This is a genomic window from Aeromonas sp. Marseille-Q7275 (genome assembly GCF_965119515.1).
In genome coordinates, this window is the sequence record NZ_CBCPLW010000002.1 from 279270 (window position 1) to 335685 (window position 56416).

The 56416-nt window shown below is 63.7% G+C and carries 48 protein-coding genes and 2 pseudogenes (2 of these 50 only partly in view); 27 read left to right on the forward strand and 23 right to left on the reverse strand.

Going from position 1 to position 56416, the window contains the following annotated elements; genetic code table 11:
• Nucleotides 1-639, forward strand: the 3' portion of a protein-coding gene (locus tag ACWPWQ_RS03545) for a ligand-gated channel protein (RefSeq protein ID WP_454009014.1). The gene continues 1317 nt to the left of window position 1, outside the view; 639 of the gene's 1956 nt are visible here — the last part of the coding sequence; its start codon lies off the left edge, out of view; its stop codon occupies nucleotides 637-639.
• Between the two features lie 72 nt (nucleotides 640-711).
• On the opposite strand, the gene ACWPWQ_RS03550 is transcribed toward ACWPWQ_RS03545, so the two are convergent.
• Complete coding sequence (locus ACWPWQ_RS03550; protein WP_139436263.1) at nucleotides 712-2097, reverse strand: ATP-binding protein; 1386 nt, start codon at nucleotides 2095-2097, stop codon at nucleotides 712-714.
• Between the two features lie 7 nt (nucleotides 2098-2104).
• Entirely contained in the window at nucleotides 2105-2827 is a 723-nt protein-coding gene (locus tag ACWPWQ_RS03555) for a response regulator (protein WP_025328561.1), read from the reverse strand.
• 200 nt (nucleotides 2828-3027) lie between these two features.
• On the opposite strand from ACWPWQ_RS03555, the gene ACWPWQ_RS03560 reads away from it, so the two are divergent.
• Both ACWPWQ_RS03560 and ACWPWQ_RS03565 read left to right on the forward strand, forming a co-directional pair.
• Nucleotides 3028-3384 carry a hypothetical protein gene (locus tag ACWPWQ_RS03560; RefSeq protein ID WP_342058594.1) on the forward strand — a complete coding sequence of 119 codons (357 nt, stop codon included), beginning with the start codon at nucleotides 3028-3030 and terminating at the stop codon, nucleotides 3382-3384.
• 234 nt (nucleotides 3385-3618) lie between these two features.
• Nucleotides 3619-5613 carry a methyl-accepting chemotaxis protein gene (locus tag ACWPWQ_RS03565; RefSeq protein ID WP_454009015.1) on the forward strand — a complete coding sequence of 665 codons (1995 nt, stop codon included), beginning with the start codon at nucleotides 3619-3621 and terminating at the stop codon, nucleotides 5611-5613.
• 62 nt (nucleotides 5614-5675) lie between these two features.
• Here ACWPWQ_RS03565 and ACWPWQ_RS03570 read toward each other — a convergent pair whose 3' ends face one another.
• Together ACWPWQ_RS03570 and ACWPWQ_RS03575 are read right to left on the reverse strand one after the other, a co-directional pair.
• Nucleotides 5676-6089, reverse strand: coding sequence for a hypothetical protein (locus tag ACWPWQ_RS03570; protein WP_139436257.1), 414 nt, complete (start codon nucleotides 6087-6089; stop codon nucleotides 5676-5678).
• A gap of 147 nt (nucleotides 6090-6236) precedes the next feature.
• Entirely contained in the window at nucleotides 6237-7238 is a 1002-nt protein-coding gene (locus ACWPWQ_RS03575; RefSeq protein WP_454009016.1) for a sensor domain-containing diguanylate cyclase, read from the reverse strand.
• A gap of 400 nt (nucleotides 7239-7638) precedes the next feature.
• On the opposite strand from ACWPWQ_RS03575, the gene glnK reads away from it, so the two are divergent.
• Nucleotides 7639-7977, forward strand: a complete 339-nt coding sequence (glnK, locus tag ACWPWQ_RS03580) for a P-II family nitrogen regulator (RefSeq protein ID WP_139436253.1) — start codon at nucleotides 7639-7641, stop codon at nucleotides 7975-7977.
• Between the two features lie 25 nt (nucleotides 7978-8002).
• Nucleotides 8003-9244, forward strand: a complete 1242-nt coding sequence (locus ACWPWQ_RS03585) for an ammonium transporter (RefSeq protein ID WP_319914175.1) — start codon at nucleotides 8003-8005, stop codon at nucleotides 9242-9244.
• A 249-nt stretch (nucleotides 9245-9493) separates the two neighbouring features.
• Here the strand turns inward: ACWPWQ_RS03585 and ACWPWQ_RS03590 are convergent.
• Nucleotides 9494-10237, reverse strand: a pseudogene (locus ACWPWQ_RS03590) (AraC family transcriptional regulator); the annotation flags it as partial.
• Between the two features lie 538 nt (nucleotides 10238-10775).
• Nucleotides 10776-11438, reverse strand: a complete 663-nt coding sequence (locus ACWPWQ_RS03595) for a hypothetical protein (RefSeq protein ID WP_454009017.1) — start codon at nucleotides 11436-11438, stop codon at nucleotides 10776-10778.
• 265 nt (nucleotides 11439-11703) lie between these two features.
• Here ACWPWQ_RS03595 and ACWPWQ_RS03600 point away from each other — a divergent pair, with 265 nt between their 5' ends.
• The 5 genes and pseudogenes from ACWPWQ_RS03600 (at nucleotide 11704) to ACWPWQ_RS03620 (ending at nucleotide 14217) form a co-directional block, all read left to right on the forward strand.
• A complete protein-coding gene (locus ACWPWQ_RS03600) occupies nucleotides 11704-12084 on the forward strand; it encodes a hypothetical protein (RefSeq protein ID WP_454009018.1) in 381 nt (126 codons plus the stop codon).
• Nucleotides 12085-12635: 551 nt separating this feature from the next.
• Complete coding sequence (locus tag ACWPWQ_RS03605; RefSeq protein ID WP_454009052.1) at nucleotides 12636-12923, forward strand: hypothetical protein; 288 nt, start codon at nucleotides 12636-12638, stop codon at nucleotides 12921-12923.
• Nucleotides 12880-13002: a hypothetical protein gene (locus ACWPWQ_RS03610; protein ID WP_454009050.1), complete on the forward strand. Its 123-nt coding sequence runs from the start codon at nucleotides 12880-12882 to the stop codon at nucleotides 13000-13002. The genes ACWPWQ_RS03605 and ACWPWQ_RS03610 overlap by 44 nt, the downstream gene beginning before the upstream one ends.
• 49 nt (nucleotides 13003-13051) lie before the next feature.
• Nucleotides 13052-13408: a hypothetical protein gene (locus ACWPWQ_RS03615; RefSeq protein ID WP_454009019.1), complete on the forward strand. Its 357-nt coding sequence runs from the start codon at nucleotides 13052-13054 to the stop codon at nucleotides 13406-13408.
• Nucleotides 13409-13838: 430 nt separating this feature from the next.
• Nucleotides 13839-14217, forward strand: a pseudogene (locus ACWPWQ_RS03620) (VOC family protein).
• A gap of 1463 nt (nucleotides 14218-15680) precedes the next feature.
• Here ACWPWQ_RS03620 and recD read toward each other — a convergent pair.
• From recD to ACWPWQ_RS03650, 6 genes are all read right to left on the reverse strand, one after another.
• The gene (gene recD / locus ACWPWQ_RS03625; RefSeq protein WP_454009020.1) at nucleotides 15681-17720 is read right to left on the reverse strand and encodes an exodeoxyribonuclease V subunit alpha; all 2040 of its coding nucleotides are present in this window, start codon (nucleotides 17718-17720) and stop codon (nucleotides 15681-15683) included.
• Between the two features lie 8 nt (nucleotides 17721-17728).
• Nucleotides 17729-21337: an exodeoxyribonuclease V subunit beta gene (gene recB / locus ACWPWQ_RS03630; protein ID WP_454009021.1), complete on the reverse strand. Its 3609-nt coding sequence runs from the start codon at nucleotides 21335-21337 to the stop codon at nucleotides 17729-17731.
• Nucleotides 21337-24687: an exodeoxyribonuclease V subunit gamma gene (gene recC / locus ACWPWQ_RS03635; RefSeq protein ID WP_454009022.1), complete on the reverse strand. Its 3351-nt coding sequence runs from the start codon at nucleotides 24685-24687 to the stop codon at nucleotides 21337-21339. Before recC ends, recB begins: the two co-directional genes overlap by 1 nt.
• Before the next feature lie 229 nt (nucleotides 24688-24916).
• Nucleotides 24917-25309, reverse strand: a complete 393-nt coding sequence (locus ACWPWQ_RS03640) for a DoxX family protein (protein ID WP_139436238.1) — start codon at nucleotides 25307-25309, stop codon at nucleotides 24917-24919.
• Between the two features lie 85 nt (nucleotides 25310-25394).
• Complete coding sequence (locus tag ACWPWQ_RS03645) at nucleotides 25395-26081, reverse strand: pirin family protein (protein WP_171272794.1); 687 nt, start codon at nucleotides 26079-26081, stop codon at nucleotides 25395-25397.
• 32 nt (nucleotides 26082-26113) lie between these two features.
• Entirely contained in the window at nucleotides 26114-26446 is a 333-nt protein-coding gene (locus ACWPWQ_RS03650; RefSeq protein ID WP_025328578.1) for a hypothetical protein, read from the reverse strand.
• Nucleotides 26447-26703: 257 nt separating this feature from the next.
• On the opposite strand from ACWPWQ_RS03650, the gene ACWPWQ_RS03655 reads away from it, so the two are divergent.
• Complete coding sequence (locus ACWPWQ_RS03655; protein WP_005330088.1) at nucleotides 26704-27618, forward strand: LysR family transcriptional regulator; 915 nt, start codon at nucleotides 26704-26706, stop codon at nucleotides 27616-27618.
• A 436-nt stretch (nucleotides 27619-28054) separates the two neighbouring features.
• Nucleotides 28055-28819: a helix-turn-helix domain-containing protein gene (locus tag ACWPWQ_RS03660; RefSeq protein ID WP_005330085.1), complete on the forward strand. Its 765-nt coding sequence runs from the start codon at nucleotides 28055-28057 to the stop codon at nucleotides 28817-28819.
• Between the two features lie 153 nt (nucleotides 28820-28972).
• Here ACWPWQ_RS03660 and ACWPWQ_RS03665 read toward each other — a convergent pair whose 3' ends face one another.
• Nucleotides 28973-29785: a UTRA domain-containing protein gene (locus ACWPWQ_RS03665; protein ID WP_454009023.1), complete on the reverse strand. Its 813-nt coding sequence runs from the start codon at nucleotides 29783-29785 to the stop codon at nucleotides 28973-28975.
• Nucleotides 29786-29967: 182 nt separating this feature from the next.
• Here ACWPWQ_RS03665 and ACWPWQ_RS03670 point away from each other — a divergent pair, with 182 nt between their 5' ends.
• From ACWPWQ_RS03670 to ACWPWQ_RS03695, 6 genes are read left to right on the forward strand one after another with little or no spacing between them, the layout of a single operon-like run.
• A complete protein-coding gene (locus ACWPWQ_RS03670; protein ID WP_139406501.1) occupies nucleotides 29968-31014 on the forward strand; it encodes an ABC transporter substrate-binding protein in 1047 nt (348 codons plus the stop codon).
• A 9-nt stretch (nucleotides 31015-31023) separates the two neighbouring features.
• Complete coding sequence (locus ACWPWQ_RS03675; RefSeq protein WP_454009024.1) at nucleotides 31024-31857, forward strand: alkaline phosphatase family protein; 834 nt, start codon at nucleotides 31024-31026, stop codon at nucleotides 31855-31857.
• Nucleotides 31857-32753: an ABC transporter permease gene (locus tag ACWPWQ_RS03680; RefSeq protein ID WP_454009025.1), complete on the forward strand. Its 897-nt coding sequence runs from the start codon at nucleotides 31857-31859 to the stop codon at nucleotides 32751-32753. The genes ACWPWQ_RS03675 and ACWPWQ_RS03680 overlap by 1 nt, the downstream gene beginning before the upstream one ends.
• Entirely contained in the window at nucleotides 32746-33522 is a 777-nt protein-coding gene (locus tag ACWPWQ_RS03685) for an ABC transporter permease (RefSeq protein ID WP_454009026.1), read from the forward strand. The genes ACWPWQ_RS03680 and ACWPWQ_RS03685 overlap by 8 nt, the downstream gene beginning before the upstream one ends.
• Nucleotides 33523-33528: 6 nt before the next feature.
• Nucleotides 33529-34536, forward strand: a complete 1008-nt coding sequence (locus ACWPWQ_RS03690) for an ABC transporter ATP-binding protein (RefSeq protein ID WP_454009027.1) — start codon at nucleotides 33529-33531, stop codon at nucleotides 34534-34536.
• Between the two features lie 39 nt (nucleotides 34537-34575).
• Nucleotides 34576-35235 (forward strand): HAD family hydrolase, encoded by a 660-nt coding sequence (locus ACWPWQ_RS03695; RefSeq protein WP_454009028.1) that lies wholly within the window; start codon nucleotides 34576-34578, stop codon nucleotides 35233-35235.
• A gap of 23 nt (nucleotides 35236-35258) precedes the next feature.
• Here the strand turns inward: ACWPWQ_RS03695 and ACWPWQ_RS03700 are convergent, their stop codons facing one another.
• Nucleotides 35259-36869, reverse strand: coding sequence for a sensor domain-containing diguanylate cyclase (locus ACWPWQ_RS03700; protein ID WP_202047556.1), 1611 nt, complete (start codon nucleotides 36867-36869; stop codon nucleotides 35259-35261).
• 109 nt (nucleotides 36870-36978) lie between these two features.
• Between ACWPWQ_RS03700 and ACWPWQ_RS03705 the strand changes: the two genes are divergently transcribed.
• Complete coding sequence (locus tag ACWPWQ_RS03705) at nucleotides 36979-37422, forward strand: DUF2214 family protein (protein ID WP_202047557.1); 444 nt, start codon at nucleotides 36979-36981, stop codon at nucleotides 37420-37422.
• A gap of 120 nt (nucleotides 37423-37542) precedes the next feature.
• A complete protein-coding gene (locus tag ACWPWQ_RS03710) occupies nucleotides 37543-38454 on the forward strand; it encodes a DMT family transporter (protein WP_429110624.1) in 912 nt (303 codons plus the stop codon).
• Nucleotides 38455-38780: 326 nt separating this feature from the next.
• Here ACWPWQ_RS03710 and ACWPWQ_RS03715 read toward each other — a convergent pair whose 3' ends face one another.
• Both ACWPWQ_RS03715 and ACWPWQ_RS03720 read right to left on the reverse strand, forming a co-directional pair.
• The gene (locus ACWPWQ_RS03715) at nucleotides 38781-39638 is read right to left on the reverse strand and encodes an AraC family transcriptional regulator (protein WP_454009029.1); all 858 of its coding nucleotides are present in this window, start codon (nucleotides 39636-39638) and stop codon (nucleotides 38781-38783) included.
• A complete protein-coding gene (locus ACWPWQ_RS03720) occupies nucleotides 39635-40123 on the reverse strand; it encodes a GNAT family N-acetyltransferase (RefSeq protein ID WP_139436211.1) in 489 nt (162 codons plus the stop codon). The genes ACWPWQ_RS03715 and ACWPWQ_RS03720 overlap by 4 nt, the downstream gene beginning before the upstream one ends.
• Before the next feature lie 153 nt (nucleotides 40124-40276).
• Here ACWPWQ_RS03720 and ACWPWQ_RS03725 point away from each other — a divergent pair, with 153 nt between their 5' ends.
• Complete coding sequence (locus tag ACWPWQ_RS03725) at nucleotides 40277-41725, forward strand: catalase (RefSeq protein WP_454009030.1); 1449 nt, start codon at nucleotides 40277-40279, stop codon at nucleotides 41723-41725.
• Between the two features lie 466 nt (nucleotides 41726-42191).
• On the opposite strand, the gene ACWPWQ_RS03730 is transcribed toward ACWPWQ_RS03725, so the two are convergent.
• Entirely contained in the window at nucleotides 42192-42515 is a 324-nt protein-coding gene (locus ACWPWQ_RS03730) for a YnjH family protein (protein WP_454009031.1), read from the reverse strand.
• Nucleotides 42516-42737: 222 nt separating this feature from the next.
• Between ACWPWQ_RS03730 and ACWPWQ_RS03735 the strand changes: the two genes are divergently transcribed.
• Nucleotides 42738-43949 (forward strand): hypothetical protein, encoded by a 1212-nt coding sequence (locus ACWPWQ_RS03735; protein ID WP_454009032.1) that lies wholly within the window; start codon nucleotides 42738-42740, stop codon nucleotides 43947-43949.
• Nucleotides 43950-44035: 86 nt separating this feature from the next.
• Here the strand turns inward: ACWPWQ_RS03735 and ACWPWQ_RS03740 are convergent, their stop codons facing one another.
• The gene (locus ACWPWQ_RS03740) at nucleotides 44036-44413 is read right to left on the reverse strand and encodes a hypothetical protein (RefSeq protein WP_106885584.1); all 378 of its coding nucleotides are present in this window, start codon (nucleotides 44411-44413) and stop codon (nucleotides 44036-44038) included.
• 195 nt (nucleotides 44414-44608) lie between these two features.
• On the opposite strand from ACWPWQ_RS03740, the gene ACWPWQ_RS03745 reads away from it, so the two are divergent.
• The 3 genes from ACWPWQ_RS03745 to ACWPWQ_RS03755 all read left to right on the forward strand — a co-directional run bounded on the left by ACWPWQ_RS03745 (nucleotide 44609) and on the right by ACWPWQ_RS03755 (nucleotide 47992).
• A complete protein-coding gene (locus ACWPWQ_RS03745; protein ID WP_454009033.1) occupies nucleotides 44609-45988 on the forward strand; it encodes a bifunctional NUDIX hydrolase/phosphatase PAP2 family protein in 1380 nt (459 codons plus the stop codon).
• A gap of 10 nt (nucleotides 45989-45998) precedes the next feature.
• A complete protein-coding gene (gene ydiK / locus ACWPWQ_RS03750; protein ID WP_265437071.1) occupies nucleotides 45999-47087 on the forward strand; it encodes an AI-2E family transporter YdiK in 1089 nt (362 codons plus the stop codon).
• Nucleotides 47088-47287: 200 nt separating this feature from the next.
• Complete coding sequence (locus tag ACWPWQ_RS03755) at nucleotides 47288-47992, forward strand: SDR family oxidoreductase (RefSeq protein WP_454009034.1); 705 nt, start codon at nucleotides 47288-47290, stop codon at nucleotides 47990-47992.
• 70 nt (nucleotides 47993-48062) lie between these two features.
• On the opposite strand, the gene ACWPWQ_RS03760 is transcribed toward ACWPWQ_RS03755, so the two are convergent.
• The 3 genes from ACWPWQ_RS03760 to ACWPWQ_RS03770 are packed head-to-tail and all read right to left on the reverse strand — an operon-like array spanning nucleotide 48063 to nucleotide 51408.
• A complete protein-coding gene (locus ACWPWQ_RS03760) occupies nucleotides 48063-49184 on the reverse strand; it encodes an agmatine deiminase family protein (RefSeq protein ID WP_454009035.1) in 1122 nt (373 codons plus the stop codon).
• A gap of 17 nt (nucleotides 49185-49201) precedes the next feature.
• Nucleotides 49202-50314, reverse strand: coding sequence for an extracellular solute-binding protein (locus ACWPWQ_RS03765; RefSeq protein ID WP_454009036.1), 1113 nt, complete (start codon nucleotides 50312-50314; stop codon nucleotides 49202-49204).
• A 41-nt stretch (nucleotides 50315-50355) separates the two neighbouring features.
• Nucleotides 50356-51408 carry an agmatine deiminase family protein gene (locus ACWPWQ_RS03770; protein WP_454009037.1) on the reverse strand — a complete coding sequence of 351 codons (1053 nt, stop codon included), beginning with the start codon at nucleotides 51406-51408 and terminating at the stop codon, nucleotides 50356-50358.
• A gap of 115 nt (nucleotides 51409-51523) precedes the next feature.
• Here ACWPWQ_RS03770 and ACWPWQ_RS03775 point away from each other — a divergent pair, with 115 nt between their 5' ends.
• Both ACWPWQ_RS03775 and dhaR read left to right on the forward strand, forming a co-directional pair.
• Nucleotides 51524-52423: a LysR family transcriptional regulator gene (locus ACWPWQ_RS03775; protein WP_454009038.1), complete on the forward strand. Its 900-nt coding sequence runs from the start codon at nucleotides 51524-51526 to the stop codon at nucleotides 52421-52423.
• A gap of 73 nt (nucleotides 52424-52496) precedes the next feature.
• Nucleotides 52497-54398: a dihydroxyacetone kinase operon transcriptional regulator DhaR gene (dhaR, locus tag ACWPWQ_RS03780; protein ID WP_454009051.1), complete on the forward strand. Its 1902-nt coding sequence runs from the start codon at nucleotides 52497-52499 to the stop codon at nucleotides 54396-54398.
• A gap of 94 nt (nucleotides 54399-54492) precedes the next feature.
• Here the strand turns inward: dhaR and ACWPWQ_RS03785 are convergent, their stop codons facing one another.
• Both ACWPWQ_RS03785 and dhaM read right to left on the reverse strand, forming a co-directional pair.
• Nucleotides 54493-55575, reverse strand: a complete 1083-nt coding sequence (locus ACWPWQ_RS03785; protein ID WP_454009039.1) for a glycerol dehydrogenase — start codon at nucleotides 55573-55575, stop codon at nucleotides 54493-54495.
• 151 nt (nucleotides 55576-55726) lie between these two features.
• Nucleotides 55727-56416: the 3' portion of a dihydroxyacetone kinase phosphoryl donor subunit DhaM gene (gene dhaM, locus ACWPWQ_RS03790; RefSeq protein ID WP_454009040.1), read on the reverse strand. It continues 27 nt past the right edge of the window; only the last 690 of its 717 coding nucleotides appear in the window; its start codon lies beyond the right edge, outside the window; it ends in the stop codon at nucleotides 55727-55729.

Sequence of the window (56416 nt, forward strand, 5' to 3'; positions counted from 1 at the left end):
GGCAGCCCGGCCCTCCAGCCGGAGAAGAGCGTCAGTGAGGAAATCGCCCTGTTGTGGGATGGCCAACAGGGGCTCAACGCCGGACTGACCCTGTTCAATACCGACTTCAAGGACAAGATTGCCGAGACCCGTCGCTGCACCAGCAAGCAGGATCCCGCCTGCACCCTGAACGGTCACACCTATGACTTCATCAGCGATCGCATCAACGTCGACGAGGCCAACATGCGCGGGGTGGAAGGCACGGCCAACTGGGCCATCAACCCGCAGTGGTCCCTGGCCTCCAGCTACACCTTCACCCAGTCCGAGCAGAAGAGCGGCCCCATGGCGGGCCTGGCACTGAACCAGATGCCGCGCCACATGTTCAACACCACGGTCGACTGGCAGACCAGCGAGGCGGTCGGCCTCTGGTCTCGGGTCAACTTCCGCAGCAAGACCTCGGACTACCTGAGCCGGGTCAAGATGGCCGAGGGCACCCCCTCCTACACCTTCTTCGACACCGGCCTGGTCTACAAGGCCAATCAGGCACTGAGCGTCACCGCCGGCATCTACAACCTGCTGGACAAGAGGGTGGACTACGCCAGCTACGGCACCGTGCTGGATGGCCGTCGCTACAACCTGGGGCTGACCTACCAGTTCTGATCCTCTCGGGTGCGAGAGATGCAAAAGGCCCGCCGAGTGCGGGCCTTTTCATGGGTGATAGGAAAGGGACTGTCAGCGCGGCAGGCTGATCCTGGCCTCCAGGCCGCCTTCGGCACGGTTGTGCAGGGTCAGCTCGCCGCCGTGCTGATGCACCAGGGTGCGGGCGATGGCGAGCCCCAGCCCCACGCTGCCCGACTCGGTGTTGCGGGCCTCGTCGAGACGGACGAACGGCTTGAACACCTCCTCCAGCTGGCCCTCGGCTATGCCAGGCCCCCGATCGCAGACCAGGATCAGCAGCTCGGATTCGGTTCGCTCCAGGGACACCTCGGCCCCGCCCGCGTACTTGATGGCGTTGCCGATGAGGTTTTGCAGCACCCGGCGCAGGGTATTGGCACGGCAGGCGTAGACCTGCTTGCCCTCGGCCAGGCAGATGACGGGCTGGCCGGTATCCGCATAGTCATCGCACAGGCTCTCCAGCAGGCTGACCAGATCCAGCTCCCGGGTCGCCTCCTGCTGCCCCTCCTCCCGGGCGAAGCTCAGGGTCGCCGCCAGCATCTGCTCCATCTGTTGCAGGGTCTGCTGGAAGCGCTCCTTGTCCTCGCCGTCTGCCAGAAACTCGCTGCGCAGCCGCAGGCTGGTGATGGGGGTGCGCAGGTCGTGGGAGATGGCGGCCAGCATCCGGGTCCTGTCCTGCACGAAGCGATCGAGCCGGGTGTGCATGCGGTTGAAGGCCTGGATGGACTCGCGGATCTCGGTGGGCCCCTCCTCGCGCAGGGGCTCTATATCCTCCCCGCGCCCCAGCCTGTCGGCATTGGCGGCCAGCTGCTTGAGGGGCAGGGTCGCCCGGCGGAACAGCCAGATCATCAGGCCTATCACCAGGCTCGCCACCAGCAGCAGGTTGAGGGTGGTCTGCCAGGACCAGCTCACCGCCTCCTTGTCCACCAGGGAGCTGAACTGCAGCCAGCCCCCGTTGGGCAGCTGGATGGAACCATAGAGCCGCATGTCCTGGGGTGGCGGCATACCGTTGCGATCCTTCATCATGCGGTTGTGATGCTGCCAGGCCCGGCTGCGCTGTATGTCCTGCTTCAGCTCGGCGCTGATCTCCACCGACAGGGACGACGGATACCCGAGCTTGGCCCGCACCAGCTTCTCGAAGCGGGGGCTGCGGTTGTCCGGTTGCAGCGGCTCGTCGGCCAGACGCAGCAGCAGGGTCTCGCTGCGGCTCGCCTTGAGGATCTCGTGATAGAGGGAGGGGGGGGAGAGGGAGAGCAGGCGCACCACAGAGATGATCCGCTGCATGGCGTTGCGGCTGTTGACGTAGCCGAGCGCCTCCTCCCGATCCGAGCGGTAGATCTGGATGCTGAGCAGCTGGATCAGCACCAGTCCCGCCAGGGCCACCAGCACTATCTGGCCGGTCAGCCCCTTGGGCAGCAGCCTGGCGAAGAAGCCCTTGATCATGCCGTCCTCACTCCTGGGTCACGTCGGCGGCGAACAGGTAACCGCCGCCCCAGATGGTCTTGATGAGCTCGGGATTCTTGGGATCCCGCTCCAGCTTGCGCCGCAGCCGGCTCACCAGGGTATCGATGGCGCGATCGAAGGCGACCGCCTCCCGGCCACGGGCCAGATCCAGCAGCTGATCCCGGCTCAGCACCCGCTGGGGCCGCTCCAGAAACACCTTGAGCAGATCGAACTCGGCGGTGGAGAGGCTCATTCCCACACCCTCCTCGTCCACCAGCTCCCGGCGATTGATGTCGAGCAGCCAGCGATCGAAGCGCAGATCCCGGGTCAGGGCCTCGGGGACGGGCTGGATCTCCGCCTGGGTGCGGCGCATCACCGCCTTGATGCGGGCCAGCAGCTCCCGCGGGTTGAACGGCTTGGCGAGGTAGTCGTCCGCCCCCATCTCCAGGCCGATTATGCGGTCCGTCTCCTCCCCCATAGCGGTGAGCATGATGATGGGCAGGCGGGACTTCACCCTGAGCTCGCGGCACAGGGTGAGGCCATCTTCCCCCGGCATCATCAGATCCAGCACCAGCAGATCGAACTCCCGCTCGTCCAGCAGCCGCTTCATCTCCTTGCCATCCCGGGCGCAGCTGACACGCATGCCGTGCTGTTCCAGAAAACGCTTGAGCAGATCGCGGATCTCGCTGTGATCGTCGACCACCAGAATATGAGGGCTGCCTTGGTTCATCATTGTCTCTCCCGTTATCGAGCTGGGGCGATTATACGAGAATCAATCGGGCGGGTTGTGTCAAAGTGTGCCAGAGCGCCAAGATGCCACACTCTGCTACAAAATAGGCTTCAACTGGCAAAATTCAGACACTTCCACGGTGTTTACTGGATACCAAGGCGAAACAGCCTCTACCCGTATTCATCCGACAGGAGTTACCCATGAAAAAGCTGACCAAGACCCTGCTGACCGCCACCCTGATCCTCGGCCTGCCCCTCGGTGCCTATGCCGCCAGCGAGGCGGTCTCCACCGCCCAGCCGACCCAGGCCATGGCGGCCGGTTGCCCCATGGACGGTGCCGGCATGATGGGCGGCAAGCACCACGGCGGTCGCCACGACAAGATGGCCCGCATGCAGAACATGACCCCGGAACAGATCCAGGCTCACCTGCAACAGCGCTACGACAAGATTGAAGACCCGGCCAAGAAGGCCGAGTTCGTGAAAAACCTCGGCCTGCGTGCCGACGGCATGATCAAGCACGCAGAGGTGATGAAGCAGTTCGCAGAAGCGAACCAATAAATCGAAGCAAACCAGCAAGCAAGATAACGACGGGGTGGCCATGGCCACCCTGTTTTTTTTTCGCGTCCGCTCAACCGCCCCGCCCTGCGGCTGACGCCGCCATGGCGCCACTTTTCTGCCCCCTGCACCGGGATATGTGAGCGATAACAAACGTTTTATGCTCGAAATAGCTAATAATGGCGGCTCAAACAACAGGATCGGGCAAGGCCCCGGCCATGGTGGACAGGAGTCGTTATGGGATGGAATCTGGGCACAATCAAGGGGCGCTATACCGCCGTCTTCCTGGGGTTCATGGCGCTGGTGTGCGCCCTGACGGTGATCGGCATCCAGCTCTGGATCAAGCCGGCGCTGCAGAAGGCCGGCGAGCAGAATGTGGCGCTGCGGGTCAGCGAGATCGCCACCGACATCCACGACCAGCTCAACGGAGTGCAGAGCCAGTCCCGCAGCATCACCCAGCTGGTGGCCCGGCTGCCGAGCGAGCAGATAGACGCCCTGCTGCCCGCCCTCATCGATCAATACGGCAACGCCATGGTCTTCGGCGGCGGCATCTGGCCCCTGCCGGAGCAACGGGAGGCGGGCCGTGCCAAGTTCAGCACCTTCTATCACAGGGATGCGGCCAACGCCCTCATCCCCAACACCTACTGGAACTCGGCCGAGGCGCCGAACTACTTCGAGCAACCCTGGCACAAGGCGGGGCAGCAGGCCCCTCGCGGCATGTGCGTCTGGGCCGCCGCTTACAAGGATGGCGCCAGCCAGCAGCCGAGAACCAACTGCGCCATGGGGATCTACAAGGACGGCGCCCTCTACGGGGTGTCGACCATAGACGTGACCCTGGGGTTCTTCAACGATCTGGTGGCCAGGAAGGAGCAGGAGATCGGCGGCCAGGTGATGATAGTCGAGGCTGACGGCAAGATCCTGAGCAAGAACGCCCGCCTCGGCGGCGATGTGGTGCTCGGCAACCTCTCCGCCCACGCCGACTACCCCTTCGCCGGCTCCATCGCCGGCCTGCTCGGCCAGAACGCGAGCAAGGGCTTGCTGCGCACCACCTTCCAGGATCAGGGGGAGGAGCAGACCCTGCTGATGGAGGCCATCGACGGCACTCCCTGGCTGCTCGCCACCGCCCTGCCGACCCGCGTCCTGACCCAGGACAGCCGGGACGTGCTCGCCACTCTGGCCAGCATACAGCTGCCCCTGGTGGGACTGCTGTTCGTGCTCATGGTGCTGGCCATCAGCCAGCTCGGCCGCCGGCTGCAGACCCTCAGGCTCAACATAGATGCCCTCAGCGCCGGCGATGCGGACCTGACGGCCCGCATCCAGGTGAAGGGCCATGACGAGCTGGACAACATAGCCCTGTCGGTGAACCGCTTCATCGCCTACCTGCAGCAGATGATGGTGCAGGTGACAGACGCCACCGACCTCATCACCCGGGAGCTGGCACAGCTCGATCAGCAGACCGGTCAGAGCCGACGGATCCTGGGGGAACACGCCAGCGAGACGGATCAGGTGGTCACCGCCCTCACCGAGCTCAGCTCCACCGCCGACAGCGTGGCCCGGCACGCCAGCGACTCGGCGAGCTTCACCGAGGCCGCCAATGGCCAGGCAGCCAACTCGCGCAAGGTGGTGGGGTCGGCCTCCGCCAGCGTGGTGGCCCTGATTGACGAGGTGGATCTCGCCGCCGCCAAGGTGCTGGAGATGCAGGAGGATGCCAAGCAGATCGGCAGCGTGCTCGGGGTGATAGGCGGCATCGCCGCCCAGACCAACCTGCTGGCACTCAACGCCGCCATCGAGGCGGCCCGGGCCGGGGAGCAGGGACGAGGCTTTGCCGTGGTGGCCGACGAGGTGCGTGCCCTGGCGGCCCGCACCCAGAACAGCACAGCCGAGGTGGGCAGCATGCTGTCACGGCTCACCCAGGGGGTGGCCGAGGCCGTGGTCGCCATGGAGCAGACCAAGCGCAGCTGCCAGGCCGCAGCCGACACCACGGGTCAGGTCACCGGCGGGCTCGACAGCATGGCCGACTCCGTGGTGCAGATCCACGATCTCAGCAGCCAGATCGCCACCGCCGCCGAGGAGCAGAGCCGGGTGACCGAGGAGATCAACCGCAACATGGTGAGCATTCGCGACATGCTGAACCTGCTGGTGCAAAACGGCAGCCAGACCGAGCAGAGCGCAGCGTCGCTGCTCGGCTCCAATCGCCAGCTGCTGGCCCTGGTGCGCCGCTTCAAGGTGTGATGGCGAACGCCAGCCAGCAAAAAGGGGCCCGCGGGCCCCTTTTTCATGCACGTCACCAGGACTCAGGCCTTGTTGGCCAGGTTCAGGGTCTTGACGGTCTCGCCTTCGAACTTGATCACCACGTTCTTCTGCGCCACTTCGGAATCCTTCAGCAGGGACTTGGTGGTCTCGGCCAGCAGCGGAGAGGCCTTGTTCAGGGCGCTCAGATCATAGGTCCACACTTCCAGACCGGCATCGGTCTTGGTGCTGGCCGGGGCGCCCAGCTTGTCCTTGATGGCCTGCTTGTTGGAGCCGCCTTCCTTGATATCCAGGGCCGTTTTGATCGCTTCGTTGGAGGCGCTGTCCACGGCAGTACCGGCCATCTCTTTGGCGGTGCTGGTGACGCTGCTGGTCACGGAGTCGGTCAGGGAATCCATCAGGCCGGCGTGGGCAACCAGGGGCAGGGCGGTCAGGGCAATCAGAAGGCACTTTTTCATTAAGATACATCTCACAGGAATGAAAGAGCGCGCATCAGACCAGTGTGCTCGATTGGAGTCAAGATGATCCCAAGGTCAAGCCGCATTCGGGGGGCAAGGGTCATTCCCTTGAGTGAAGATGGCGGCCGGGGATGGATAGCGGCGCCCCTAGCCAGAGAGCTGATCCTTGCCCGCCAGCTTGGCCCGGTAGAGCGCCCTGTCCACCCTCGCCATCAGCTGGTTAAGGGGTTCATCCGGCCTGGACTCCACCAGACCGAAACTCAGGGTGATGGGCTCCACCCCCTTGACCCTGGCATGGCCCAGTCGCTGTCGCAGCTTTTCGGCCACCACATGGGCATCCGCCAGCCGGGTGTTGGGCAGCACCAGCATGAACTCGTCGCCCCCCCAGCGGGCCAGCAGATCGATCTCGCGGATGGCGCCGCGCGTCAGGCGCACTATGTCGATCAGGGTCTGATCCCCCACCCCGTGGCCGTGGCGATCGTTGATCTGCTTGAAGTCGTCCACGTCCATGGCGATCACGGCGAAGGGCTCCTTGAAGCGCCGGGCCCGCTCATACTCCAGCCGGACGGCCTGCTCCAGCCGATAGCGGCTGGCGGCCCCGGTCAGGGAGTCCGTCTCCGCCAGGCGGCGGTTCTCCTCCACCTGATGCTGGAGCGCCAGGTTGAGCCGCTCCAGCTCGGCGGTGCGCTCCGCCACCTGCTGCTCCAGGGTGCGATTGTGCAGCTCCAGCCGGGCGTAGAGCTCCCGCTGGGCATGAATGTCCCGGTGCGCCCCTATCATCCTGGCAACGGATCCGTCTGGGTTGCGCGCTATGATGCGGCCACAATCCTCAACCCAGATATAGTCGCCGTTGCGGCAACGACAGCGGTACTCGGCCCTGTAGTCGGCACTCTGGCCGCTCAGATAGGCATCGAAGCGATCCATCACCCGCGGCAGATCGTCCGGGTGTATCACGTTTTCCCAGGTGAAGACGTTGTTGTCGAAGGAGTGCGGCTCATAGCCCAGCATCTGGTACCAGCCCGGATTGCGATAGACGAAGCCGGTGTTGGCATTCCAGTCCCAGACCCCGTCGCTGATGACTTCCAGAATGCCGTGCACCGCGGCGTCGTTGAGATCCGGGATCCTGATAGTGTCATTGTCCTGCAGCATGGAATCCATCCTTGTTCTGCTCCCCCGCGCCACTGCGGGTGACTCGAGTCCAACGGTTGAACATCATTGAAAAATGCGGCCGCCTGCCGGGCTACCCGACGACGACTGCCTGCCTGCAATCCCTGTCATGACAAGGTTATCGGCCGTCCCCTGGTTCCCCTGAATAACAGTAGCAGCAGGGCCTGCCGCCGGTCTTGAGCGCCGTCACGCCTTCCCCCTTTTCTCTGCCCGCCCCCTTGCACCAGGGCGGTGCACCGCCTTGGCGCAACCCTGCCCAAATGGGGCGTCTCTCGCCAGCCTCTCGGACATGGATGAATTAAATCATTGAATAAATAGGGGAAAATTCTTGGCGCAATATTTGCGTTTGCCTGAATGAAGCACCAAGGATTGGGGACATTGCATGAAGTTAATCACTGCCATCATCAAGCCGTTCAAACTCGATGACGTTCGCGAAGCCCTCGCCACCCTCGGCGTAGAGGGGCTGACGGTCTCCGAGGTCAAGGGGTTTGGCCGCCAGAAGGGGCACACCGAACTCTATCGAGGCGCCGAATACCAGGTGGATTTCCTGCCCAAGGTGAAGCTGGAGATCGCCACCCAGGCCGACAACGTCGAGCCCATCATCGAAGCCATCAGCCAGGCCGCCCACACCGGCAAGATAGGCGACGGCAAGATCTTCGTCTGCGACCTGCTGGCCGCCGTGCGGATCCGCACCGGCGAGACAGACACAGACGCCCTTTGATACGACTGGAACCGAGGAATACGACATGGAAGAGTTGATCACATCCGTCAGCGAGCTGCGCTATGCACTCGACACCTTCTACCTGCTGATCTCCGGCGTGCTGGTCATGTGGATGGCCGCCGGGTTCGCCATGCTGGAGGCGGGCCTGGTCCGCGCCAAGAACACCACCGAGATCCTGACCAAGAACATCCTGCTCTATGCCATCGCCTGCGTCATGTACCTGCTGGTCGGCTACAACATCATGTATGTGGACAACGGCGCCGGCGGCTGGCTGCCGAGCTTTGGCAGCCTGATGGGCAGCCAGGCGGACGACGCGGGCCACTCCCTGCACGCCGACTTCTTCTTCCAGGTGGTCTTCGTGGCGACCGCCACCTCCATCATCTCGGGGGCGGTGGCCGAGCGGATGAAGCTCTGGTCCTTCCTGCTGTTCTGCGTGGTGATGACCGGCTTCATCTATCCCGTCGAGGGCTACTGGAGCTGGGGTGGCGGCTTCCTGAAAGAGGCGGGCTTCTCCGACTTCGCGGGCTCCGGCATAGTCCACCTGGCGGGCGCCGCCGCAGCCCTGGCCGCCGTGCTGCTGCTCGGCCCCCGTCGTGGCAAATATGGCAAGCAGGGGGAGATCCACCCCATCCCCGGCTCCAACCTGCCGCTCGCGACCCTGGGCACCCTGATCCTCTGGATGGGCTGGTTCGGTTTCAACGGCGGCTCCCAGCTGGCGCTCTCCAGCGCCGCTGACGCCACCGCCATCGGCACCGTCTTCGTCAACACCAATGCCGCCGCCGCGGCCGGTGTGGTCGGCGCCCTGCTGGTCAGCAAGCTCACCTGGGGCAAGGCGGATCTCACCATGATCCTCAACGGCGCCCTCGGCGGCCTGGTCGCCATCACCGCCGACCCGGCCTCCCCCAGCCCGCTGTTCGCCAGCCTGATCGGCGCCCTGGCCGGTGCCCTGGTGGTCTACGCCATCGTCGCCTTCGATCGCCTCAAGATCGATGACCCGGTCGGCGCCATCTCGGTACACGGGGTCTGCGGCCTGTTCGGCCTGATGGTGGTGCCCTTCTCCAACGCGAGCGCCACCTTCGGCGCCCAGTTGCTGGGGGCCGCCGTCATCTTCGGCTGGGTCTTTGCCGTCTCTCTGGTCGTCTGGAGCCTGCTCAAGGCCACCATGGGCCTGCGGGTGAGCGAAGAGGAAGAGATGCTGGGCGTGGATCTCCACGAGTGCGGCGTCGATGCCTACCCCGAGTTCGTCAGCATCAAATCCAGCACCTGACACCGCCAGTGGCGTGGGGGGCGCGGGGGGGGACTCGGGCCCCGCCCTTTTTTGGGGGGGCCCCACCGCCCCCTGAAGGGGGGGGGGGGGAAACGGGGGGAGGGGGGGGCGGGGCGGGCGGGGGGGGGGGGGGGGGCCGGGGGCGGGGGGGGGGGCGCGGGCGCGTGTGGGGGGTGGTCTGGTCCGACGGGGGACGGGGGGGGTTCGGCGGGCGCGCCCTCGGGAGGGCGGGGTCTGGGGGGGTGGGCGGTGCTGCTGACAGAGCCGATAAAGCTGGCGCTCTCCGAGAGGTGCAGGGCGTCGGCCATCCGCCCCATGTCCCAGCACTCGGTCAGGGTTTCCTTGAGCAGCAGCTCCAGGCGCAGGGCCAGCCGCTCGCCGCGACTCTGCCCCTCCCCCTTCTGCAGCAGGCGGCGGTAGAAACCGAGCTGCTCCACCAAAAGCGCACTGAGCAGCGGGTCCTGATGGCGCCCTGCTCCGCATAGAGGTTCTCTATGGTGCGCAGCAGTGCCCCTGCTGGAGGTACAGCCCAGACGAGGGCGGCTCGCAAGGGCATCCCAGGGGAGTCCTTGTGCAGCAGCAGCCACACCAGATCCCAGTCGCCCCCAGCCGTCGGTTGCGGCTGCTCCGGCGTGGCCACTGCGTCTCCGGTAGCTGCGTCTCTGACCATCGCGTCTCTGACAATCGCATCTCTGGCAATCGATAGCAGAGCGGCTCCCCCGCCGGGATCAGCGCCCACTTCCACAGGCAGCCGCTCGAAGCGATCCCCCAGCAGCACCTCCCCTCGCCCTGCGGGTCAGCAGGAAGCAGTATCCGCCAGGCGGCGCTCGATGCGATAGCGGGTGCGCAGGCGGGAGTAGCCCGCCAGCCAGACCCGCTCCTGCGCGAGGGCGGGCAGCAGGCTGTCACAGCAGATCTGCTCGCGGCAGTCGGGGAGACGTCGATAAGCTCGGGGTTGGCAGTGTCGGACATCATCAGGACGGGTTCAGCCATACCGAAGGGAAGGCCCCAGCATAACATCAAGGGCGCTCAGGTCACAGGAGACCAGCCATGCACCTCCATCACGTCGCCATCCGGGCGCAGATCCGGAGCCGCTCAAGGCATTCCACTGCCCCCTGTTTGGCGGGCAGACCAATGGGCGCGACCACAAGCCAAGCCGTTCAGCTCCTGCTTGGTACGTTTCAGGGCGCCAGCCTGAGCCGATACACAGCCCTGCACTGGCCGCGCCGCTGAAATGGAAGAATACTGCCTGGCCAGATCGTCGATCCCCGGATCAGCGCCCGGCCAGCGGCATATATACATGAGGCAGACGATGGATATGGAGGGTTGCCGTTGAGTGAATCGCCCGCAACATGGCGGGGCGCTTGAGGCCGCCGGGGAAAGCCGTCATCTCCGGATAACGGCCAGCGGCACTGACCGGTGCGACCCGCAGATGTCCTTCAAGATTGAGATGAAGGTGGATCCCTAACATCGTAGTGCGCGCCGAGCTGCGACATGCATTCCGGATCCCGCACCAGCAGGTCGCCGTCAATCACCGCATCAAATCTCTGCTGGTGCGCATCCAGTGATTCACTGCCTGCCGGACAACCTCTTTTTCTGGTTGATAGAAGCGCTCAATACCATACTCACCGGCTCCCCGCAGCGGCACCAGGGTGACGCCTGTCATGCGGATATGGTATTCCCGCGCCCTCTGCAGTAATTGCCGATAGCCCTTGATCAGCACCGTTGCCGCCGGCACCGGACTATCCGGATCCAGTGCCGTGCCCGCCAACCCGATATCATTCAGCCCGACCTGCACGATACAGCAGCTGACACCGGGTTGCTGCAGCACATCACGCTGAAACGCGACAGGCTGGCGATGCCGATGCCGTCTTTCAGCAACCGGGAACCCAATCGCCCGGCATTCACCACCGCTATATTGTCGGCAACAAGGCACCTGGCCAAAAATCTGTCCAACGGCCATAAAATCATCCTTGCCGCCGTTGCCATCCACCATGGAATCACCGATGACCACCTGAGTGTAACGCGGATCCCGGCTGAACCTGACGCTTTCAACCAGCAAACGGGAGCTGATTTTTTCGACCGTCGCCGGCCTCTTCCCCGACGGCCTGATTACCCGGCTCAAGCAACGAAAAATGACGGGCATCCCAGTGAAAGGTATTGACCGAATCGGCTCCGGCAGATAGGTATCCATAGAGCAGATCACCGATAACGAGGATATCCAGTGGAATTTCATCACTGCACAGAGTCCCCCCGCTGGAATTGTCGCGCCGGTTTGCCCATTAAAGGTGACAGCCATTGCGCCGCACAGATCAGGCACGGAAATATGGCTCTCGCTTCATTACCAGGTGGCTGGCACCATAACGATTGGAAAAGATCAGCCGCAGCTTTTGACCGCCCAGGCTGGATGCGCAGTGACTGCCGGAGTGTCTGATCCCCATCAATGACCGCTATATCCGATGGAAACGGAAACGCCTCTCCCGATGCAGGCTGAGCTGGAAAGCCAGGTGCATATCCACTCCTCGTGCGCACTGGCGAGGCTGAAGGCACTGAATATGACATCAGAAATTCTCCTGAAAGAAACAACCGAGTTATTGCGCGACCGGCGGGCCGTCATGACATCGAAGCCGTGCATGGCGATATCCGTCATTGCCAGCAGACGCGCCCGGCTGACGCCATCCCGGGCTCCGGATGGAGATCCCGTGAAACACGGTCGCCACATAATCCCCGAGCCCTGTATATCGGTGTTTTTCCGGCAGTTCGCCGGACTGAACGCCCTGCCGGATGCGCTCAATGATGCCCTCATCCGCTCCGGCGGTAACCGGCCAGCTATGCCATGATCTTTTCGTTATCACGGCCATAGTTGGTCAGCGACAGGACCACCATGCAGCCGCAGGCTCATCGTCACGGGTGTAGGCTTCGACCGCGTTCACCAGCAGTTGCCTGACAGCCTGGCGGGTATCCGCCAGACAGGGCGGCGTCAGCAAAAGCCCCTCTTTCGGCCAGATAGCGTTATCGCCCTACACGGAAAGATTTTCCTTTGAGCCGAAGGCGGCATAAATACGGGCAGAAGCAATCCCCAGTGCAGCCACCAGATCAGACAGTTCCTGATAAAGTCAGCGCCAGAATACCTTTTTATGCGCAACGCCTTCACGATCAAATTTTCTTGGTCTGCCAGCCATAACACAATTTCCGCATCTGTCATTTCAGACCAAGGCTACCAGTTCATTGTCGACTAACAAAGAATTATTTTTTGCGATTGACAAAGATTGAGACGCCCTCTACCCTATTCGCTGCTGGGATCGACAAACAATAGCCACCACCCCAGCTTACAGACGCCTTGTCTATGGCCTTCTGCGGATTCCTTATAGATAATTCAAACGGAAAGGATATGAACACATTCTTCAGAGTATCTCTGGCGGCAGTCATGCTGCTCACATTGCAGGGCACTGCGGTCGCGGCAAATACACAACGCCCGGCAGTGACGTCAGTAACAGCGCAGGTCAGTGAAGCCGGCTTTCAGCATCACTATGTCAAGGTAGCGGGGCAGAAGATCCATTATGACGGCGGAAAGCGGGGAGCCCGTGTTGCTGATCCCGGGCTGGCCGCAAACCTGGTATGCCTGGCGTCATGTGATGACCGGACTCGCCGCCGAAGGCTATATGGCGATAGCGGTTGATCCGCCGGGAACCGGTTATTCCGATCGGCCGAGCACGGCGATGATACCGGGGCGGTGGCGACCACATTGCACAATATGATGAATCAGCTCGGTCATGGGCACATTCGGTTGTCGGTCATGACATCGGCATGTGGGTGGGTTATGCCCTGGCCAGTGATTATCCCGCCGACATCAAGAAAATCGCATTAACCAGCGGTTATTCCAGCCTGGCGCCGGCACCGTCCATCTTCGTCGATCCGCAGGACAATATTTTCCTCTGGCACTTCATGTTTAATCAGGTACAGGACTTGCCGGAAATGCTGACGGCCGGCAAAGAGCGGGAATATCTGAATTTTATTTTTGACCATTTATCCTATCAGCGTGATCGCGTCGCAGCACAAACCTATATAGATGCTTATTCCTCTCGCAGGACAGGCAGGCTTCGCGTATTACCGCCAGATCTGCAAACATTGCACAAAATAAACAGCGGTGAGAAAAACTGCTGATGCCGGTGCTGGCACAGGTGCGGATCATGCCACCAGACGCACCCCAGCAGACGATGCAGGACGAGCGGTGAATTTGGGTAGGCGCCATGCCTTTGGTGAACGCGGTCACTTCGTCACGGAGGAGTGCCCGGAACAGCTGATGACGGCATTACGCGTTGCTTGAAAAATGTCCGCGCTCTTTTGCGGGCGATATCAAGACAGGCCCCCGACTCGGGGCCTTCTTCTTTATGCCCGACATAAGCAGGCCCGCGAGTCTTGGTTTCACACCGGCTCAGTGTGGCGCAGTTGGCTTCCCGGGTACTCACCTGATCTGTGCGCTGCACCGACCAAAGATGATTGGCAGTTTCAGACATCATCAGGACGGGCTAAGCCAAGGCCGAAGGGGCAGACCCTCCGGGCATTGGGGGTATCAACTCACAGGAGACCAGCCATGCATATCCATCACGTCGCCATCTGGGCGCAGTGCAGGATCTGGAGGCACTGGCACATTCTACTGCACCCTGTTTGGCGGGCAGGCCAATGAGTGCTACCACAACCCGAGCAAACAGTTTTCCTCCTACTTCGTGCGCTTCGAGGAGGCGCCAGTCTGGAGTTGATGGCACACCCCCATATTATTTCCGGCGGATCTCGCTCTGCTGCACCTGCTGTGAAGGTCTTCTGTTCTCGCTCTTCTCTCGGCAGCGTGGAGGAGGTTTATGATGACCGCCCGGCTGCTGAAAGCGCCGAGGTGAAACACCTGACGGCCTCTGCTGACCGGTGACGGCTATTACGAGAGCACCTTCCTGGATCCCACAAAACGCTTGAGCTGACCATCTAATACCTGAATGCTCCTCACCCTCCCCTCTCCCAACGGGAGAGGGGATAAAGCAGCATCCAGAACATGATTCGCCAGTCGCCGATCTGGTTGACGGCAAAAATAGTCGCTGATAGCCTGATTTAAGCGAAGCGTACCGGACAGCGCGCGCTTTTCCCTTTCCTTGCGGGAGAAGGGTCGGGGATGAGGGGAGGAAAGAGGCCACGTAACGTTGAGCTTCACAGGCTCAGCCACAACCTACACATCGGTAGGTTGGTGCTGAGCCTGAGAAGCCCAACATACAAGATGAAATAAATGTGTTATCTGTCGAATCAATATGCGCATGTGGTTAGGTGAGTCCAGTAACTTTCTGCGAGATATGAAATCTACATTCGTTAACTTACGCAAGCACTCACCGAACTCCATATCGACCTCATCAATTCCCGGCCAAAAAAAGGAACCTTTTCATTTCTCAAGCTTTCAATAAACATGATGTGAGTTAGTGCCAAGAGTAGGGGAAGTTTGATGGCTCATTAAAATCATTATTTAAAGATGCATAATCAGATGTCTATTAAAACCATTCATTTTCCCATCTATAGCCTGACTTCGGTTTGTATAGCCAAGGAAAAGGAGTACTCCGAATGCATTTATTACATCACATTGTGGGTTAACATGTGTTAAAAAATCTATTTCTACTTCACTGTTATAGCCCTTCCCTGGATGCCAGTCATATTTAGACATTTGTTTTCGACCGTGATTTAATATTAGTTGCTTGTTATTCTTTCAAATCCCAAGAAAATTGACATTGTTTACACCTTGATTGAGAATACTAACTTGAACATTCCTTAATCCAGCTTCAAAAACAGGAAAAAGAGACATTATCGCTATATGGTCTAATCCCATATGATAGGCCTCAATAGCCTCAAGGTATTATTGTCTTATAATCGGTCAATGAGTCGCTTACAGAAAATACTTATTGAAATATAAGTAAATGACTTTATAGCAGCAAGGCAACGCGCAACAAATAATGGGGTAAAGTTTTCATGCAGCCATTTACTGGACGATTTATGCGGTTTAATTTATTTATTTATACGGCTCATATCACTGGCACTCGCCTTCTCCAAGAAATAATGGTACGGGTATAGATAAACTCAACATACGTTGTTGGAGTGACGTCACTCTTCCCCATCGCTTGTTCATATATGATATAGGGCGTTCTGTTACATAATACAATCTCATCGGCTTGAATATTAAACCTAGCTCGAGTTAAACTATCTCTCGATACCTCAACATCAGCAAATCCCGCTTCTTGAATGTTAATTTAATCTGTTCTTCTGTCAGTTTAGGACTTCGACAAAGAGCTTTTAGGTTTTCTCATACTTCATATATTATATTTGCCCCATGAATTTAATTGAAATGGCGGCTTAAGTTACTAAAGCGTAATAGGACAGCGGCAACTCCCTTTACCGCCGCCATCAATCACTCCCCCAACCTCTCCGCCAATCCGGAATAACGCTCGGTCTTTTTCCGCACGGCCTGTGCCAGCAGGGCGCGATCGCCGTAGAGATCGAGGCGGGCCTTGGCGCGGGTGATGCCGGTATAGACCAGCTCTCGGGTCAGCAGCGGGCTGGGGCTGTCCGGCAGCACCAGCACTGTATGGGCAAACTCAGAGCCCTGGGATTTGTGGATGGTCATGGCATAGACGGTCTCGTGGGGCGGCAATCGGCTGGGCAACAGGGCCCGCAGGGTGCCATCCGGCTGCTCGAACCATACCTTGAGGCGGCCGGTTTCGTCCGGCAGGCAGAGCCCCATATCGCCGTTGTAGAGGCCGATGCCGTGATCGTTGCGCACCACCATCACAGGGCGGCCCGCATACCAGTCGCCGTCGCGGGCGATGAGCCCCGCCCGTGACAGGGCCAGTTCGAGCCGCTCGTTTAGCCCCAACACCCCGAACGGGCCGTCCCGCAGGGCGCAGAGGATCTGGAAGCCGTTGAACGCCTTGAACACGGCGGACGCCTCTTCCCCCGCGCGGGCCGCCTTCAGATAGGCACCGTAACCGGCGACCCCCTGGGCAATCAGGGCGTCGTAGGCCTCCCCAGCCCAGGGGTGCAGGCTGATGTCCTTGAATCCCGCACTCCAGACCGATTCCACCGCCGCGGCATCGCCGCCGTTGCAGGCCCGCGCCAGCTGGCCGATGCCCGAATGCTGGTCAAAGCGCCAGCTCTTGGCAAGCAGACAGAGGCTGTCGCGCACCGGAGCGCCTGCGGGCGAGCCCTGCAGGCGGTAGCCGGTCTGGCGGGAGAGCCAACCCGCCTGCGCCGAGCTGATGCCCTGTTCGATAAAGCTGCAGATATCGCCGAGCACGGCCCCCGCCTCCACCGAGGCGAGCTGATCCTTGTCGCCGAGCAGGATGAGGCGGGCGTGGCTTGGCAGCGCGTCCAGCAGGCGCGCCATCATGGGCAAGTCCACCATGGAGGCCTCATCCACCACCAGCAAGTCGAGGTGCAGCGGGTTGCCCGCGTGGTGGCGGAACTGGCTGCGCCCCGGGATCACCCCGAGCAGCCGGTGCAATGTGCCCGCCTCGGTGGGGATGGCCTGGGCCCACTCGGGGGGCAGATCCAGGGCCTGCAAGGCAGAGCCGATACTCTCGGTGAGGCGCGCCGCAGCCTTGCCGGTGGGGGCCACCAGCCGGATCGCCGGGGCCTTGCCCGATTGCAGGCCGGTCTCCACCAGGATGGCCAGGAGCTTGGCGACCGTGGTGGTCTTGCCGGTGCCGGGACCGCCCGATATGACCGCGAAGGGGCGCGCCGCCGCAGTGGCCGCCGCCAGCTTCTGGCCGTTGCAGCAGAGCGCCTCGGGCACCAGCACATCCAGCGCGCTCAGCTCGCTCGCTGCCTGGGCGCTGGCCAGCAGCCCTTCGATGGCGGGCCAATCCACCTCGCTCGGGAACACCAGATCCAGATACTTCTCGACGAAGTGGCGGGCGGAGAAGTCGGGAGCGAGGCGAGCTTTGAGCAACGCATCGAACACCAGGCCGTAGTCGCGGGCAAAGAGCCGCGACAGGGCCGGGGCAATCTCAGGCCATTCGGCTCTTTCACTCAAAGCGCGCAGATGGCGGGCCACCCCCAGCTCAAAGTCGTGGTAGCGGGTGAGGTAGAGGCGATCGCGCCAGAGCCGCAGCGGCCAGCGCGGGGCGACCCCCTCATCTTGCTCGGTGCCAACCAAGGGGCTTGCCGCAAACAGGGCGGGCCAGCTCGCAGGATCCGCGAGATCCCACAGCAGATCCCGGCTCTGATCCGGATCCAGCCCGAAGGGGCGCAAGGATCCGGCAGCCAACATCTCCAGCGGTAGGCAGACGTGGCCGCGCCCAAGCTCGAAGCAGGCGAGCGCGGCCCCCAGCACCAGCTCGGGGCCGCCGCCCAGATCGGCCACCAGCTTGGCAAATTGCAGATCCAGCTCGCGGATACGCCCCGCCAGCGCCAGGGCTTTCAGCCGTTCGATCATACCGTCGCTCTTCATCTCGCCCCTCATGCCTCTGCCTTGTTTGATTTTTCTAAACGATGATCGTAAGGCTCCACACCTTCACTAAACAACTTGTCGAGCCCCAGCACCAGTTCACGGCTCGGGCGGGTATGGAAAATGCCCCCCTGCGGCATGCCGCGCAGGAACAGATAGAAGACACCGCCAAAGTGCCGGTCAAAGTCGTAGCCCGGCAGCCGCAAGCCGAGCAGCCGGTGCAGCGCCAGAGAGTAGAGCTGGTATTGCAGGTCGTAGCGGTGTTCCGCCATCGCCCGCTCCAGCGCCGGACGGCTGTAATCGGCGGGGCTCATGCCGAGGTGGTTGGATTTGTAGTCGAGCAGATACCAGCGCCCCTGCCACTCGAACACCAGGTCGATAAAGCCCTTGAGCATCCCCTGCACGGTGGCGAAGCCGAGCGGCTTGTTGCCCCGCGACAGGGGGTCGTGCTGCTGGCAGAGGGCGGTCAGCGCCGGTGCCGTCACCCGCCCCATGGGCAGGAAGAACTCCAGCTCCACCTGCTTGCGCCCGGGCGCCAGATCCCGCAGCCGCACCGGATCGCCAAGGCCCGTTTCCAGCGGGGTATCCAGCACCGCCTCCACCTGCTGTTGCAACACTTGGGCCCAGCTCTCGTCGAAACCATCTTGCGCCAGCAGGCCAGCGATATGCTGCGCCAGCGGCTCGCCCGCCGCGCTCTCGAAGTCTATGGTCTCGAACAGGCTGTGGAGCAGGGTGCCGGGACGCGCCCCCTTCGGGAAGGTGAAGATGGAGGGCTGGGGCGCCTCGTCCGGTTGTTCTGCCGCCAGCGCGGCCGCCTCGGTGACCACCTCGTCATCGAAGCCGGGGTTTGCCAGGACCCCCTTGCCGTGGCCGTTCCCCTGAGCCGCCAGCCCGGAGTAGGAGCTGATCCACCAGTCCCGTTCGAGGGAACCGGTAAAGTGGCGCACCTGGGGCTCCCCCAGCCGCTCCTCTTCTGGCGGCAGCGGGGCCGGACGGGTGAGCGAGGGCTCACCGACCGCCACCCCGGGCAGCGCCTGGGCAAGCTCGGTGAGGGCGGTCGCCAGGGTAGTGGCGTCCCCCTCTTCCCCCTTTTGCAGCAGGTAGCCGATGGCGGTGTGGTGCAGCTCGGTCTTCTCCGACTTGCCGTTGCCCGAGCGCACCGGGGCCAGCCCCAGCCAGGTGGCGTAGACGCCCCGGGTCAGGGCCACGTAGAGCAGCCGCAAGTCTTCGGCGAGGCGCTCCCTGTCCGCTTCCGCCAAGGATCCCTCGGCGCCGGTCAGATCGAGAATGGTGCGATTGCCCGCCTCGTCCGCCTCGTGATAGAGCGGGGTCTCGGCGGTTCTGTGGCTGCAGATGAAGGGCAGGAACACCAGGGGGTACTCCAACCCCTTGGATTTGTGGATGGTGACGATCTGCACCAGCTTGCGCTCGGATTCGAGGCGAAGTACCTGCTCCGCATCCTGGCCGCCCGGGCGGCTCACCGCCTCTCCCAGCCAGCGCAGCAGGGCATATTCCCCATCCAGCTCGCTGCTCACCTGTTGCAGCAACTCGCCGAGATGGAGGAAGTTGGTCAGCCGCCGCTCGCCGTAGGGGCTCGCCAGCAGGGAGGAGGCGAGATTGCGCCTGTGCAGCAGGGCCCGCAACATGGCCAGCACGCCGCGACGATGCCAGATCGATCGGTACTCCATAAACTCCTGCACCGCGCTCTCCCAGGCCCGCTCGTCCGAAGCCAGCGCGTCGAGCGCCCTGGCATCCAGATCAAACAGGCCGGTGGCGAGCGCCGCCCTAAGGCTCCTCTCTTCGCTCGGGTTCTGGCAGGCGTGCAAAATCAGCAAAATCTCCCGCGCCTCCACCTGCTCCAGCACGCTCTCGCGGTTCGACAGATAAACGGAGGCGATGGCGAGGCGCGCCAGCTCCTGCTGCACCAGCTTGCCCTCAGAGCCGGTGCGCACCAGCACGGCGATATCCCCGGCCTTCACTGCCTTGTCACCGATCAGCGCCTTGCCCTCGCGGGCCAGGGTCAGCAGGCGGTGGATCTCGGCGGCGGTGGCGCGGGCCATCTTGCTCTGGTAATCCCCCCGGTTGAAGGTGGGCTGGCCGCTCAGCTGCCAGCAGTGCAGCACGGGGGCGGTGGCCCCCTCCAGCAGCAGCGCCTTGCTCTTGCCCTGCGCCTCCACCGGCAGGAAGGGGATATCCGCCTCGTAGATAAAGGGATCCTTGGCCCGCTCGAACAGACCGTTGACCGCCCCCACCAGGGCGCCGCTGGAGCGCCAGTTGCGCCCCAGGGTGTAGTGGGCGCTTACATTTCGCCGCGCCTGGATGTAGGTGAAGATGTCGGCGCCGCGAAAGCCGTAGATGGCCTGCTTGGGGTCACCGATCATCAAGAGCGCCGTATCCTGATGGCCGCCGTAGAGGCGATGGAAGATGCGGTACTGCTGGGGGTCGGTATCCTGGAATTCATCTATCATCGCGACCCGGTAGGTGGCGCGAATGCGATCGCAGAGCCGCTCGCCCAGGCTGGAGCCGAGCGCCCCGTCGAGGTCTTTCAGCAGGTCATCGAACGAGAGCTGATGGGCCTGGCGCTTGCTGGCCTGCATCCGGCTGCGCACCACTTTGGCGGCCCGTTGCAGAATAAGGTCGCGAATACCGGGGCGGCTCGCCAGCAGCTGGTCGATCTGGCTGAACAGCGGCAGGGTCGGTAACGCCTTCCCCTTGCTTAGCTTGGCCTCCAGGGTTTCCTGGCCGAAGCGCTCGAGATCCTTGGGCAGGGTATAACCGCTGGTCGGATCCTGTGCCCAGTCGCCTATCTTGGCGAGCCAGCCTTCGTAGTTCTTGCCGGTATACAGCTTGATTTGCCCCTCTGTCTGGCGGCGGATCTCGTCCGTCTGCGCCAGCCAGGCATCTTTCACCGCCCCGATGCGGGCCATGGCGGCCTGATGGCGGGCGGCGAGGGTCTCATCCCCCAGCGCGGGGTGGATCTCCAGCTCGCTGTTGTCGAGCCAGCCGTTCATCTCCCGCAGCAGGGCGGCGGGGCTCGGCCAGAGCGCGCGCACCGAGCTGGCCAGGGTCTTGTCCACCGGATAGAACTCGGCGCGCCAGTAGTCGCTTACCGCCTGCAGCCTGAGCTGGCTGTCGTCGGTCAAAAATTCGGTCTCAAAGAGGGCGCCCGACTCGAAGGCGTTCTGCTTGAGCATCCGCTGGCAGAAGCCGTGGATGGTAAAGACAGCCGCCTCGTCCATCTGCCGCTCGGCAGCCAGCAGGCGGCGGGCCGCCAGCTCGTGATCCTCCACCTCGATCAGCAATTGGGCCAGCAACGCATCCTTGCTCTCACCGCGCATAAAGGCGAGGCGCGCCTCGTGAATGCGACCGCGGATCCGCCCCCGCAGCTCGGCGGTGGCCGCTTCGGTAAAGGTCACCACCAGGATCTCGGTCACCGAGAGCGGCCGCTCGTGGGCGCTGGGCTGACCGGCGTCTTCCCCCTCCTCTATCAGCGGGCCGTGGCCCAGCAGCAGGCGCAGGTAGAGACCGGCTATGGTGTAGGTCTTGCCGGTACCGGCGGAGGCTTCGATCAGTCGTTCACCATGGAGGGGAAAACGCAATGTATTGAGCGGGTTAGCCATTATTTCAGCTCCTCCAGGGTCTTGAGCAGCGGGGTCAGGTGTTCGCGGGCCAGGGCCTGCAACTGGTCCAGCACGGCGTCATCCAGCTCGGGGAAGCAGCGGGCGACATAAGGGTCTTGCCCCTCCCCCGTCACCATGTAGCCACCGTTGAAACGGGTGAGGGCCGCCTTGTCGGCCGCCTCCGGCTTGTCCGGATCCTTCTCGATCGCCTTGAGCCACTCCCAGGCGGTGTTGGGGAAAAACGGCAGCGGCCGCTTCATCCCCTGGGCCCAGAGCGCCACCAGGGCCGCCAGCCTGGGGCGCGCCTCGTCGGCCGACAGCGCTGGCAGCCGCAGACTCTGCTTGGCATCGAACAGCAGGGTGTCGCCGGGGGCGCAGCTCAATGAGAGACAGAGGTGCTGAACCCAGCCCAGCAGCAGATCCTTGCCGTTGAAGCTGCCGGGTTTGACCACCAGCGCTCGCCCCTTCTGGGTGTCGATCCACCCCTGCAGCTGGCCCTGAGTCAGGGAGATATCGATCTCCACCGCCCGTTTTTCATCCTCATCAGCCGCAACCCAGGGGCGCAGCCGATCCGCCAGCTTGCCCATCTCGGCATCCAGATCGTCCAGCAGCAGGCTGCCAAACCACCCTTGGGGCAGCAGACCGGTGAGCTGCAACTGCTCGCGACGCACTGTGCTGTCACCTTCCGCCAGATGAGCATCTAGCAGCAGATCTTTCAGCTGATAATGTTGCAGGCCATCCAGCTCGAACGGCTCGCTATCCTCGATATTGGCTTCGTTCAGCTCAAACCACACCTTGAGGCGACGGTTGAGGAAATATTTGGTGGGCTGTCGATAGAAGCGCAGCAGCTCCGCCAGCTCCAACCCCTGCTCCTTGCCCCATTCGGGTGGCAGCGGCAGCTCGCCGCTCTGGAAGTTGGCGGCGCCGCGCACCGGATTGAGGGCGGGCAGCCAGTCGGCGGCATAGGTAAAGAGGCGCGAACCCGCCTGCGGGTAGAAGTAGTTGCGGCTGTAGGGGGTGAGCGGGTGCGCCACCATCAGGTGGTTGAGCAGCCGCCGGCCTGAGGTCTCGTCGTCGAGGCTCTCATCCCCCGCCAGCACGAAGCCCTGCCGCACATAGTCGATCAGCTCCGCCAACAGCACCGAGGGCACCTTGTCGCTGTTGTCCTGGGCGCTGAAGCCCTGATAGCTGATATAGAGCCCCTGCTGGGCGCTCAAGAGTGCCTCGAGGAAGAGGTAGCGGTCATCATCGCGACGGGAGCGATCCCCGCGCCGCGACGCCACCGCCATCAGATCGAACCCCATGGGGGCCAGGGTGCGCGGGTAGACGCCATCGTTCATGCCGAGCAGGCAGACCTGCTTGAAGGGGATGGAGCGCATCGGCATCAGGGTGCAGAAGTTGACCTGACCGGCGAGGAAGCGCTGGCTGGAGCGGGACTCCCCCAGCACGCTGCCGAGATAATCCTGCAACAGATCGGCGGTGATGGGCTGCTCGAAGTGGGCCTCGCCGAGCTGGGTCTGCCAGTCGGCCAGCTGGCTGCGAATAAGCTGAAGCTGACGCTCTTCCTCCTCATCGGCCAGATAGAAGCGCTCCAGCAGCGCCAGCAGGCAGGCGTGCCACTCCGTCAGCGGCTGCGCCTGTTGCAGCCGGGGCAGGAATTCGGCCAGCGAATCGACAAACCAGGCGAGCTTGCCGAGCGCCAACCCCTGCTGACCCTCGATATCGGCATAAGGCAGGATGCCCGCCACCGGCTCGCCATCCCCCATGGCAAAACCGAGCAGCATGCGGCGCAGGCCAAACAGCCAGCTGTTGCCAGACATGGGCGGCAGATCGAAGCGAGCGGGGTAGCCGTCATCCAGCCCCCAGCGGATGCCGGTCTCCTGCACCCAGACCCGCAGCTGGTTGAACTCGTCGTCATCCAGCTCGAAGCGGCGCAGCACGGCGGGCACCTCGAGAATGGCGAGCAGCTCCCCCGCCCCCAAGCGGGCGTTGGGCAGTCTGAGCAGGGCGAGGAAGCTTTGCAGCAGCGGGCTCTCCTGACTCGCCGCCCGATCCGAGACCGCGAAGGGGATCTGGCCCCGCGCGCCAAACACCGCCTGAATGTAGGGGCCGTAGCTGTTCACGTCAGGCATCATCACCACCACGTCTTTCGGGGTGAGGGACGGGTCCTGCTCGAACAGCGCCAGCAGCCGGTCGTGCAGCACTTCCAGCTCGCGCATCGGGCCGTGGCAGGCGTGGATCTGCAGGGATCCATCCGCCGGGCTGATGGGGCTCTTGTGGTGGCTGGCGTCGAGACTGAACTCACCGGCGCCCCGTTCGGCCAGTTCCAGCACATCCTTCTGGATGGCGCGCAGCAGGCTGACGTGGCCCTGCTCGTCCACCTCGTCGATGTCGACGAAGGCCTCGATTTGCGGCACCTCCAGCTCCATCAGCTGATGCAGGTAGTCGCGCCCCAGCTTGCCCATGGAGGCGAGCAGCGGGTTGGCGGGGCCTTGCAGGGTCTCGATGTCGGTGCCGGGTTTGAGCTTGTTCTCCAGCCGTGCCAGGGTCTTTCTGTCCAGCAGATCCCCCCAGTAGTAGCGGCAGGGGTTGGTGACGAAGAGGTGCACCTCCACCTCGTCCCGGCTGCCGAGTGCCAGCAGGGCCTCCACATAGCGGGGCGGCAGCGCCGAGATGCCGAACACGAAGACCCGCTGCGGCAGCTTGCCCGGCAGCTCCCGGGTGCGCGCCAGCTCGTGGATAAACTCCTCGTAGAGGTTGGCTCTGTGATAGCCGCTCGGACTCAGTGCCAAGGTGCGGGCCACCAGCTCGCGCCACAGCTCCGGCTGCCAATCCTGGCCGCTCACCCCGGCCAGTTCCAACCCCAATCCCTCCCCCTCTTCCCAGCGGGCGATCCAGTCAGGCCGGTAGACCAGATACTGGTCGAACAGATCCGCCACCTTCTGGCAGAGCTGCCACAGCCGCACCTGCTCGGGATCCTGGGCGGGATCCTCGTCATCCCCACTCAGATAGGCGGCCAGCGGCGCGAAGGCGGGCCTGCCGAGCAGGGCAGGCAAGATGGTCATCAACTGCCAGCTCATGGAGCCCTTGTTGTAGGGACTCTGGCGGGGCACGTCCGCCAGCACCTGGGTGAACATCTCCCAGATAAAGCTGGCGGGCAGCGGGAAGTCGATATTGGCGGCGATGCCGAAGGCCTTGGCCAGCTCCAGCTTGAGCCACTGGGCCATGCCGGGACTCTGCACCAGGATCTGCTCGTGCTCGAAGGGGTGAGAGAGGGGCGCCTGCCGGATGCGGCTCACCAGCAGCTCCTTGAGCAGATCCAGCTGATTGGAGTGGTAGAGGGTAAACATGGACGACTCCCGCCAATTTCATGAAGAGGGGTGCGCGCCGGAAAAGGCGAGCCATTTCCGTCACTTCACACGAAATGGGATTGTCGGGGATCGGGGGATAAGATGCAAAAGGCGCTTGCCGCCGCCAGGGGCCTCGTCACAGTACCGGCATTCGCCCCCTGGCGGGCATAAAAAAGCCGGTGCAGCTGCACCGGCCAAAAGGCGTTGGAAAACTTGAACTATCAGGGTATTACCAGCACTTGCCGAGGCGGGCATCCAGGCTGAAGGCGCCAGGACCGGCTGCCGCCAGGGCCAGGAAACCACCGGCCACGGAGACGTTCTTCATGAACATCAGCATCTGCATCTGTTCGGCAGGCTGATAGTGGAAGATGAAGGCGGCCATCAGGGTGAAGCCGGCCAGCAGCACCGAGAGGCTGCGGGTAAAGAGACCCAGCACTATGGCAAGACCGCCACCCAGCTCCAGCAGGATCACCAGGGGCAGCATGAACCCGGGCACGCCCATGGCTTCCATGTAACCCTGGGTACCGGCGTAACCGCCGATCTTGCCCCAGCCTGCCATCACGAACATCAGCGCCAGCAAAATACGACCCGCCAGCAGTGCCACATCTTTCATCTTGTCCATCGTCAGATTCCTTTGATTACCCATCTTGGTAATAAACAGTGTAAGAGCTAATTGTTAACTCATTCATTTCGCCGTGATTTATCTATCAGGGCAGATCAAACAGCAGGGCTTCACTCCCCTCGGAGGCGGTGAGCGTCCAGGACGCCTCATCGCGACTGAGCAGGCCGTCGCCGGGTCGGGCAGCCAGACCGTTGCCAGTCAGCTCCCCTGAAATCATATGCAGGTAACCATGACGCCCTTGCAATGCCCATTCGAGGGTTTCCCCTGCGGCAAGTTGCAGTCGCCAGATGCGGGCCTGCTGGCGGATCCTGAAGGATCCATCCTCCCCATCCGGTGACGCGACCAGCGTCAGCCCCGGCTGGGTGGCTATCTTCTTCTGCTGATAACCCGGGGTTGTGCCGACTTCGTTCGGCTCTATCCAGATCTGCAACAGGGAGAGGGGCTCGGTCTGCGAGGGGTTGTACTCGCTGTGCCGGATGCCGGACCCCGCGCTCATCAGCTGGAAATCCCCCGCCGGGATCTGCTCGGCATGGCCGAGGCTGTCCCTGTGCTCTATGGTGCCGCTCAGCACGCAGGTGAGGATCTCCATGTTGGCATGAGGGTGGGTAGCGAAACCGCCACCCGGCGACACCAGATCCTGGTTGATGACCCGCAGGACGGAGTGCCCCATCCAGTCCGGGTCATAGTAGTGACCGAACGAGAAGCTGTGACGTGCATCCAGCCAGCCGAAGTTGGCATGACCCCGTTCTGCTGCGGCTCTCAATTTCATCATGGTGTGCTCCTCCAATACCTTTAAACGGTTGATTAGCGCTGGCGACCGTCACCCAGACCGAACGGGATGCGGTAGCTGCTGCTCTCGTTGCCCAGGCTGACCGTCAGGTTGCCCTGGGTGCGGCTCGGGATCTTGACCTGCTGGGTGCCCATCAGGCTGGCGTGAACCGATGCCAGCAGATCACCAGACTCATCGCGCACCTCCAGCATGGGGTTGGCCTTGCCAGCCATGGCGGCGGTCGCGTTCCAGTTCACGAACAGCACGCCCGGGGCGGCATTGATGTCGGCCGGTACGGCAGCCTGGGCGAAACCTGCGGTCATCAGGCCTGCAACGGCCAGCATCTTGATTACGTTTTTCATGTTCATTCACTCTCTTGGTTTTTATGTCATTGCCAAGGCCGGTCTGGCCCGAATCAATGCATCCATGCAAGAGGTTATTCAAATAGTGTGTTGTTCTTTCACCTACAGCAGACATCGTTCTGTGTGATGTCTCAGCCTGGAACTACCTTTTATTTGGCCGCTTGGCCTTCCTGCCTAAGCGTTGGTTGAATATTAAAGTGGCTTGCCCTAAGTTGTTAGCGAGATAATCTGGCAAACATGTTCAAAAAAATTGAAGGTTAGATATGGCCAAGGAATCGAACAAGGAGCGGGCGCTGACCCTGGAGGCGATCCGGGTGCTGGACGCCATAGACCGCCGTGGCAGCTTCGCGGCCGCCGCCGACGAGCTGGGCAAGGTGCCCTCGGCGCTGAGCTACACGGTGCAGAAGCTGGAAGACGAGCTGGACGCCATGCTGTTTGATCGCAGCGGCCACAGAACCAAATTCACCCCCGCCGGGCGCATGCTGCTGGAGCAGGGTCGTCTGCTGCTGGAGGCGGCCGAGCATCTGGTGGGGGAGACCCGGGCCCTGGCCCGGGGCTGGGAGACCGACATCACCATAGCCGTCGATGCCCTGGTGCCGCTGCAGGCGCTCTACCCCCTGGTGGAGCGGCTGGCCGAGCTGACGGATACCCGGCTGCGGTTGCGGGCCGAGGTGCTGGCGGGCAGCTGGGAGTGTCTGGAGGATGGCCGCGCCGACCTGCTCATCTCCTCCCTCAACCCCGATATCACCCTGACCGGCATCAAGCACCAGCCCTTGCAGGAGGAGGTGATGCTCTATGTCGCCCACCCGGATCACCCCCTGCACGGGGAGCCCGAACCCCTGGCGGACGAGACCCTGCGCCGCTACCGCGCCATCGCCATTGCCGACACGGCGCGGCGCAAGCCCGCCCTCACCTATCGCCTGCTGGACAAGCAGCCGCGCCTGACCGTCAGCACCATGGGGGAGAAGCGCGATGCCCTGCTGGCGGGCATTGGTGTCGGCACCATGCCCCTGAGCTGGATAGAAGAGGACATCAAGGCGGGCCGCCTCAAGGTGATCGGCCCCGAATATCGCCATCAGGTGCAGGTCGTGCTGGCGTGGCGGCGCGATACCATGGGCAAGGCCAAGAGCTGGCTGGTGCGGGAGATCCCCAAGCTGTTCCCCTGCAAGGGGGAATAGTCCCTCGGGAGGGCGGCGCAGGAGGTGCCAAAAGATGCGCCCCTTCCTTGACGGCGGGCTCAAATTCGGAGAAAAGAAAAAAAGCGGACCTCTTGCGAGTTCCGCTCAATGCCAGGAAAGAATAAAACCTTGCGGTTAAAAAAACCCTTAAATTGGAAGCAAACAATCGTTTTCTCAACCAGGAAGGCATTGAATCCGATTCGTGTTGGATTATGTGCGATGTAATATGCATCACCAGCAAAATGTTGGAAGGTTGAAGGATATGCACCACCGAGTGTCATTATCTGCCACCTTGCACCACAACTGGTCAGGCCATTTCAGCCGTTATCACCGGATTACTCTCCTCTGGTTTTTCTAGGTGTCAAAAATTGAGCCCGATACAGATAAATGACTCACTTTCTGGCACGACTAAAAATGCAGATAAAGGAATAGTTGCATGACCTACAGCCAGACCCTGGCCAACCACATTCTCGACACCCTGAAGAAGACCCTGACCGACAAGGGGATCCGCTATCAGACCCTGGCGGAAGCCATGGGGGTCTCCATCGCCACCGTGAAGCGGATGATGAACAAGCCCTCCCTGCCGTTCGATACCCTGCTGGAGATCTGCCATCTGGTCGGGCTCTCGTTCGAGGAGCTGCTGGATCGCACCCAGGACGCCCAGAGCCGCCGCGCCGTCTTCACCCAGGAGCAGGACGAGGCGTTTCACAAGGAGCCGGGGCTCTACGCCTTCCTCGCCAACATCTTCTGGCGCGACAAGACGTTGATCGATCTCAAGCGGGAATACGGCCTGACCGATGCCTCCTGCTACCTCTATCTGCGCAAGCTGGAGAAGCTCGGCATCTTGCAGCTCGGCATCGACAACAGCTACCACTTCCTCATCAGCGAGCGGATCAGCTTCGAGCAGCACAGCCGCTTCGCCCGCCAGCAGGCACGCCAGGCCATGTCGGTGCTGGGGGACTATCTGGTGGAGAACATGCACAAGTCGAACAACTACATGGCGCTGTGCCAGCTCCACCTGGACGAGAGCGAGGCCATGGCCCTGATCGATCGCATGAAGGAGTACTGGCATCAGGAGCTCAAGCTCAACCGCCCCGCCATAGGCCAGCGGGAGGGCAGCAAGACCTACACAATGTCGCTGCAACTGGCGGACTGCGGCTACCAGAGCTTCGACGACCTTATCCCCAATATCGACAACTGATCCCGGCGGATCCTGCGGGATCCGTCCGTTTTCGCTGGCGTTCCGTTATCCCGTAAGTTGAGCTTGCTGCGATCTGCCTGTTGCCGATTGCAGCGCCCGCGTATCCAGACAGATGCGGATCGCCACTTTGCCCGACAGTGCACTGGATATTCCCTAATCGGCGAGCCGGTTTTTTTGCAGCTTGCCTGCAGCTGATTGCAATACTCGCGTATCGAGGCAGATGCGGATGGCATCCGGTCGCCAGTGCTCGATGTCACAATCCACCAGCGCCCCCCGCTTGTCATAGTTGACCCGCACCAGTCTGAGCACTGCGCTCCCCTGGGCCAGATTGAGGGCGCGGGCTATCTCTCCCCGCGCCGCCGAGGGAGTGATCTCGAGACTCGCCCCCCCCTGGCCTATGCCATAGCACTGCTGATAGAGCTCGGTGAGGGAGCTGGCCAGCGGCGCGCTGGCGATATCGGGAAAGCGGCTCGCCAGCAGGTGGTGGCTGACGTGCAGCACAGGGCGGCCGTCGATAAGGCGCAGGCGGCGGATCTCGTAGAGCGGGGTGAAGGGCGCCAGCCCCATCCGGCTGCACAGCTCACTGCTGGCAAGCGCACTGCCGTGGGCCAGCACCCGGGTTTCGGCCACGCGCTGCTGCTCGCCGATCCACTGGTGAAAATGGGTGTGGATGGCGGGATCGTAGGTGAGGCGGGGTGGCGCCACGAACCAGCCGCGCCGCTCGGCCCGGTAGATGAGGCCATCCGCCTCCAGGCTGGAGAGCGCCTCCTTGATGGTGATGCGGGTGGTGGCGAAGCGTTCGCTCAGGGCCCGTTCGGCGGGTAGTTGCTGCCCGGCCCCCAGCTGTCCGCTGCCGATATAGCGACGCAGGGTTTGGCAAATCTGTTCGCACTTGGAGGGGTTGCGGCCATCGGTCAGCCCCTGTTCACTCAATCGCTCTGTCACTGTCACATCCCTGTCGGTCATTCCGGTGTGCGCCCCCTGGAGTAGACCAGCGGCTGTCGACCCCGAGTTGTAACCGTCCCTGATGACAGCGCCATGACAGGGCGATTGTCACGAAAACGCCATCAAAGCGCCCCGCCACCGTCATATTTCCCCTCTAGCATCCCTCTCGAACCTTAACTGACCTAGTCCAGAGGGATGGGATGATGAAAAGCGTGATCGCAAGTGCACTGGCTCTGGTAGCCATCAGTCAGCCACTGTTTGCCGCCGAGAATATCGCGGATCTCGAAAAGGCCGCTCGCGGCGAAGGGCAACTCAGCAGTATCGGCATGCCCGACAGCTGGGCCAACTGGAAGGATACCTGGCAGCAGCTCGGCAGCATCTATGGCATCAAGCATCAGGATACCGACATGAGCTCCGCCCAGGAGATCGCCAAGTTCGCCGCCGAGAAGGCCAACGCCACCGCCGACATCGGCGACGTGGGCGGCGCCTTCGGTCCGGTCGCGGTCAAGCAGGGGGTCACCCAGCCCTACAAACCCTCCACCTGGGCCGATATTCCCAACTGGGCCAAGGATGCGGACGGTCACTGGATGCTGGCCTATACCGGCACCATCGCCTTCCTGATCAACAAGGATCTGGTCAAGGCCGCTCCTACCAGCTGGCAATCCCTGCTGGGTGGCGACTACAAGGTGACCCTGGGTGATGTGGGAGTCGCCTCCCAGGCCAACAACGGCGTGCTGGCGGCGGCCTATGCCACCGGCGGCAGCGAGAAGAATCTGAAACCCGCGCTGGAGCTGTTCGGCCAGCTGGCCAAGCAGGGTCGTCTCTCCCTGAACGACCCGACCATCGCCAACATCGAGAAGGGCGAGGTGGAAGTGGGGGTACTGTGGGACTTCAACGCCCTGAACTACCGCGACCAGATCGACCCCAAGAAGTTTGACGTGGTGATCCCGAGCGACGGCTCCGTCATCGCCGGTTACACCACCATCATCAACAAGTGGGCCAAGAACCCCAACGCCGCCAAGCTGGCACGGGAATACATCCTCTCCGATGCCGGTCAGATCAACCTGGCACGCGGCTACGCCCGCCCCATCCGCAGCAATGTGACCCTGCCGGACGATGTGAAGGCCAAGCTGCTGCCGGCCGAGCAGTATGCCAATGCCAAGCCGGTCCAGGATCACGCCGCCTGGGAGCAGAGCTCCAAGGCCCTGCCGCGCCAGTGGCAGGAAACCGTCATGATCAACATGCAGTAAGGGGATCCAGTGCAACACAAGGTGATAGTGGTACTTGTGGATGGTCTGGCAGCCGAGGTAGCCCATTGCATGGGCTACCTTTTCGGCATGGTGGAGGCGGGGCGGGGCCTGCATACGACACTGAACTCTGCCCTGCCGTCTCTCTCCCGGCCCCTCTACGAGTGCATCCTGACCGGCGTGCCGCCGGTGGCGAGCGGCATCACCCACAACGGAGTGAGTCGTCTCAGCCAGCACGACGCCATCTTCCATCTGGCCCGGGCCGCGGGCAAACGCACCGCCGCCGCGGCCTACTACTGGGTGAGCGAGCTTTATAACCAGAGCCCCTGGCTGGCGGCCCGCGATCGCTTTACTCACGACGAGCAACTGCCCATTCAGCACGGCTGCTTCTACTGGGATGACGCCTACCCCGACAGCCATCTGCTGATGGATGGCGAGTGGCTGCGCAGCCAGTACGATCCCGATTTTCTGCTGATCCACCCCATGGGGGTGGACGATGCCGGTCACAAGTTTGGCCTGGATTCCCGCCAGTACCGCAATCAGGCGCGCCGCATGGACAGCCTCTTGGCCGATCTGCTGCCCCAGTGGCTGGCAGAGGGGTATCAGGTGGTGATCACCTCGGATCACGGCATGAACAAGGATCTCAGCCACGGCGGCACCCTGCCCGAGGAGCGCACCGTGCCGCTCTGGCTGTTTGGCGATGCCTTTATCGAGCGCTGGCCGGATGGGGTGGTGATCGCCCAGACCCAGCTCTGCGCCCTGATGGCCGATCTGCTGGGCATTCCCCACGACAAGCCGGTGGCTCCCCCGCAGCTCAAGGCGGCCTTTATGCGCGAGGTGCACTGATGATGCCTGCCACCACCAAGATCCTCGCGGATCAACAGGTGAAGCCACGCCGGGCAAGCCGCCACTGGCTGCCCGCGATGGTGCTGCTGCCCTTTGTCCTCTTGATGATCCTGTTCCAGATCGCCCCCATGGTGTGGGTGCTGGTGGGCAGCTTTCAGACCCCGGATGGCTGGGGCCTCGACCATTACCGGGAGATTTTGAGTTCCCCCTTCTACCTGCAATCCTTCGGCAACTCCCTGCGCATCGCCGGTATCGCCAGTCTGGCGGGGCTTGCCATCGGCACCCTGGGGGCGGCGGCGCTGCGCCACAGCGGCGAACGGGTCAAGCGGCTGCTGCTGGCCTTTGTCACCATGACGGGCAACTTCAGCGGTGTGCCGCTGGCGTTCGCCTTCATCATAGTGCTCGGCATCAACGGCGCCGTTACCCTGCTGCTCAAATCCTGGGGCCTCATCGACGGCTTCAACCTCTACTCTGGGTCAGGCCTTATCCTGATTTACACCTACTTCCAGATCCCCCTTGCCCTGCTGCTGCTCTACCCGGCGTTCGATGCCCTGCAGGATGAGTGGCCGCAGGCCGCCGCGCTGTTGGGGGCAAGCAAGGGGCAGTATGTGTGGCACGTGGCGCTGCCGGTGCTCACTCCCGCCCTGCTCGGCACCCTGATCATCCTGTTTGCCAACGCCGTGGGGGCCTATGCCTCCGCCTACGCCCTCACCACGGGCAACTTCAATCTGGTGACTATCAGGGTGGCGAGCCTGGTCTCCGGCGACATCTTCCTCGAGCCCAACCTGGCGGCGGCGCTGGCGGTGATCCTGATGGTGCTGCTGGGGGTGGTGACGGCCGCCAACCAGTGGCTGCTGAAGAAGAGCTATATGAACAAGGGGCAATCCCATGCATGATTTGCAACCGAGCTGGCCGCGCTGGGTGCTGGGGGCCCTGGTGGCTACCCTGCTGCTGCCGCTGCTGGCCACCTTTCTCTATTCGATCTCTACCCGTTGGGGAGCGACCCTGCTGCCGGACGGCTTCACCCTCGACTGGTATCTCAAGCTCTGGGGCGATCCGCGCTTTCTCGCAGCCTTTGGCCGAAGCCTCCTGGTCTGCTTCGCCACCCTGCTCCTAGGCACCCTGGTGCTGGTGCCCACCGTGCTGGTGGTGGCCTACTACTTCCCCAGGCTGGATCCCTGGATGAACCTCTTGATCCTGCTCCCCTTCGCGGTGCCGCCCGTGGTCTCCTCGGTGGGCTTGCTGCAGATCTACGCCGACGGCGTCCTGCCCATTATCGGCACCCCGTGGATCCTCATCGGCACCTGGTTCACAGTGGTGTTGCCCTTCATGTACCGGGCGCTGGCCAACAGTCTGCAAGGGGTACCGCTGAAGGATCTGATGGATGCCGCCCACCTGCTGGGGGCAAGTAGTCGGCGCGCCTTCCTGCTGGTGGTGATCCCCTGCCTGCGCAAGGGACTGCTGGCGGCGCTGTTTCTCTCCCTCTCCTTCCTGCTCGGCGAATTCGTGTTCGCCAACATGCTGGTGGGCACCCGCTACGAGACCCTGCAGGTCTACCTCTACAACATGAGGTCCACCTCGGGCCACTTCACCAGTGCACTGGTGATGAGCTACTTCCTGCTGACCCTGCTGCTCACCTGGGCGGCCAACAGATTTCATCGGTGATCCAAGATGTTTCATTTAGAAGTCAATCAGTTGCATAAATCCTACGGCGATACACCTGTGTTCGAGGGGATCGAATTCGGCATTCGCAAGGGGGAGCTGGTGACCCTGCTCGGCCCCTCCGGCTGCGGCAAGTCCACCCTGCTGCGGGCGCTGGCCGGGCTCACTCCGGTGGATGGCGGTCAGGTGCGGGTGGCCGGTGAAGAGATCACCTGGCAGGCGCCCCAGAAGCGGGGCATCGGCATGGTGTTCCAGAGCTATGCGCTCTTCCCCAACATGACGGTGTGGGACAACGTCGCCTTCGGCCTCAAGATGAAGCCCCAGCCGGGGCGCGAGATGGAGGCCAGCGTGCAGGAGGCACTGGCGCTGGTGGAGCTGACCGGCTTCGAGCGCCGCTATCCGGCCGAGCTCTCCGGCGGCCAGCGCCAGCGGGTCGCGCTGGCCCGGGCCCTGGTGGTACAGCCACGGATCCTCTTGCTGGACGAGCCGCTCTCGGCGCTGGATGCCCGCATCCGCCGCAGCCTGCGCCAGCAGATCCGCGAGATCCAGCAGCGCCTCGAGCTCACCACCATCTTCGTGACCCACGATCAGGAGGAGGCGCTCACCCTGTCGGACAGGATCTTCCTGATGAACAAGGGATCCATAGTCCAGAGCGGCACGCCGGAGCAGATCTACACCCGCCCCGCCAGCGAGTTTGTGGCGGGCTTTATCGGCAACTACAACCTGCTCGGCGCAGAGCAGGGCAAGTCCCTGTTCGGCCCCCGTTTTCAGGGCAAGCTGGCGCTGCGGCCGGAGTCCATCACCCTGTTGCCCGCCGGGGCAACCAGCAGCGAGCCCAGCCTGCCCGGCATCGTCCGCCAGCAGCAGTTGCTTGGCAACGTCATCCGCTATCAGGTGGAGTGCGAGGCGGGGCTCTTGACGGTGGACTGCCTCAACCGCTGTGCCGGCGATCTGCTGGCCGTGGGCAGCGCCGTGACCCTGGCGGTGGCCCGGGATCAGCTCTGTGAGGTAGCATGAGGCCGCATTTCATTTCCATTTTCACTGCGAGGAGCGCCCATGGCACTGGCACTGTTTGATCTGGACGAGACCCTGATTGCCGGGGATTCCGCCAGCCTCTGGCTGGAGTACATGGTGGCCGAGGAGCTGGCCCCGGCGGGCATGGTGGCCGAGGAGCAGGCCATGATGTCCCTCTACCATCAGGGCAAGATGGACATGCACCAGTACATGGCCTTCACCCTGCAACCCCTGGCGGGCAAGACGCGCCAGTGGCTCGACGCCCTCTGCACCCGCTTTGCCGAGCAGGTGCTGCGCGAGCGCCTCTACCCCGAGGGGCTGGCCCGCATCGAGTGGCACCGCCAGCGCGGCGACGAGCTGGTGCTCATCTCCGCCTCCGGCGAACACCTGGTGACCCCCATGGCAAAGATGCTGGGGATGGATCACTGCGTCGCCATCCTGCTCGACGAGGAGGAGGGAAGGCTGACCGGCCAGACCCGCGGCACCCTGAGTTTTCGCGAGGGCAAGGTGGCCCGCATCAACCAGCTCTTTGCCGGGCGGGAGCAGATCTGGCAGGGGAGCTTTGGTTACAGCGACTCCCACAACGATCTGCCCATGCTGCGGGCGGTGACCCATCCCCATGCGGTCAATTCGGCCCCTGCCCTGCGCCAGTGCGCCTCGGAGCTGGGCTGGCCCCTGTGGGCGTGGCAGTTGCTCCCTTGAGCCGCTGAATGAAGAAGAGGCCCTCAGGCCTCTTCCTTGCTCAGTATCCCATCGTCTTCCGGCGGCACCTCCTGCTGCGCCAAGGGGGCGCCTCCCCCCAGATAGATGCGGTTCTTGCCATCTCGCTTGGCGCGATACACCTCGGCATCGACGATATCGAGCAGCCCCTTGGCATCCAGACCGGGGGCGCTCGCCACCAGGCCGCCGCTGAAGGTGATCCCGAGGCCGGGTTCACGCCAGTCCAGGGACGCGACCCCTATCCTGTACTGCTCCAGCAGCATCTGGCAGAAGTGGATGTCGGGGTTGGCGAACAGCACCACCAGCTCCTCGCCGCCGTAACGGCAGACCCAGCCGTGATCCTCCAGCAGCTGGTTGCCCAGCTTGGCCACCCGCTTGAGCACCACGTCTCCGGTCTGATGGCCGAAGGTGTCGTTGACCCGCTTGAAATCGTCCAGATCCACCATGGCCAGGCAGAACGGCTGATGCTCGAACAGCAGACGATTGACTCGTTCGTCGAAGAAGCGGCGATTGTAGAGGCCGGTCAACTTGTCCAGATTCGCCTGCTGGCGCGCCTCGTGGTAATCCTTGCTCACCTCCGCCAGCTCGGCATAGACGTGCCTGAGCTCGTGCATGCCCCCATGGGGCACCCCATCGGGTGGCATCCTGCTGGCGCGGATCATGGTGGAGATCTCGTCCAGCATCCGCCTGAAATAACGGGACCAGACCAGGGCCAGCAGCGCATAGAGCATGCAGGCCAGCACCACCACCCCGAGCACGTTGAGGGAGGCGCTCGCCACCACGACCTGAATGCTCGACGCCGGCAGCACGCTGATCAGCACCCAGTTGCGATCCGGCAGGCGGCTGTAGGCCACAAACTGCCGGGAGTCCGAGTCCAGGAAGATGCCGTCCTCAGCGCTGAAGCGGGAGAGCCAGCTCGGGTGCGTCATGGGCTTGAGCAGCCGGGAAGGATCGGGGTGGGCCAGCACCTTGCCGGACTGGTTGACGATCATCTGGTAACCGCTGTTCCACTGCCGGTTCAGCTGGGCGGAGAAGGGCGCCAAGATGGCATCGACCGCGAACACCCCGCGCACCCTACCCTCCTGGTCGGTGAGCGCCCGTGCGAGCGCGATCACCAGGTTGCCGTTGGTGTAGTCGTAATAGGGCTCGGTCCAGACCATCTTGCCCACATGCTGGCTGGCCAGCTGATACCAGGGGCGCGTCCTGGGATCGAAGCCCGTATCCGCCTGCCACTCGGGGTAGATCAGCATCTGGCGCTCGGCGGTGCCGACATAGATGTAGATGAGATCCGCCATGACCCCCTTGTAGAGGCGCCACTCCTTGAGGTAGCCCTCGGCATTGTGCAGACGGGGGCCGCTGATGTCGTCCACCTTCACCTGGTCGTAGATGAGGGTGAACTGGCGTTCCATTTCGTGCAGGTAGGGCTCGATGAAGACGTGACGCAACTGGTGGTTGGTGGCGAGCAGACGGTGTTGCAACTCTCGTTGCAGGCTGCGCTCCATGTGCAGGTAGTAGATGGCGCCCAGCATCAGCACGGGAATGAACAACAGCAACAGGCCCAGACGCATCCTGGCAACCAGGGACCAGGTCTTTTTGGAGACTGCCCGTTTATCCAACCCTGCCTCCTGCTATCCCCCGACGTCGTGTAGTGTCAGAATATCAGCCCCGCTCTATGGCGTCCAAAGAGAAGCTTGCCATGTGGCCAACGAGAAGGAACAGGCTCGGATGTTGAACCCGGAACTGCTGACCGCGCTCCATTATTGCGCCGTGATCACCCTGACCGGCGCCATCACCTCGGTGTACTTTCTGTTCCGGCGCGGCATGTCCATCGAGCAGGTGCGCAAGCTGCTGCTGGCAGACAGCCTGGCGGCGCTGGCGCTGCTGTTCATCTTCATCACTGGCGTGCTCATGGTGCTCGCTCATCCGCTGCAACCTTCGGCCCTGCTGGCCAATCCCGGCTATCGCACCAAGCTGCTGCTGTTCTTCGCCATGGCCCTCAGCTTCGGCTACCCCAGCCGGCTGTTCCATCACTGGCGCCGCTCCCTGCGTCAGGGGCGCGCCCCCATTGTCTCCATCCAGCAGCAGTTCTGGGTGATCTGGATCCTTCGGGGCAACCTGCTGCTGCTCGCCCTGCTGCCCCTGCTCGCCAGGCTGGCTGGCGGCTGGTAGCCGCCTCGGGCTGGCGCCCATCTGATTGCAAATCACCGGCGACAAAGCCCCCCGCTGACGGGTATCGTACTGAGAGGGGCCCGAGTGCCTCTGTCACTGCTCTCTCAGGGATGAATCCGTATGCGTTCAAACATGATGTTATTGATGGCCGCCGCCATCTGGGGGCTGGGCTTCGTCGCCCAGCGCCTGGGGATGGATCACATGGGGCCTTTCACCTTCAACGGCCTGCGCTTCCTGCTCGGGGCCGCCTCCCTGCTGCCGCTCTTGTGGTGGCTCAAGTCGCGCCAGCCCAGACCGCAATCCGGATCATCATCGGGCGATCGCCGCCTGCTGCTGGTCGGGGGCCTGATCGCCGGGGGCGTGCTGTTCAGCGCAGCCTCCCTGCAGCAGGTGGGGCTGCTCTACACCACGGCCGCCAAGGCGGGCTTCATTACGGGTCTCTACATCATACTGGTGCCCGTCATCGGCCTGGCCCTGCGCCACAAGACAGGGGCCAACACCTGGATTGGCGCCCTCATCGCCATGGCCGGGCTCTATTACCTCAGCGTCACCGAGGAGTTCACCATAGGCTACGGTGATCTGCTGCAGGTGATCGGTGCCCTGTTCTGGGCCGTTCACCTGCTGGTGCTGGATCACTACTCGAACCGGGTCGCCCCCATCCGCCTTGCCGGGGTGCAGTTCGTGGTGTGCGGCCTGCTCAGTCTTGGTACTGCCTTTGTCATCGAGACCCCGACCCTCGGCGGCGCCGTGGCGGGCTGGCAGGCCCTGCTCTACGCGGGGCTGGTGTCGGTCGGCATAGGCTACACCCTGCAGGTGGTCGGCCAGCGCGGTGCCCACCCGGCCCACGCCGCCATCATCTTGAGCCTGGAGACGGTATTCGCTGCCATCGGCGGTGTGCTGCTGCTGGGGGAACATCTGGACGAGCGAGCCATCGTAGGTTGCGCCCTGATGCTGGCAGGCATGCTGATCTCCCAGATCCGCTTGCGCTGGTGGTGGAAGTCCCGCCGGAACAAGGTGCCCAGCCAACCCTGAACGAGCGAACCTTGGTGTAGGCTGCGCCCTGATGCTGGCAGGCATGCTGATCTCCCAGATCCGCTTGCGCTGGTGGTGGAAGTCCCGCCGGGACAAGGTGCCCAGCCAACCCTGAACGAGCGAACCTTGGTGGGCTGCACCCCGATGCTGGCAGGCATGCTGATCTCCCAGATCCGCTTGCGCTGGTGGTGGAAGTCCCGCCGGAACAAGGTGCCCAGCCAACCCTGAACGAGCGAACCTTGGTGGGCTGCCCCCTGATGCAGGCATGGCGCCATCCCCCCAATAAAACGAGGCGCCCCTGGGCGCCTCGTTTTATTGCCGTCTGCCTAGCGCACGCTGGAGCAGAAGCTCACGTCGTCGCGCAGGGGGTCATTGCTCACGCTGTGATAGAGCTCGAAGCAGGGGCCGTCGCCGAACGCCAACCCGGCGGAGACTATGTCGCCTATGTGCTCCTGCCAGCGCGGCCCGTACTGGTTGCGATCCGTGATGAGGTAGCGGGACTGGGCGTAACGCCCGGCGGGGATGAGCTGGATCTCCACCTCCCCCGTCCCCAGGGTGCCCACCGGCACACTGATGCCGATGTCGGTGCGGCACTGGGCAGGCGGCGTCACCTCGGGGTTGTCGTGGTAGATGAAGATCCACTCTCCCCCTTCCAGGCCTCGGGGCGCGGCCCACTGGTGAAGGCGATGGCAGACGGCGTCATAGCCCTCGCCATAGGGACCGGTCACGCGAATATAGGCCAGGGTGCGGGCGTCCATCTCGACGGTGTTCATGGTGTTGCTCCTTGCTGATGAGTGGTCTTCAGCATAAGGGAGTACCCCTTGCCATGCGTGTCCTTCCTTGCGATCCAGGTGTCCGTTCTTGCCCTTGTCGCGGCGAAACGCTCCCGGGGTGCAGCCATAGTGACGGCGAAACGCCTTGGCAAAGGCCTGGGAGCTGCCGAGCCCCGCCCCCAGGGCGATGGCGGTGACGCTGGCATCGGTATAGCAGAGCTGCCAGGCCGCCCGCCGCATCCGCAGCCGGCGACACATCTCGCCGGGGGACTCCCCCACCACGGCGGTGAACACCCGGTGGAAGTGATAGAGGGAGAGACAGGCGCGGCTCGCCAGCTCCTCGATGGAGAGATCCGGCTCCTGCTCCAGTGCCCGCAGCACGGGAGTCAGGCGCTCGCGATAGTCGATCATGAGCGCACTCTCGCCATATAGAGGGTGTCCACCAGCACGCCGTGGCGCAGGCCGTAATCCCGGGCGACACCTTCCTGCACGAACCCGAACTTGCGGTAGAGCGCCTGCGCCGCCTCGTTGTCACTCCAGACGGTGAGCTCGAGGCGAGTCAGCCCGAGCCAGTTGTCCGCCAGATCCAGCGCGGCCGCCATCAAGTCCGAGCCCACGCCGCGCCCGGCCCAGTCATCACGCACCGCCATGCCGAGGCTCGCCACGTGGCGCCGACGCGGGTTGGGCTCCTGCCACAGGGTCAGGTTACCCACCACCAGACCATCGGATTCGGCCAGCAGCACAGTGACCCCGTCCCGCGGCTCGAGCCGCTGCTGCCAGTGGTGCAGCGAGGCGAAGGGGAGTTGCAGGGTACCGGCCTGGGCTTTGGGCATGGCGTAGAGATCGCGCAGGGGGGCGGCATCTTCCGGCCCGGCGCGGCGAATGGTGATGGACATGAGACCTCCTGATTGGCTGAGTCCCATCTTGCCGCAAGGCTGGCGTTCGTTTCCACCCCCCATCAGCGAAACCAATCAAAGGGTTAGGCACACTCCATTGGAGCCGGGCGCGCCCTTCCCCTAGTCTGGCGGCTCATCACAAGGAGATGCCCCATGACTGACAAGACCCTGCACAGCGCCAACGGTGCCCCCGTCGTCGACAACAACAACAGCCTCACCGCCGGCCCCCGCGGCCCCGTGCTGATGCAAGACATCTGGTTGATGGAGAAACTCGCCCACTTCGACCGCGAGCGCATTCCCGAGCGGGTGGTTCACGCCAAGGGTTCGGGCGCCTACGGCACCTTCACCGTCACCCACGACATCAGCCAATTCAGCAAGGCCGACCTGTTCAATGCCATCGGCAAGCAGACCCCGGTCTTCCTGCGCTTCTCCACCGTGGCCGGTGAGAAGGGCGCAGCCGACGCCGAGCGCGACGTGCGCGGCTTCGCCCTCAAGTTCTACACCGAGCAGGGCAACTGGGATCTGGTGGGCAACAACACCCCCGTCTTCTTCATCCGGGATCCGCTGAAGTTCCCCGACTTCATCCACACCCAGAAGCGGGATCCGCGCACCAACCTGCGCAGCGCCACCGCCGCCTGGGACTTCTGGTCACGCCACCCGGAATCCCTGCATCAGGTCACCATACTGTTCAGCGATCGCGGCATCCCCAGGAGCCTGCGGGAGATGAACGGCTACGGCAGCCACACCTTCAGCTTCATCAACTCGGCCAACGAGCGCTTCTGGGTCAAGTTCCACTTCAAGACCGAGCAGGGCCACAGCTTCTACACAGATGAGGAGGCGGCCAATGCCGTCGGCCAGGACAGAGAGACCAGCCAGGCCGATCTGTTCAATGCCATAGAGCGGGGCGACTTCCCGCGCTGGAAGGTCTATGTGCAGGTGATGCCGGAGGCCGAGGCCCAGACCTACCAGATCCACCCGTTCGACCTCACCAAGGTGTGGCCGCACAAGGACTATCCGCTGATCCCGCTGGGCGTGCTGGAGCTCAACCAGAATCCGGACAACTACTTCGCCCACGTGGAGCAGGCCGCCTTCACCCCGGCCAACGTGGTGCCCGGCATCGGCTTCTCGCCGGATCGCATGCTGCAGGGGCGGCTCTTCTCCTACGGTGACACCCAGCGCTATCGTCTCGGCGTCAACCACGGCCTGCTGCCGGTCAACGCCCCCCGCTGCCCCTTCCACCACGGCGCCCACCGTGACGGCGCCATGCGGGCGGACAGCAACGGCGGTGCCAGCCCCAACTACCAGCCGAACCGCTTCGGTACCCAGCAGCCGAGCGAGCAGCACGAGCCGGCACTGAGCCTGGAAGGGGCCGCCCTGCACTACGACTTCCGCGACTACGATGACGACTACTACAGCCAGCCGGGGGACCTGTTCCGCCTGATGGACGAGGGGCAGCGCGCACGCCTTGCCGCCAACCTGGCGCGTTCCCTCGTCAACGTGGAGGATGACGCCATAGTCGCAGCCCAGCTCAGCCACTTCGAGCAGGCCGACCCCGAGTACGCCAAACGGGTCGAACTGGCACTGGCCGCCCTGCAGCGCTAAGCCGCAGGCAGTAAGCATCTGCAAACGCAAAACGGGGGCCTGATGGCCCCCGTTGTCGTGATGCTGACGGTGATAAATGCAAAAACGGAGCCAAATGCTCCGTTTTTCAATGCGGTATCCATCCCGGACGCAGCGCCCTCGCGCTCTTCCCGCGCCCTTGCCAACAAGCGTTTGTACCACCCGTTACGGCAACCAAGCTGTGCATTGGAAGAGCACCGCCGAGCTGGTGATAAATAAAAAACGGAGCCCGAGGCTCCGTTTTTCAATGCGGTATCAATCCCGGACGGAACGCGCTTCGCGCTCTTCCCGCTCCCTTGCCAACAAGCGTTTGTACCACCAGCTACTGCGACGACGTTGTGCATTGGAAGAGCGACGAGCCATTTCTTAGGTTCCAGCCAAGAGAAGAAAGGAGCTGCATTATGCGACAGGGATCACGCCCGTGTCTGTAGCTGGATCAAGAAAAGGCTCACTGACCCACCCTGATCGTCTCCCGGTTGGGGCTACCTTCGGCGGCAGGCTGATACAACTGAGGCTCACGCCAGGCCAGGGGCCCGTTGCTCTCCTGCGGATTCTGCGGACCGCACTCCAGCCAGATATCCCCCTGCTGGATGCGGGCCCCCAGGGAGAACTTCTGATCCTGATACCAGCAGACCCGCTCCGGCAGCGATCCGAGCGGCAGCACCAGATCCGTGCCCACCGAGTGGCGAGAAGGTGTCTGCACCTTGACCGGATCCCCCAGGGCGCTGGTGGCCCCCACCAGGGCAAGCAGAGAGAAGACGAATTTAATCATGGCAAGGAACCTGTGATGAAAAGAGCCCGATCCATAGAGGCGACCATAGCCGTCGCCGACTTGACCAATAAGTGTCGGCTCATCTGGCATTCCGGGAGCAATATGATAGCCTGCCTGCGCCCACCCCCGCTCTCGGGATGATGCGGCCCAGTTCAGGTGATGTTGTCGGGATATGACAGCATAACCCCATATTAATCAAATAATTACTTGGATATGTTGTCGATGCGTATCATGCCGTTGCTCCAGGCTGCCTGCCTGAGCCTGATGTTGTCCGCCTGTGTTGCCCCCCTGCTGCTGATGAGCCCCACCAGCCAGCTGATGTGGGCCCTGCTCAAACCCCTGGTCGGTTTCGATCCGAACGAGGCCAACCTGTTCGAACAGCCGCTGATCAAGGACAGGATGACCGCCATGCTGGGGCCCAACTACGACAGCACCATGCAGTTGCTCAAGACGGCCAACGAGTTGCAGCAGGAGGGGCCGCTGTTTTACGTGGTCTCCCGCTACGCCCCAGTGCCGGATGTGGCCAAACAGGCTGGCATGGTGTGGAACGCCGACACCAACCAGCTCTCCGTCATGTTGCAGAAGGGCGACGGCGCAACCCAGGTGTTTGGCGAGAACCTGACGGCGGCGACCCCGACCTGGCCGAGCGCCATGCAGGAGTGGCAGGCCGGCAACCCGACCGCCACCGCCCTCACCGACGCCGGCAAGGTGATGACGGGAACAAGCGGTTCCCTGCTTGGCAATGTGATGGGCAACCTGCAACAGAGCGCGACTCAGGCCCTGACCGACTCGACCAGCCAGATGATCGGCAGTGCCACCGCCTCGGCGCAGCAGCAGGCCAGCAAGGCTGTCAGCGACTCCGCCAAACAGGCGGTCGGCAGCGTCACTGCCCAGGCGCAGCAACAGGCCAGCAAGGCGGTGAGCGACTCCGCCAAGCAGGTGGTCGGCAGTGCCACCGCCCAGGCGCAGCAGCAGGCCAGCAAGGCTGTCAGCGACTCCGCCAAACAGGCGGTCGGCAGCGTCACTGCCCAGGCGCAGCAGCAGGCCAGCAAGGCTGTCAGCGACTCGGCCAAGCAGGCGGTCGGCAGCGTCACCACCTCGGCGCAGCAACAGGCCAGCAAGGCTGTCAGCGACTCCGCCAAGCAGGCGGTCGGCAGTGCCACCGCCTCGGCGCAGCAGCAAGCCAGCAAGGCGGTGAGCGATGCCACCGATATCTTGCGGCAAACCAACCAGGCCGTAACCCGCTCCGCCCAGCAAGCGGTCAGCGATACCGCCAAGCAAGCGGAAGCCAGTGCGCAGCAACAGCTGAACAAGGTGGTCAGCGGGGCGACCGGCACTGTGCAGGTGCAGGCCGACAAGGTGGAAACCCAGGTGAAGCAGAGCGATCAGGCCAGGGCGGATGCCGAGGCCGAGCTGGAGAAGCTGCTCAACTAAGTCGTGTAAGAGGGCGAACCCGTGCACCATGCAAACAGGCCATCCGAGGATGGCCTGTCGTTTATCTGCGAATGGGCAGGGGAGCCTTACAGGTGGCGGTCCTGCTCGGTGGGCTTGGCCACCTTGTCTTCGCTGTGCTCGATGGCGGTGCGGATGAGGTCGACGCCGGCCCGGATGATCAGCACCCCCATGTTGACCAGCTTGACGCAGACCCACATGAAGGTGATGAGCAGGATCAGCTTGAGCACTGTCTGGAAGGCTTCCAGGAAGTTCTGCTCCAGCTGGCTGGTGAGGCCATTGGCACTGGTCATCAGCCAGGTGTAGACCTCGCGCACGAACGGAATGCGGCTCGGCATCTCCAGCACGTCCAGTGCGGCAGGCAAGGCCTGGAAGATGACGATGCTGCCAAACAGTATCAGGATGACGCCGATGGCAATCCCCAGGAAGAAACCGAACTGTCGCATGAAAGGCCCCAAGATGTGTTGAATGAGAAGAACAATAGCCGCCAATACTAGGGACTGCCCGGGCCGACGGCAATCCTTGCGCCCCAGATTGGGCCGAGACACTCCCTGCCTGCGCCAGCCATCCACCGGAAGTCATTGCCCAAGTATCTGATTTCTGTGACCCTTGTCCCCATCTATTCCCTTAGTGGCACCATCATGCCCAGACTCGCTCTCTTACTGCTTCTGCTGCTCGGCTCCCTGTCATCCTCCCTGTTCGCCGCCGAGGCGCTTCCCGGTGCGGCCGCCTGCGTGATCCGCCACCAGCAGGATCTGTTGCTGGTTCAGGACAGGATCTCCGATCGCTACAGCCTGAGTGGCGGCTACATAGACGGGGGCGAGACGCCCGCCCAGGCGGCCCTGCGGGAGCTGTTCGAGGAGACGGGGCTCCATGGCCGGATCACCGGGGAGCTGGGTCGCTGGCAGCGCGCCATGGTATTCGCCTGCCAGACGCTGACCCCCATCCGGGCCCAGCGCGGCTCGGGTTTTGTCTCCCTGCTTGAGGCCCCGAACCTCGGCGGCGAAATTCTCAACGCCAGGCTGATCGATGCCGCCAGCCTGCCCCATGCTCAGCGCCGCTTCCCGACACAGCTCGACTGGCTCGCCCCCCGGCTGGCCGAGGTGCCCGAGAGCGAGGTGAAATGGGTGCCGGACTTCAGTCCCGAAGGCAGCGCCCTGCACAGGGCAGAGCTGCCGCTGATCCAGCGCCTGCAGCAGTGGCTGGGGCCAGACGCGCGCTGGCTTGAGGTCGGCAATCTGCTGGGATCGGCGGCCTTCCAGCTGGCCCTGCTCCCCTTCTTGCTCCCCCTGCTGGGCTGGCCAAGGCTGCGCAACCTGCTGTTTGCCATGGTGCTGCTCACCCTGCTGGTGCAGTTGCTCAAGGAGGGGGTAGCCTGGCCCAGGCCCTTCCACCTCGATCCCATGCTGGGGCAAAGGAGCGCCCAGGGCTTTGGCATGCCGAGCGGCCACGCCGCCTCGACCCTGCTCTACTGGGGCCTGCTGCTCGGCGCCCTGACCTCCCTCAGAGCCTGGCAGGGCATGGTGCTGGCGCTGCTGCTGGCGGCCCTGGCCGGGCTGGCCCGCATCTGGCTCGGCGTGCACTTCCTCTCGGATGTGGCGGCCGGCCTGGGTCTCGGCGCCCTGCTGCTGGCACTGCGCGCCCCCCTGGCGGCACTGGCGCAGCGCCAAGCCCCCTGGGCTCTCCTGCTGCTGGCCTGCGCCCTGGCGGGCTGGCTGACCCAGTCCACCGCCCTGGCGGGGCTCGCCATGTTCACCCTGGGGCTGGTATCGGGTAATCTGCTACAACTCGAACGACACCCAGCTCCCGCCCTCCATGCCACTCTGCTGGCCCTGGCGGGCGGCCTGTTCATCGGCGGGGGGCTGTTCGTGCTCCCTGTGCTCACCGACAGCTCTGTGCTGCTCCTGGCGGGAAAAGGGTTACTCTATGGCTGCCTGGGGTTCTGGCTGAGTGCCGCACTCTGGTGGCTGCTGTCTTTTATCAATACTGGCGCCGGATCCCGGCGCCCCACCCCTCGTTAAAGGGAACGCAATACATATGAAAAAAGTGGATTTGGCCAAGATCACCCTGGGCCTGCTGTTTCTCAGCCTGCTCATCATCTCGTGCTTCATGGTGCTGCGCCCCTTCCTGCCCGCCCTGGTCTGGGCCACCATGATCACCATAGCCACCTGGCCGCTGATGCAGATGGCCCAGCGCCTGCTGTGGGGCAAGCGCACCCTGGCCGCCCTGCTGATGAGCTGCATCCTGCTGCTGATGTTCGTCATCCCCCTGTTCATGGCGCTGGCCAACGTGGCGGAGAAGGCCCCCATGCTGATCGATCTCGGCACCGAGCTGAGCCACTCCCCGCCCCCCGAGCTGCTCTGGCTGCAACAGGTGCCTCTGGTGGGCGACAAGCTGTTCGAGTTCTGGCAGCAGATCCTCGCGAGCGGCGGTCAGGTGCTGTTCGCCAAGCTGGCCCCCTACTTCGGCCAGACAGCCCGCTGGCTGGCGGCCCAGGCGGGCAACCTCGGCCTGCTGTTCGTCCACTTCCTGCTGACGGTGGCCATCTGCGGCCTGCTCTACCACTCCGGGGAAAAAGCCGCCGACGGCATTCGCCGCTTCGCCCACCGCCTGGCGGGCCAGCGCGGCGACAACGCCGTGGTGCTCGCCTCCCAGGCCATCCGCGCCGTCGCCATGGGGGTGGTGGTGACCGCCCTGGTGCAATCCTCGGTGGCCGGGATAGGCCTGCTCATCGCCGGCATTCCCTACACCATGATCCTGGTGGTGCTGATGTTCCTGCTGATCGTCGCCCAGATAGGCCCCTTCCCCGTGCTGCTGGCCAGCGTGGGCTACCTCTACTGGAGCGGGGATACCACCTGGGGCACCTTCTTGCTGGTCTGGTCCCTGCTGGCGGGCACCATGGACAACTTCCTGCGCCCCTTCCTCATCAAGCGCGGCGCCGACCTGCCGCTGATCCTGATCCTGGTGGGCGTCATCGGCGGCCTGCTGGCGCTGGGGATCATAGGGCTCTTTATCGGCCCCGTGGTGCTGGCGGTGGGTTACACCCTGCTGGATGCCTGGATAAAAGAGGGGGAGCAAACGCCCGCCGTAGAGGCGCCCGTACCCCCCCCGGTGGAGTGACCCGCCCGCAAGAGAAGCAAGACGCCGCCCACTGGGCGGCGTCTTTTTTTGCACGGCTTGGGCCCGGTCGCGCCCACATAGAACCAAAGTTCGAATCGTCTCGCCAAAACACGAACCAGGGTTCGAATCCACCCCCTCCCTCCCTGGGATCCCCAGGCCCCTGCCGCCACAATGGCTGCTCCATTGAAGGAGGAGACAAGATGAACGAACTGAGAGCAACACGCGCCCTGATCAGCGGTGGCGCCAGTGGCATAGGGCTGGCCATCGCCGAGGCCCTGGCCAGCCAGGGGGTGGAGCTGGTGCTGGTCTCGCGCCGCCTGGAACTGCTGGAGCAGGAGGCGGCGCGGCTCAGCGCCCGCTACGGGGTGAGGGTACTGCCGCTTGCGCTGGATCTCTGCGACGGCGATCAGGTGCGCTCCCGCCACGCCGAGGCCCGGGAGCGGCTCGGTCCCATCGACCTGCTGGTCAACAACAGCGGGGTGGGCAGCGACCATCTGGTGCAGGACTTGCCGGAGTCGGAGTGGGACAGGGTCATGGACACCTGCGCCAAGGGGACCTTCCTGCTGACCCAGGCCTGCCTGCCGGACATGCTGGCGAGCCGCCATGGCACCGTCATCAACATCGCCTCCCAGGCCGCCAAGAACGGCTACGCTCGGGCCAGCGTCTACTGCGCCGCCAAGTTTGCCGTGCTGGGGTTCGCCAAGGCGCTGCGGGAAGAGGTGCAGCATCAGGGCATTCGGGTTCATACCCTCTGCCCCGGGCTGGTCCAGGTGCCGCCCCCCGCCTGCCCGGGTGATCGCAAGCCCGGCTGGTTGCAGGTGGAGGATCTGGCCGAGGCCGTGCTCTACACCCTGCGCCAGGGCACCCATGTCCAGCTCGACGAGATCGGCATGACGGGGATCTGAGGGGCTGTTGTACCAAGGGACATGACCCGGAGCGTCGAGTCGCACCGGGTCATGAGTCGGCAGAGGAGGCTCAGGCCGGTTGATGCAGGGTGATGCAGTGAATGCCACCGCCCCCTGCCGCCACCGGGTCTATGTTGACCTGCACTATCTTGCGGCCGGGGTAGAGCTTGGCCAGCAGATCGCGGCAGTAGCTGTCGGCCGCCTTGTCGCCAAACTCGGGGGCGATCACGGCGCCATTGATCGGCAGGTAGTTGATGTAACCGGCGGCAAAGTCCGGGCTGCGGCTGAATTTGTTGTCCCGCCCGCCCAGGGGCGGCGGCAGCTGATGCAGCTCCAGCTTGTTGCCGTCGGCGTCCGTCGCCTGCTGCAGTATGGCCAGGTGCTGGCGGGTCACCTTGTAGTCGTAGGAGTCGGGATCCTTGTCCATGTTGATTACCACCACCCCGGGACGCACGAAGCGGGCGTAGAAGTCCACGTGGGCATCCGTGATGTCGCGGCCCTTGATCCCCGGCAGCCAGATGATCTTGCGCAGCCCCAGGTTGGCCTTGAGCTCTGCCTCCACCTGCGCCTTGGTGAGGCCGGGGTTGCGGTTGCTGTTGATCCAGCAGCTCTCGGTCATGATGGCGGTGCCGTTGCCATCCACCTCGATGCCGCCCCCCTCGCCGATGATCTCGCTCTGCAGGTAATGGGCATCCGCCTGGCGGCTCACCAGAGAGGCGATGCTGGCGTCATGGCCGTGCTCCTGCTTGTCCCCCCAGCCGTTGAAGTTGAAGTCCACCAGCCCGAGCTCCCCCTGCTCATCCTGCACGAAGACGCCGCCGGTATCCCGCAGCCAGATGTCGTCCATCACGGCGTGGACGAAGTGGGTGTTGCGCTCGCCGCACAGCTGGCGCGCCAGATCCTCGTCATCCTGGTGGCAGAGCACGTTGACCCGGGTGTAGGGCGCCATGGCCTGCACCAGCCGGCCTATGGTGGCCTGCACCTCCTTGTAGTTGCGACCCCAGATCTCGCTGGTGGCACCGAAGGCTACCCAGACCAGGGCCTGGGGGGAGGACTCCTCCGGCATGTGGTAGCGGCCGGCGGCACCGATCTCGCTGGCGGCGAAGGCCGAGCCGGCGCCGGGCAGGCTGCCGAACCCGGCAATGGCGCCGAGGGCGACCAGTTGCTTCAATACGTGGCGTCGGGAAAACATCTTTCTACTCCTGGGGTTCAGAGGCTGCTCTTGAAGCGAGTCCAGGCTCGCATCCGGGCACGCATCTGGGGTTGTGCAATGTCTTTGCCCGGAATGAGCCGCTGGTAGCTGGCTTCGTCCAGGTAGATATCCGGGTTGGCCGTCATGGTGGCATCCACCATGGGTCTGGCCCTGGCACTGGCGGTCGGATAGCCGGTGCTGTTGGTGATGGCCGCCATGTTGGCCGGGCGCATCACGAAGTTGATGAAGGCGTAGGCATAGTCAGGATGGAGCGCATCCACCGGGATCGCCATGGTATCCATCCAGACGGTGCTCCCCTCCTTTGGCAATCTGTACTCGAAGTCGACCTCCTTGCCCGCCTCGGCGGCGGCGCGCCTGGCCTGGGTCATGTCGCCGCTGTAACCCAGGGACAGGCAGAGATCGCCGTTGACCAGCTGGGTCACCGGCTGGGACTGGAACTTGCGGATATGGGGCTTGAGCCCCTTGAGCAGCGCCAGCGCGGCATCCAGATCCTCGGCCTTGCCGCTGTGGGGATCCCGTCCCAGGTAGTGCAGCACCACAGCCAGCACCTCGTCGGGGGAGTCGATGATGGAGATGCCGCAGTCGGCAAATTTTGCCGCCAGCTCGGGCTTGAACAGCAGATCGAGACTGTTGACCGGGGCATCCGCCATCCGCTGCCGGATCATGGCTGCGTTGTAAGTGAGTCCTATGGTGCCCCAGGTGTAGGGCACCACAGCATCCCGTGAATGGGGATAGGCTTGCTGCAACTGCCGCAAGCCGGGCTCTATCTCCCCCAGGTGCTGCAACCTGCTCTGATCCAGCGGTTGCAGGCTGCCCGCCCGCATCAGCCGCTCCGCCACCGTATCGCCGGGGAAGATGAGGTCATAACCGCTGCGACCGGCCATCAGCTTGGCCTCCAGGGTCTCGCTGCTGTCCATGACGTCATAGATGACCCGGATCCCTGTCTCTCTGGTAAAGGCGCTGAGGGTATCGGGGGCGAAGTAGTCCGCCCAGTTGTAGAGCCGCAGCACCTTCTCCTCTCCTGTTGCCGCATCGGCCTCCCCGGCCTCGGCCGAGAGGCTCAGCAGCAGGGCCAGGCAGCCCATCCACCCGAGTGTCTTCCTGATCATGATGTGCTTACTCCCTGTGATTGGCCGCCGCCGTGCAATGCTCAACCCCGCAGCGGCCAGGCGGGCTGCTGCTGGGTGATGCAGTGGATACCGCCGCCGCCGTGGGCCAACCGGTTGATAGAGACCGGCACCACCTCCCTTTGCGGGAAGGCACCTTGCAGCACAGCCGCCGCCTCCCGGTCGCTCGCCACCCCGTAGGCGGGCATGATGACGGCGCCGTTGGCGAGGTAGAAGTTGGTGTAGGAGGCACAGAAGACCTCGGTCTCGGTGTCTATGGCCTCGCTCGCGTCGTAGAGATCCTGCAACTCGAAGGTGCGCCCTCTGGCATCCGTGGCCAGGGCCAGGGCCCGTCGGTTCTCCCGCACCACGAAGCCGTAGGTCGAGGTGGCATCCCGGGTGGCATCCACCAGCAGCTGGCCGGGGCGACTGAAGGCGCAGACCCCGTCCACATGGCCGTCCGTCATGTCGCCGGTGACATGGTCGGGATCCCCCGGCAGCCAGATGGTCTTCTCGATGCCGAGCAGGCGACTGAAGATCCGCTCGATCTCCCCCTTGCCGATCCCCGGGTTGCGGTTGCTGTTGAGCAGCACGGATTCGGTGGTGATCAGGGTGCCTTCGCCGTCCACATGGATGGCGCCCCCCTCGTTGGCCAGAAAGCTGCCGATACACTCCAGCTCCAGGCTGTTGAGGATGCGCCGCGCCAACCCCTCGTCCAGACCATGAACCGACTTGCCGCCCCAGGCGTTGAAGCGCCAGCTCACCCCGGCGCTGCCGAGTTCGGGGTGGCAGATAAAGGTGGGGCCGGAGTCGCGGCACCAGCTGTCATCCACCGCAATGGGGACCAGGGTGACCCGCTCGTCACAGAGGGCGCGCGCCTCGGTCAGCGCGGAAGGGTCGACCACCAGCCTGACCGGCTCGAACCGGACGATGGCGTTGACCACCCGGGCGAAGTCCTGCTGCACCTCGGCCAGGGTGACGCCCCAGCCGGATTCCCACAGCGCCTTGTTGTGGGGCCAGACCATCCAGGTCGCGGCGTGCTGGCACCATTCGGCGGGCATGAACCAGCCCTTTGCCACTATTCCCTGTTCCCGCATACTCCCTCTCTGATTAGGTACTATTAAGGTTGCTGACGATGGGAATAGACTATCTCCCCATAACACGGCGAACAAACGATCGATTTTCAGTGCAAGTGATAAGTAGAGCTAATCAATGATGTTCAAGCACTGGCCCCCGCTCAACGTGCTGCGGGGCTTCGAGGCGGCGGCTCGCCTCGGCAGTTTTCATCAGGCAGCGCAGGAGCTGCACCTCACCCAGTCCGCCATCAGCCAGCAGATCCGCTCCCTGGAGGAGCTGCTGGGCCAGCCGCTGTTCCACCGGCTGGGGCGTTCGGTCGCCCTGACCGATGCGGGGCAGGATCTGCTGGAGACCACCCAGAGCGTGCTGTTGCAGCTGGCGATGGGGATCCAGCGGTTGGAGCAGTACCGCAAACCGAACCAGCTGGTACTCAATACCAGCAGCGCCATCGCCCGCCACTGGCTGCTGCCGCGATTGGGGGAGTTTCACCGCCTGCATCCCGACATCGATCTTTGGCTGTTTACCAGCGACGAGGTGCCCGACATGGCGGAGCAGACCGTCGATCTTGCACTGCGCTGGGATCTCGGGCCGCAGGCCGAGTGTCGCCATCAGCACCTGCTGGCGGATCGCTTGCTGCCGGTGGCCACCGCAACCGTGCAGTCCCGGCCCGCGGAGGAGCGCACCACCCTGCATGGCGAGCGGGAGCTGGATTGGCATCACTGGACGTTGAGAGGGGGAGAGGATCTGCACCTGCAGACCCGGGGGCTCAACTTCTCCGATCCCGGCCTGCTGCTGGAGGCGGCCAGCGCCGGGCTCGGCGTGGCGCTGGTGAGCGAACGGCTCTCCCAGCCGGCCAGGGAGCAGGGGCAGTTGCTGCCGCTCTCCGCGCTCAGGGTCAAGGGGCCCCAGTGGAGCCTGCTGATCCACCAGGAGAGCGAGGGAATGCCGGAGTGCCGCGCCTTCTGCCACTGGCTCGGCCAGCAGTTTGCCGATGGTGAACCCGACCAGGAGGGGGGCGGGGTTACCACCCTCTGAGGCAGGTCACTGAATCGGGCCGGCAAGAGTGGTTAAATGGTAGGCCTCTCTCTTGCCGGATATTGCTGTGACCATGCCATCCGACCACCAGCACCTTCAGCCCTGGCCTGACTATCTGCAGGCATCCTGGTTGCGCTGCGCCCACCAGACCAGCGCCACCCTCTGGCATCCGCCCCACAGCGCCAAGGGGCAGACCTTGCAGAGCCTGCGTCAGCGCAAGCGGGAGTTGCTCACCACAGGCGAGATGGCCCTCGAAGATCTCTACGAATTCATGGAGGGGCGCCCCTGCGCCCTGCTGCTCACCGACGAGAGCGGCTGCCTGCTGGCCCGCACCGGCCATCGCGAGACGCTGGCAGAACTCGAAGCCCTGGGGTTTGGCCCCGGCGCCTTCTTCAGCGAGGGGCGCATCGGCACCAATGCCATCAATCTGGCGGCGCTGGAGGGGCTACCGCTCTGCGTCAGTGGCCCCCAGCACTTCAACCAGACCCTGCACCCCTGGCACAGCTGCGCCAGCCCGGTCTACAACAGCAACGGCCGTCAGGTCGCCATCATGGCCCTGGTCTGCCGGGTGGAGGAGGCAACGGTCGGCGATCTGGCGCTCACCGTCAGCGCCGGGCGCGAGCTGGCCCATCTGCTGCAGATGGAGACCCTGATGCAGGAGTCCCAGCACCATCTGAGCGAGCTTTACGCTTTGCTGGATGGCATGGATGACGGCGTGCTGGCCTGGGATCCCCAGGGTCGGCTGCGCTACCTCAACGCCCTGGCGGCACACCGGCTGCGGCTCGATCCGGCGCTCTGTCTCGGCCAACCGCTGGAGCAGCAGTTGCTGCTGCCCCAGCGGTTGCAGCTGGCCATCAAGGGGCAGACGCCGCTCAGTCATGTGGAGGTGACGCTAGAGCGGCTCGGCGCTCAGGAGGGGGAGTTTATCAATGCGCTGATAAGCCTCAAGCCGCTGCCCGGACCGGAGGGGATCAGCTTTATCGCCCTGCTGCACCCGGTCGATCGGCTGCGGGCCATTCACCAGCTGCGCCAGACGGTGCCCGAGCTGTCGGCGCTGGTGGGAGAGTCGAGCGCCATGCGCAAACTGCTGCGCTACGCCCGGCAGGCGGCCCAGAGTCAGGGGCCGATCCTGCTGCGCGGCGAGGAGGAGGTGGGCAAGGCCCAGCTGGCGGAGGCGATCCACTTTGGCAGCGAACGGGCCGCCGGGCCGCTCATCACCCTCAACTGTCAGGCACTGCCGAGCGAGCGGATGGCGCTGGAGCTGATGGGTTCCGACGAGGCGGGGCAGGAGCGGGCGGGCAAGTTCGAGCTGGCCCACGGTGGCACGTTAGTGCTGGAGCAGGTGGAGTGCCTCTCTGCCCCCATGCAGGCGGCGCTGCTGCAACTGCTCAAGACCGGCCGCATCCAGCGCTTCGATTCGGCCCGCATCCTGCCGCTCAAGGTGCGGATCATCGCCACCAGCAGCGCTCCGCTGGAGCAGCTGATACAGGAGGGGCTGTTTGGCCGCCAGCTGCTCTATGCCTTGCAGGCGTGCGAGCTGTGGCTGCCGGGATTGCGGGAGCGCGCGGCGGATCTGCCGGGCCTTATCAGCCAGCAGCTGGCGGCGCAGGGGCGCGAACCGGTGCGCCAGTTCAGTCCGGCGGCCCTCGACTGCCTGCTCGCCTACCCCTGGCCCGGCAATCTGGGGGAGCTGCGCAGCGCCGTCGAGCATGCCCTGCTTCATGCCGGTCAGGGGCAGATCCCGCCGGAGGCGCTGCCCGCCGCCATTCGGCACGGCTATCAGCGGGTGGCCGACGAGGTGGTGGGGCAACCGCTGCTCACCCTGGCGGAGCTGGAGCGCCAAGCCATCTTGCGCAGCGCCCACGCCTGCAAGGGGCAGGTGAGCCAGATGGCCCAGCATCTGGGTATCAGCCGCACCACCCTCTGGCGGCGGCTCAAACTGCTCGAGATCGATCCCGCCGACTATCACGGCTGACGGCGACCCGAGCTGTTACCAACCGGCCCGCAGAAAATGAAACGGCCCCGCAGTGGCGGGGCCGTGTTATATGGCTGTGTCAGTCGTGGCGCGGTTACAGCCCCAGCTGGTGGGCGGTGACGATGGCCGCCAGCACATCCTCGGCGGTGACCTTGAACGGCATGTTGTGGATGGTCTCCCCCTCCGCGGTAGAGGCTTTGGCCACCTCCATCAGGCGCGCCATATCCAGCTCCTTGACCCCCATCATATGCAGGTTGGTCGGCAGGCCCACCGAGCGGCAGAAGGCCAGCACGGTCTCGATCTCCGCCATCGGTGCATTCTCCAGCACCAGCTGCACCAAGGTACCGAACGCTACCTTCTCACCGTGGTAGAGGTGATGACACTCGGCGAGCTGGGTCAGGCCGTTGTGGATGGCGTGGGCGGCGGCCAGCCCGCTGCTCTCGAAGCCGATACCGCTCAGATAGGTGTTGGCCTCGATGATGTTCTCCACCGCCTTGGTGCAGAGCCCCTGTTCCACCGCCAGCTTGGCCTTGTAGCCATCGGCCAGCAGGGTCTTGTAGCAGAGCTCGGCGATGGCCTGCGCCGCCAGGGTGGAGGCACCACCGGCCATGGTCTGGCAACCGGAGACCTTGTTGGCGCGCGCCTCGAAGTAGGTGGAGAGCGCATCCCCCATGCCGGAGACCAAGAGCCGCACTGGGGCGCGGGAGACCACGCCGGTGTCCATGATGACCATGTCGGGGTTGGTCGGGATCATCAGGTATTCGCTGAACTGCCCCTCCGGGGTGTAGATGACCGCCAGCGCGCTGGTGGGGGCATCGGTGGAGGCGATGGTCGGCACTATGACCACCGGCACTTTCTGATAGAAGGCGACCGACTTGGCGGTATCCAGCGTCTTGCCGCCGCCGATGCCGATGATGACGTCAAAGGGCGTCTGGTTGCAGCGGGCCAGCAGGCGGTCGATCTCGGGGCGGGAGCACTCGCCATTGAAGCAGTCGAACTCCGGCTTGATCCCTGCGCCGTGGAAGCTGGTGGCCACGGTATCGCCTACCAGCTTGGTGACGAAGGCGTCGGCCAGGATCAGCGGCTTGCTGCCGAGCGCCTTGACGTAGTTGCCGATATTGGCGAGGGCCCCGTTGCCTTGCACGTATTTGCTGGGGCTGATGATGATGCGGTCCATATTCTATCCCTCTCTCTAGTTCATAAGACGTCTTTTGAAACTAACAGGGGCGAAGGGGCGGCAGTGCCGGGGACTCCTTCGTCTTTTACTTGCACGACAGTGGCGCGGCTGCTGGGCGATGAAGCCGCTGCCGCGCCTTGAAGCAGGCAGGTCAGTCGCCGAAACGCTCCGCTGCCAGCTGCAGGAAGCAGGCCAAGGCGGCGGTGGCATCCTCCCCGCGCGCCAGCAGGGTGAGCCGGTCGCCCTGGCGCACGTTGAGCATGGCGAGCCGGGTCAGGCTGCGGGGGTTGGCCTCTTTATCCCCCTTTTGCAGCTTGAGTTCGGCGGCAAAGGGCTTGAGGGCGGCCACCAGTCGGGCGGCGGGGCGCACGTGCAGGCCGTGGGGGTTATCCACCACCACCTCGCAGCGCAGCCAGCCGTCGTCGATAACGGGGGCGGTCTCAGTGGCGGTCGGCGCCGCACTGGCTGGCAGCATCGCCTGTTTCGAGCCCAGCGCACCGAGCGCCTCGGCGGCTACCTCATCCAGCGCCAGGCCGGAACCGGCCGCCACCACGGCGGCCAGGGTGCCCTCCACCAGCGGGGCGGGGCAGAGCCGCACCCTCGTGCTTAACTCGGGGGGCAGCAGTTCCAGGGCGGTCTCGGCGCTGAGCAGAGCGCTGCCCAGGTCCATCAGTACCAGCACGCCGCTGCCGTCGTCCGCTTCTTCAATCGCACTCATCACGGCGATGGCGTCGGTGCCGATGGGGTGGTCGGGGTCATCGACCCCGGCCGCCAGCAGCAATCTGGCCGGGCTGCCCAGCTGGTCGGCCAGCGCTTTCAAGCCGGCTGCCAGCTGGGCGCT

Excerpts from the sequence above, each read along its gene's own strand:
- ACWPWQ_RS03550 (WP_139436263.1), bottom strand. The coding sequence starts at position 2,097 with ATGATCAAGGGCTTCTTCGCCAGGCTGCTGCCCAAGGGGCTGACCGGC.
- ACWPWQ_RS03555 (WP_025328561.1), bottom strand. The coding sequence starts at position 2,827 with ATGAACCAAGGCAGCCCTCATATTCTGGTGGTCGACGATCACAGCGAG.
- ACWPWQ_RS03560 (WP_342058594.1), top strand. The coding sequence starts at position 3,028 with ATGAAAAAGCTGACCAAGACCCTGCTGACCGCCACCCTGATCCTCGGC.
- ACWPWQ_RS03565 (WP_454009015.1), top strand. The coding sequence starts at position 3,619 with ATGGGATGGAATCTGGGCACAATCAAGGGGCGCTATACCGCCGTCTTC.
- ACWPWQ_RS03570 (WP_139436257.1), bottom strand. The coding sequence starts at position 6,089 with ATGAAAAAGTGCCTTCTGATTGCCCTGACCGCCCTGCCCCTGGTTGCC.
- ACWPWQ_RS03575 (WP_454009016.1), bottom strand. The coding sequence starts at position 7,238 with ATGCTGCAGGACAATGACACTATCAGGATCCCGGATCTCAACGACGCC.
- glnK (WP_139436253.1), top strand. The coding sequence starts at position 7,639 with ATGAAGTTAATCACTGCCATCATCAAGCCGTTCAAACTCGATGACGTT.
- ACWPWQ_RS03585 (WP_319914175.1), top strand. The coding sequence starts at position 8,003 with ATGGAAGAGTTGATCACATCCGTCAGCGAGCTGCGCTATGCACTCGAC.
- ACWPWQ_RS03595 (WP_454009017.1), bottom strand. The coding sequence starts at position 11,438 with ATGGATACCTATCTGCCGGAGCCGATTCGGTCAATACCTTTCACTGGG.
- ACWPWQ_RS03600 (WP_454009018.1), top strand. The coding sequence starts at position 11,704 with ATGGAAACGGAAACGCCTCTCCCGATGCAGGCTGAGCTGGAAAGCCAG.
- ACWPWQ_RS03605 (WP_454009052.1), top strand. The coding sequence starts at position 12,636 with ATGAACACATTCTTCAGAGTATCTCTGGCGGCAGTCATGCTGCTCACA.
- ACWPWQ_RS03610 (WP_454009050.1), top strand. The coding sequence starts at position 12,880 with ATGACCGGACTCGCCGCCGAAGGCTATATGGCGATAGCGGTTGATCCG.
- ACWPWQ_RS03615 (WP_454009019.1), top strand. The coding sequence starts at position 13,052 with ATGTGGGTGGGTTATGCCCTGGCCAGTGATTATCCCGCCGACATCAAG.
- recD (WP_454009020.1), bottom strand. The coding sequence starts at position 17,720 with ATGAAGAGCGACGGTATGATCGAACGGCTGAAAGCCCTGGCGCTGGCG.
- recB (WP_454009021.1), bottom strand. The coding sequence starts at position 21,337 with ATGGCTAACCCGCTCAATACATTGCGTTTTCCCCTCCATGGTGAACGA.
- recC (WP_454009022.1), bottom strand. The coding sequence starts at position 24,687 with ATGTTTACCCTCTACCACTCCAATCAGCTGGATCTGCTCAAGGAGCTG.
- ACWPWQ_RS03640 (WP_139436238.1), bottom strand. The coding sequence starts at position 25,309 with ATGGACAAGATGAAAGATGTGGCACTGCTGGCGGGTCGTATTTTGCTG.
- ACWPWQ_RS03645 (WP_171272794.1), bottom strand. The coding sequence starts at position 26,081 with ATGATGAAATTGAGAGCCGCAGCAGAACGGGGTCATGCCAACTTCGGC.
- ACWPWQ_RS03650 (WP_025328578.1), bottom strand. The coding sequence starts at position 26,446 with ATGAACATGAAAAACGTAATCAAGATGCTGGCCGTTGCAGGCCTGATG.
- ACWPWQ_RS03655 (WP_005330088.1), top strand. The coding sequence starts at position 26,704 with ATGGCCAAGGAATCGAACAAGGAGCGGGCGCTGACCCTGGAGGCGATC.
- ACWPWQ_RS03660 (WP_005330085.1), top strand. The coding sequence starts at position 28,055 with ATGACCTACAGCCAGACCCTGGCCAACCACATTCTCGACACCCTGAAG.
- ACWPWQ_RS03665 (WP_454009023.1), bottom strand. The coding sequence starts at position 29,785 with ATGACCGACAGGGATGTGACAGTGACAGAGCGATTGAGTGAACAGGGG.
- ACWPWQ_RS03670 (WP_139406501.1), top strand. The coding sequence starts at position 29,968 with ATGAAAAGCGTGATCGCAAGTGCACTGGCTCTGGTAGCCATCAGTCAG.
- ACWPWQ_RS03680 (WP_454009025.1), top strand. The coding sequence starts at position 31,857 with ATGATGCCTGCCACCACCAAGATCCTCGCGGATCAACAGGTGAAGCCA.
- ACWPWQ_RS03685 (WP_454009026.1), top strand. The coding sequence starts at position 32,746 with ATGCATGATTTGCAACCGAGCTGGCCGCGCTGGGTGCTGGGGGCCCTG.
- ACWPWQ_RS03690 (WP_454009027.1), top strand. The coding sequence starts at position 33,529 with ATGTTTCATTTAGAAGTCAATCAGTTGCATAAATCCTACGGCGATACA.
- ACWPWQ_RS03695 (WP_454009028.1), top strand. The coding sequence starts at position 34,576 with ATGGCACTGGCACTGTTTGATCTGGACGAGACCCTGATTGCCGGGGAT.
- ACWPWQ_RS03705 (WP_202047557.1), top strand. The coding sequence starts at position 36,979 with ATGTTGAACCCGGAACTGCTGACCGCGCTCCATTATTGCGCCGTGATC.
- ACWPWQ_RS03710 (WP_429110624.1), top strand. The coding sequence starts at position 37,543 with ATGCGTTCAAACATGATGTTATTGATGGCCGCCGCCATCTGGGGGCTG.
- ACWPWQ_RS03715 (WP_454009029.1), bottom strand. The coding sequence starts at position 39,638 with ATGATCGACTATCGCGAGCGCCTGACTCCCGTGCTGCGGGCACTGGAG.
- ACWPWQ_RS03720 (WP_139436211.1), bottom strand. The coding sequence starts at position 40,123 with ATGTCCATCACCATTCGCCGCGCCGGGCCGGAAGATGCCGCCCCCCTG.
- ACWPWQ_RS03725 (WP_454009030.1), top strand. The coding sequence starts at position 40,277 with ATGACTGACAAGACCCTGCACAGCGCCAACGGTGCCCCCGTCGTCGAC.
- ACWPWQ_RS03730 (WP_454009031.1), bottom strand. The coding sequence starts at position 42,515 with ATGATTAAATTCGTCTTCTCTCTGCTTGCCCTGGTGGGGGCCACCAGC.
- ACWPWQ_RS03735 (WP_454009032.1), top strand. The coding sequence starts at position 42,738 with ATGCGTATCATGCCGTTGCTCCAGGCTGCCTGCCTGAGCCTGATGTTG.
- ACWPWQ_RS03740 (WP_106885584.1), bottom strand. The coding sequence starts at position 44,413 with ATGCGACAGTTCGGTTTCTTCCTGGGGATTGCCATCGGCGTCATCCTG.
- ACWPWQ_RS03745 (WP_454009033.1), top strand. The coding sequence starts at position 44,609 with ATGCCCAGACTCGCTCTCTTACTGCTTCTGCTGCTCGGCTCCCTGTCA.
- ACWPWQ_RS03755 (WP_454009034.1), top strand. The coding sequence starts at position 47,288 with ATGAACGAACTGAGAGCAACACGCGCCCTGATCAGCGGTGGCGCCAGT.
- ACWPWQ_RS03760 (WP_454009035.1), bottom strand. The coding sequence starts at position 49,184 with ATGTTTTCCCGACGCCACGTATTGAAGCAACTGGTCGCCCTCGGCGCC.
- ACWPWQ_RS03765 (WP_454009036.1), bottom strand. The coding sequence starts at position 50,314 with ATGATCAGGAAGACACTCGGGTGGATGGGCTGCCTGGCCCTGCTGCTG.
- ACWPWQ_RS03770 (WP_454009037.1), bottom strand. The coding sequence starts at position 51,408 with ATGCGGGAACAGGGAATAGTGGCAAAGGGCTGGTTCATGCCCGCCGAA.
- ACWPWQ_RS03775 (WP_454009038.1), top strand. The coding sequence starts at position 51,524 with ATGATGTTCAAGCACTGGCCCCCGCTCAACGTGCTGCGGGGCTTCGAG.
- dhaR (WP_454009051.1), top strand. The coding sequence starts at position 52,497 with ATGCCATCCGACCACCAGCACCTTCAGCCCTGGCCTGACTATCTGCAG.
- ACWPWQ_RS03785 (WP_454009039.1), bottom strand. The coding sequence starts at position 55,575 with ATGGACCGCATCATCATCAGCCCCAGCAAATACGTGCAAGGCAACGGG.